At 60.6% G+C, this 55,540-nt stretch carries 59 protein-coding genes, 1 tRNA gene and 2 pseudogenes (2 of these 62 running past the window's edge); 32 read left to right on the forward strand and 30 right to left on the reverse strand.

Annotation, left to right across the window (positions count from 1 at the left end; genetic code table 11):
* The 5 genes from ACEN2R_RS01465 to ACEN2R_RS01485 all read right to left on the reverse strand — a co-directional run.
* On the reverse strand, nt 1–48 hold the beginning of the coding sequence (locus ACEN2R_RS01465; RefSeq protein ID WP_442038483.1) for an Hsp20 family protein. 426 nt of this gene lie to the left of the window's left edge; only the first 48 of its 474 coding nucleotides appear in the window; its start codon is at nt 46–48; its stop codon lies off the left edge, out of view.
* Nucleotides 49–182: 134 nt separating this feature from the next.
* A complete protein-coding gene (locus tag ACEN2R_RS01470; protein ID WP_442038485.1) occupies nt 183–995 on the reverse strand; it encodes a trypsin-like serine peptidase in 813 nt (270 codons plus the stop codon).
* 57 nt (nt 996–1,052) lie between these two features.
* Nucleotides 1,053–2,378 carry a glycolate oxidase subunit GlcF gene (gene glcF / locus ACEN2R_RS01475; RefSeq protein WP_442038487.1) on the reverse strand — a complete coding sequence of 442 codons (1,326 nt, stop codon included), beginning with the start codon at nt 2,376–2,378 and terminating at the stop codon, nt 1,053–1,055.
* Between the two features lie 13 nt (nt 2,379–2,391).
* Nucleotides 2,392–3,519, reverse strand: a complete 1,128-nt coding sequence (locus ACEN2R_RS01480; RefSeq protein ID WP_442038489.1) for an FAD-binding protein — start codon at nt 3,517–3,519, stop codon at nt 2,392–2,394.
* 82 nt (nt 3,520–3,601) lie between these two features.
* Nucleotides 3,602–5,035 (reverse strand): FAD-linked oxidase C-terminal domain-containing protein, encoded by a 1,434-nt coding sequence (locus tag ACEN2R_RS01485; protein WP_442038491.1) that lies wholly within the window; start codon nt 5,033–5,035, stop codon nt 3,602–3,604.
* 89 nt (nt 5,036–5,124) lie between these two features.
* Here ACEN2R_RS01485 and ACEN2R_RS01490 point away from each other — a divergent pair, with 89 nt between their 5' ends.
* Nucleotides 5,125–5,823, forward strand: coding sequence for a DUF599 domain-containing protein (locus ACEN2R_RS01490; protein ID WP_442038493.1), 699 nt, complete (start codon nt 5,125–5,127; stop codon nt 5,821–5,823).
* 9 nt (nt 5,824–5,832) lie between these two features.
* On the opposite strand, the gene ACEN2R_RS01495 is transcribed toward ACEN2R_RS01490, so the two are convergent.
* The 4 genes from ACEN2R_RS01495 to ACEN2R_RS01510 are packed head-to-tail and all read right to left on the reverse strand — an operon-like array spanning nt 5,833 to nt 12,540.
* A complete protein-coding gene (locus tag ACEN2R_RS01495) occupies nt 5,833–7,905 on the reverse strand; it encodes a hypothetical protein (RefSeq protein WP_442038495.1) in 2,073 nt (690 codons plus the stop codon).
* Nucleotides 7,902–10,664: a DUF4159 domain-containing protein gene (locus ACEN2R_RS01500; RefSeq protein WP_442038497.1), complete on the reverse strand. Its 2,763-nt coding sequence runs from the start codon at nt 10,662–10,664 to the stop codon at nt 7,902–7,904. Before ACEN2R_RS01500 ends, ACEN2R_RS01495 begins: the two co-directional genes overlap by 4 nt.
* Nucleotides 10,664–11,536, reverse strand: coding sequence for a DUF58 domain-containing protein (locus tag ACEN2R_RS01505; RefSeq protein ID WP_442038499.1), 873 nt, complete (start codon nt 11,534–11,536; stop codon nt 10,664–10,666). Before ACEN2R_RS01505 ends, ACEN2R_RS01500 begins: the two co-directional genes overlap by 1 nt.
* The gene (locus ACEN2R_RS01510) at nt 11,533–12,540 is read right to left on the reverse strand and encodes an AAA family ATPase (RefSeq protein WP_442038501.1); all 1,008 of its coding nucleotides are present in this window, start codon (nt 12,538–12,540) and stop codon (nt 11,533–11,535) included. The genes ACEN2R_RS01505 and ACEN2R_RS01510 overlap by 4 nt, the downstream gene beginning before the upstream one ends.
* Nucleotides 12,541–12,611: 71 nt before the next feature.
* Between ACEN2R_RS01510 and ACEN2R_RS01515 the strand changes: the two genes are divergently transcribed.
* From ACEN2R_RS01515 to ACEN2R_RS01530, 4 genes are all read left to right on the forward strand, one after another.
* Complete coding sequence (locus ACEN2R_RS01515; protein WP_442038503.1) at nt 12,612–13,199, forward strand: DUF1285 domain-containing protein; 588 nt, start codon at nt 12,612–12,614, stop codon at nt 13,197–13,199.
* 69 nt (nt 13,200–13,268) lie between these two features.
* A complete protein-coding gene (locus ACEN2R_RS01520; RefSeq protein ID WP_442038504.1) occupies nt 13,269–13,496 on the forward strand; it encodes a DUF2798 domain-containing protein in 228 nt (75 codons plus the stop codon).
* A gap of 74 nt (nt 13,497–13,570) precedes the next feature.
* Entirely contained in the window at nt 13,571–14,551 is a 981-nt protein-coding gene (locus ACEN2R_RS01525) for an agmatinase (protein ID WP_442038506.1), read from the forward strand.
* Nucleotides 14,509–15,720 carry a winged helix-turn-helix domain-containing protein gene (locus tag ACEN2R_RS01530; RefSeq protein ID WP_442038508.1) on the forward strand — a complete coding sequence of 404 codons (1,212 nt, stop codon included), beginning with the start codon at nt 14,509–14,511 and terminating at the stop codon, nt 15,718–15,720. Before ACEN2R_RS01525 ends, ACEN2R_RS01530 begins: the two co-directional genes overlap by 43 nt.
* 1 nt (nt 15,721) lies before the next feature.
* Here the strand turns inward: ACEN2R_RS01530 and polA are convergent, their stop codons facing one another.
* Together polA and ACEN2R_RS01540 are read right to left on the reverse strand one after the other, a co-directional pair.
* Nucleotides 15,722–18,532, reverse strand: coding sequence for a DNA polymerase I (gene polA / locus ACEN2R_RS01535; protein ID WP_442038510.1), 2,811 nt, complete (start codon nt 18,530–18,532; stop codon nt 15,722–15,724).
* Nucleotides 18,533–18,598: 66 nt separating this feature from the next.
* Complete coding sequence (locus tag ACEN2R_RS01540) at nt 18,599–18,781, reverse strand: zinc-finger domain-containing protein (RefSeq protein ID WP_442038512.1); 183 nt, start codon at nt 18,779–18,781, stop codon at nt 18,599–18,601.
* Between the two features lie 108 nt (nt 18,782–18,889).
* Between ACEN2R_RS01540 and ACEN2R_RS01545 the strand changes: the two genes are divergently transcribed.
* The gene (locus tag ACEN2R_RS01545) at nt 18,890–19,834 is read left to right on the forward strand and encodes an ABC transporter ATP-binding protein (RefSeq protein WP_442038514.1); all 945 of its coding nucleotides are present in this window, start codon (nt 18,890–18,892) and stop codon (nt 19,832–19,834) included.
* A gap of 100 nt (nt 19,835–19,934) precedes the next feature.
* Here ACEN2R_RS01545 and ACEN2R_RS01550 read toward each other — a convergent pair whose 3' ends face one another.
* Both ACEN2R_RS01550 and ACEN2R_RS01555 read right to left on the reverse strand, forming a co-directional pair.
* Complete coding sequence (locus ACEN2R_RS01550) at nt 19,935–20,309, reverse strand: HIT domain-containing protein (RefSeq protein WP_442038515.1); 375 nt, start codon at nt 20,307–20,309, stop codon at nt 19,935–19,937.
* 9 nt (nt 20,310–20,318) lie between these two features.
* Nucleotides 20,319–21,896 (reverse strand): DUF5928 domain-containing protein, encoded by a 1,578-nt coding sequence (locus ACEN2R_RS01555; protein WP_442038517.1) that lies wholly within the window; start codon nt 21,894–21,896, stop codon nt 20,319–20,321.
* Nucleotides 21,897–22,047: 151 nt separating this feature from the next.
* Between ACEN2R_RS01555 and ACEN2R_RS01560 the strand changes: the two genes are divergently transcribed.
* Nucleotides 22,048–22,866 (forward strand): sulfotransferase family protein, encoded by an 819-nt coding sequence (locus tag ACEN2R_RS01560; protein WP_442038519.1) that lies wholly within the window; start codon nt 22,048–22,050, stop codon nt 22,864–22,866.
* Between the two features lie 42 nt (nt 22,867–22,908).
* Here ACEN2R_RS01560 and ACEN2R_RS01565 read toward each other — a convergent pair whose 3' ends face one another.
* Nucleotides 22,909–23,535: a cation transporter gene (locus tag ACEN2R_RS01565; protein WP_442038521.1), complete on the reverse strand. Its 627-nt coding sequence runs from the start codon at nt 23,533–23,535 to the stop codon at nt 22,909–22,911.
* Nucleotides 23,536–23,607: 72 nt separating this feature from the next.
* Between ACEN2R_RS01565 and ACEN2R_RS01570 the strand changes: the two genes are divergently transcribed.
* Complete coding sequence (locus ACEN2R_RS01570; protein ID WP_442038523.1) at nt 23,608–24,027, forward strand: MerR family transcriptional regulator; 420 nt, start codon at nt 23,608–23,610, stop codon at nt 24,025–24,027.
* Here the strand turns inward: ACEN2R_RS01570 and ACEN2R_RS01575 are convergent.
* The 3 genes from ACEN2R_RS01575 to nth form a co-directional block, all read right to left on the reverse strand.
* Complete coding sequence (locus ACEN2R_RS01575) at nt 24,018–25,073, reverse strand: fatty acid desaturase (RefSeq protein ID WP_442038525.1); 1,056 nt, start codon at nt 25,071–25,073, stop codon at nt 24,018–24,020. The two genes, ACEN2R_RS01570 and ACEN2R_RS01575, sit on opposite strands and share 10 nt — an antisense overlap.
* A gap of 269 nt (nt 25,074–25,342) precedes the next feature.
* Nucleotides 25,343–26,338 carry an adenosine kinase gene (locus tag ACEN2R_RS01580; protein ID WP_442038527.1) on the reverse strand — a complete coding sequence of 332 codons (996 nt, stop codon included), beginning with the start codon at nt 26,336–26,338 and terminating at the stop codon, nt 25,343–25,345.
* Nucleotides 26,335–26,979 (reverse strand): endonuclease III, encoded by a 645-nt coding sequence (gene nth, locus ACEN2R_RS01585; protein ID WP_442038529.1) that lies wholly within the window; start codon nt 26,977–26,979, stop codon nt 26,335–26,337. The genes ACEN2R_RS01580 and nth overlap by 4 nt, the downstream gene beginning before the upstream one ends.
* A 343-nt stretch (nt 26,980–27,322) precedes the next feature.
* Between nth and ACEN2R_RS01590 the strand changes: the two genes are divergently transcribed.
* From ACEN2R_RS01590 to ACEN2R_RS01605, 4 genes are all read left to right on the forward strand, one after another.
* Nucleotides 27,323–27,484, forward strand: coding sequence for a Hint domain-containing protein (locus tag ACEN2R_RS01590; protein WP_442038531.1), 162 nt, complete (start codon nt 27,323–27,325; stop codon nt 27,482–27,484).
* 200 nt (nt 27,485–27,684) lie between these two features.
* Nucleotides 27,685–28,533: a methylated-DNA--[protein]-cysteine S-methyltransferase gene (locus ACEN2R_RS01595; protein WP_442038533.1), complete on the forward strand. Its 849-nt coding sequence runs from the start codon at nt 27,685–27,687 to the stop codon at nt 28,531–28,533.
* A 111-nt stretch (nt 28,534–28,644) separates the two neighbouring features.
* Nucleotides 28,645–29,313, forward strand: a complete 669-nt coding sequence (locus ACEN2R_RS01600; protein WP_442038535.1) for an OmpA family protein — start codon at nt 28,645–28,647, stop codon at nt 29,311–29,313.
* Between the two features lie 107 nt (nt 29,314–29,420).
* Nucleotides 29,421–30,188, forward strand: coding sequence for a FadR/GntR family transcriptional regulator (locus ACEN2R_RS01605; protein ID WP_442038537.1), 768 nt, complete (start codon nt 29,421–29,423; stop codon nt 30,186–30,188).
* Nucleotides 30,189–30,298: 110 nt separating this feature from the next.
* Here the strand turns inward: ACEN2R_RS01605 and ACEN2R_RS01610 are convergent, their stop codons facing one another.
* The 5 genes from ACEN2R_RS01610 to ACEN2R_RS01630 form a co-directional block, all read right to left on the reverse strand.
* A complete protein-coding gene (locus ACEN2R_RS01610) occupies nt 30,299–30,859 on the reverse strand; it encodes a F0F1 ATP synthase subunit B (protein WP_442038539.1) in 561 nt (186 codons plus the stop codon).
* 5 nt (nt 30,860–30,864) lie between these two features.
* Entirely contained in the window at nt 30,865–31,419 is a 555-nt protein-coding gene (locus ACEN2R_RS01615; RefSeq protein ID WP_442038541.1) for a F0F1 ATP synthase subunit B', read from the reverse strand.
* A gap of 81 nt (nt 31,420–31,500) precedes the next feature.
* The gene (locus ACEN2R_RS01620; RefSeq protein ID WP_093967926.1) at nt 31,501–31,737 is read right to left on the reverse strand and encodes a F0F1 ATP synthase subunit C; all 237 of its coding nucleotides are present in this window, start codon (nt 31,735–31,737) and stop codon (nt 31,501–31,503) included.
* Nucleotides 31,738–31,782: 45 nt separating this feature from the next.
* Nucleotides 31,783–32,532 carry a F0F1 ATP synthase subunit A gene (locus ACEN2R_RS01625; RefSeq protein ID WP_442038543.1) on the reverse strand — a complete coding sequence of 250 codons (750 nt, stop codon included), beginning with the start codon at nt 32,530–32,532 and terminating at the stop codon, nt 31,783–31,785.
* 5 nt (nt 32,533–32,537) lie between these two features.
* The gene (locus tag ACEN2R_RS01630) at nt 32,538–32,864 is read right to left on the reverse strand and encodes an AtpZ/AtpI family protein (RefSeq protein ID WP_442038545.1); all 327 of its coding nucleotides are present in this window, start codon (nt 32,862–32,864) and stop codon (nt 32,538–32,540) included.
* 229 nt (nt 32,865–33,093) lie between these two features.
* Between ACEN2R_RS01630 and ACEN2R_RS01635 the strand changes: the two genes are divergently transcribed.
* On the forward strand, nt 33,094–33,417 hold the full coding sequence (locus ACEN2R_RS01635; RefSeq protein ID WP_442038547.1) for an ArsR/SmtB family transcription factor: 324 nt from the start codon (nt 33,094–33,096) through the stop codon (nt 33,415–33,417).
* Here ACEN2R_RS01635 and ACEN2R_RS01640 read toward each other — a convergent pair.
* A complete protein-coding gene (locus tag ACEN2R_RS01640) occupies nt 33,414–34,295 on the reverse strand; it encodes a DMT family transporter (protein ID WP_442039461.1) in 882 nt (293 codons plus the stop codon). The genes ACEN2R_RS01635 and ACEN2R_RS01640 overlap by 4 nt on opposite strands.
* A gap of 17 nt (nt 34,296–34,312) precedes the next feature.
* Nucleotides 34,313–35,200, reverse strand: coding sequence for a LysR family transcriptional regulator (locus ACEN2R_RS01645; protein ID WP_442038549.1), 888 nt, complete (start codon nt 35,198–35,200; stop codon nt 34,313–34,315).
* Between the two features lie 101 nt (nt 35,201–35,301).
* On the opposite strand from ACEN2R_RS01645, the gene ACEN2R_RS01650 reads away from it, so the two are divergent.
* From ACEN2R_RS01650 to rpmE, 10 genes are all read left to right on the forward strand, one after another.
* On the forward strand, nt 35,302–35,886 hold the full coding sequence (locus ACEN2R_RS01650) for an FMN-dependent NADH-azoreductase (protein ID WP_442038551.1): 585 nt from the start codon (nt 35,302–35,304) through the stop codon (nt 35,884–35,886).
* A gap of 274 nt (nt 35,887–36,160) precedes the next feature.
* A complete protein-coding gene (ffh, locus tag ACEN2R_RS01655) occupies nt 36,161–37,639 on the forward strand; it encodes a signal recognition particle protein (protein ID WP_442038553.1) in 1,479 nt (492 codons plus the stop codon).
* A 73-nt stretch (nt 37,640–37,712) separates the two neighbouring features.
* The gene (locus ACEN2R_RS01660; protein ID WP_442038555.1) at nt 37,713–38,009 is read left to right on the forward strand and encodes a chorismate mutase; all 297 of its coding nucleotides are present in this window, start codon (nt 37,713–37,715) and stop codon (nt 38,007–38,009) included.
* 41 nt (nt 38,010–38,050) lie between these two features.
* A complete protein-coding gene (rpsP, locus tag ACEN2R_RS01665; protein WP_442038557.1) occupies nt 38,051–38,464 on the forward strand; it encodes a 30S ribosomal protein S16 in 414 nt (137 codons plus the stop codon).
* A gap of 20 nt (nt 38,465–38,484) precedes the next feature.
* Complete coding sequence (bluB, locus tag ACEN2R_RS01670) at nt 38,485–39,114, forward strand: 5,6-dimethylbenzimidazole synthase (RefSeq protein WP_442038559.1); 630 nt, start codon at nt 38,485–38,487, stop codon at nt 39,112–39,114.
* Nucleotides 39,115–39,276: 162 nt separating this feature from the next.
* Nucleotides 39,277–39,783: a ribosome maturation factor RimM gene (gene rimM / locus ACEN2R_RS01675; RefSeq protein WP_442038561.1), complete on the forward strand. Its 507-nt coding sequence runs from the start codon at nt 39,277–39,279 to the stop codon at nt 39,781–39,783.
* Nucleotides 39,784–39,815: 32 nt separating this feature from the next.
* A complete protein-coding gene (locus ACEN2R_RS01680; RefSeq protein WP_442038563.1) occupies nt 39,816–40,625 on the forward strand; it encodes a hypothetical protein in 810 nt (269 codons plus the stop codon).
* Nucleotides 40,626–40,730: 105 nt separating this feature from the next.
* Nucleotides 40,731–41,564, forward strand: a complete 834-nt coding sequence (trmD, locus tag ACEN2R_RS01685; RefSeq protein ID WP_442038565.1) for a tRNA (guanosine(37)-N1)-methyltransferase TrmD — start codon at nt 40,731–40,733, stop codon at nt 41,562–41,564.
* Nucleotides 41,565–41,612: 48 nt separating this feature from the next.
* Complete coding sequence (gene rplS / locus ACEN2R_RS01690) at nt 41,613–41,996, forward strand: 50S ribosomal protein L19 (RefSeq protein WP_442038567.1); 384 nt, start codon at nt 41,613–41,615, stop codon at nt 41,994–41,996.
* 11 nt (nt 41,997–42,007) lie between these two features.
* Nucleotides 42,008–42,229 (forward strand): 50S ribosomal protein L31, encoded by a 222-nt coding sequence (gene rpmE / locus ACEN2R_RS01695; protein WP_442038569.1) that lies wholly within the window; start codon nt 42,008–42,010, stop codon nt 42,227–42,229.
* A 62-nt stretch (nt 42,230–42,291) separates the two neighbouring features.
* Here the strand turns inward: rpmE and ACEN2R_RS01700 are convergent, their stop codons facing one another.
* Nucleotides 42,292–44,172: a heavy metal translocating P-type ATPase gene (locus tag ACEN2R_RS01700; protein WP_442038571.1), complete on the reverse strand. Its 1,881-nt coding sequence runs from the start codon at nt 44,170–44,172 to the stop codon at nt 42,292–42,294.
* 212 nt (nt 44,173–44,384) lie between these two features.
* Here ACEN2R_RS01700 and ACEN2R_RS01705 point away from each other — a divergent pair, with 212 nt between their 5' ends.
* The 3 genes and pseudogenes from ACEN2R_RS01705 to ACEN2R_RS01715 all read left to right on the forward strand — a co-directional run.
* Nucleotides 44,385–45,194, forward strand: a complete 810-nt coding sequence (locus ACEN2R_RS01705) for a division plane positioning ATPase MipZ (RefSeq protein ID WP_442038573.1) — start codon at nt 44,385–44,387, stop codon at nt 45,192–45,194.
* Between the two features lie 37 nt (nt 45,195–45,231).
* Nucleotides 45,232–45,552 carry a hypothetical protein gene (locus ACEN2R_RS01710; protein WP_442038575.1) on the forward strand — a complete coding sequence of 107 codons (321 nt, stop codon included), beginning with the start codon at nt 45,232–45,234 and terminating at the stop codon, nt 45,550–45,552.
* A 171-nt stretch (nt 45,553–45,723) separates the two neighbouring features.
* Nucleotides 45,724–46,320: pseudogene (locus tag ACEN2R_RS01715) on the forward strand (tyrosine-type recombinase/integrase); the annotation flags it as partial.
* Here ACEN2R_RS01715 and ACEN2R_RS01720 read toward each other — a convergent pair.
* From ACEN2R_RS01720 to ACEN2R_RS01740, 5 genes and pseudogenes are all read right to left on the reverse strand, one after another.
* Nucleotides 46,311–46,811, reverse strand: a pseudogene (locus tag ACEN2R_RS01720) (IS21 family transposase); the annotation flags it as partial. The pseudogenes ACEN2R_RS01715 and ACEN2R_RS01720 overlap by 10 nt on opposite strands.
* Nucleotides 46,812–47,571: 760 nt before the next feature.
* Nucleotides 47,572–47,648 (reverse strand) — tRNA-Arg (locus tag ACEN2R_RS01725).
* A gap of 50 nt (nt 47,649–47,698) precedes the next feature.
* Nucleotides 47,699–49,102, reverse strand: coding sequence for a sensor histidine kinase (locus tag ACEN2R_RS01730; RefSeq protein WP_442038577.1), 1,404 nt, complete (start codon nt 49,100–49,102; stop codon nt 47,699–47,701).
* Nucleotides 49,103–49,124: 22 nt separating this feature from the next.
* Nucleotides 49,125–50,543 (reverse strand): dihydrolipoyl dehydrogenase family protein, encoded by a 1,419-nt coding sequence (locus ACEN2R_RS01735; RefSeq protein ID WP_442038579.1) that lies wholly within the window; start codon nt 50,541–50,543, stop codon nt 49,125–49,127.
* Between the two features lie 2 nt (nt 50,544–50,545).
* Nucleotides 50,546–51,277 carry a TVP38/TMEM64 family protein gene (locus ACEN2R_RS01740; protein WP_442038581.1) on the reverse strand — a complete coding sequence of 244 codons (732 nt, stop codon included), beginning with the start codon at nt 51,275–51,277 and terminating at the stop codon, nt 50,546–50,548.
* Between the two features lie 282 nt (nt 51,278–51,559).
* Here ACEN2R_RS01740 and rpmH point away from each other — a divergent pair, with 282 nt between their 5' ends.
* The 6 genes from rpmH to yidC all read left to right on the forward strand — a co-directional run.
* On the forward strand, nt 51,560–51,694 hold the full coding sequence (gene rpmH, locus ACEN2R_RS01745) for a 50S ribosomal protein L34 (protein WP_442038583.1): 135 nt from the start codon (nt 51,560–51,562) through the stop codon (nt 51,692–51,694).
* A 109-nt stretch (nt 51,695–51,803) separates the two neighbouring features.
* Complete coding sequence (rnpA, locus tag ACEN2R_RS01750; RefSeq protein ID WP_442038585.1) at nt 51,804–52,142, forward strand: ribonuclease P protein component; 339 nt, start codon at nt 51,804–51,806, stop codon at nt 52,140–52,142.
* Nucleotides 52,139–52,360 carry a membrane protein insertion efficiency factor YidD gene (gene yidD, locus ACEN2R_RS01755; RefSeq protein WP_442038587.1) on the forward strand — a complete coding sequence of 74 codons (222 nt, stop codon included), beginning with the start codon at nt 52,139–52,141 and terminating at the stop codon, nt 52,358–52,360. The genes rnpA and yidD overlap by 4 nt, the downstream gene beginning before the upstream one ends.
* 119 nt (nt 52,361–52,479) lie before the next feature.
* Nucleotides 52,480–53,349, forward strand: coding sequence for a tRNA 2-thiocytidine(32) synthetase TtcA (gene ttcA / locus ACEN2R_RS01760; RefSeq protein WP_442038589.1), 870 nt, complete (start codon nt 52,480–52,482; stop codon nt 53,347–53,349).
* A 76-nt stretch (nt 53,350–53,425) separates the two neighbouring features.
* Entirely contained in the window at nt 53,426–54,970 is a 1,545-nt protein-coding gene (locus ACEN2R_RS01765; protein WP_442038591.1) for a putative bifunctional diguanylate cyclase/phosphodiesterase, read from the forward strand.
* Between the two features lie 103 nt (nt 54,971–55,073).
* Nucleotides 55,074–55,540, forward strand: partial view of a membrane protein insertase YidC gene (yidC, locus tag ACEN2R_RS01770; RefSeq protein WP_442038593.1) — the 5' portion only. The gene runs 1,357 nt beyond the window's last position; the window shows 467 of its 1,824 coding nt (coding positions 1–467); the start codon lies at nt 55,074–55,076; its stop codon lies beyond the right edge, outside the window.

Genomic DNA, 55,540 nt, shown 5'->3' on the forward strand with positions numbered 1-55,540 from the left:
AAATCCGACAGTCGCACGATACAGGGGGGTAAGGTCGAAATTTCGCATGGGAATCCTCCATTGAGCGATACCAGACAAGCGTCACCCTCCGTTGGCGGACGGGCAACAAAGACGTCGCGGCCCGTTTACGGCACCCCGACCCATTAGATGTGGGGAGGGATTTTCAGCGTTTCAAGAGGTATTCAGGGGCGCAGGAATTTTGCGCCGTTCGGGCTGGCGCGGCCCTCTATCGTCAGACGGCGCACAACCGGCTCGATCCGCTTTACCGGGCTTTCGGTCGCTTCCATTTCGGCGATCAACAGCTTTAGCGGCCCCTCGACCGAGGTTCCAATGGCCACATTCGCACTGTCCATCCGTGCCTTGGCCGACACGACAGAGACGATCTGCGCCTCGCCGTTTTCGAACATGAAGACAGGCGCGCCGGAAGACCCGAAATCAACATCGCAGGACAGGATAAGCGTTCCACTTTGCGCGTCCAACACATGGCAGACCTCTTGCAATGACGGCGCCTCGGCGCGATCTTTGGCATAGGATACAACGCCCACCTCGTCGCCCCGGTTGGGCTGCGCGTGGATTTTATAGGGCGTGATGCTTTGGTTGCGGATCGGGTGGGTCAGCTGCAAAAGCGCGACGTCATTGCGAACCCGTTCGACATCAAGGGCGGTGTCATAGACATAGGCCGGATGGATCACCGCGCGCTTCACATCCCGGTAGGACGAGGCGCGACCATTGCGCAGATCTGCCAGAAACTCGACCGTCGTGGGGTCGATCGGGTCGCGCGTTTCCTTGTTGTAAAGGCAATGTGCGGCGGTCAGCACCAGATCGGGCGCAATCAGCGCACCGGTGCAAAACCCGGCACCGCCGATATTCAGGCGGCCCACGGCCTCCCATCCTTTGCTGTCATCGCCCGTCACAAGCGACCTAAGCCTGCTTTCGGCCGGAACCGCGCTGGAAAGTCCGGCCAAAGCCACCGAAAGGATAAGAAGTAAACGCATCTGCCCGCCTGTTTTTCTATGCCTTATATCGCAGGTCCGGCAAAAGTGGGGCAGAAATTATCGCAATATGGGCACAGTATTCCCGCGGGCAGCATACCCTTCGGTCAAGGCCGGTGGTTTCGGCCCGCCCGTCGCCCAGTCGATCAGTTCGACCGTATGCACAATCGGGATTTCGGTGGCCGATCCGATCTGCATCATACACCCGATATTGCCGGCGGAAATGATGTCGGGGTTCTTGGCCTCCAGCGTCTGGACCTTGCGCGCCTTCAACTGCTTTGAGATTTCGGGCTGCATCAGGTTATAGGTGCCCGCCGAACCACAGCACAGATGACTGTCGGCAGGTTCCACCACCTCGAAACCGACCTTTTTCAGCAGGGTTTTGGGGTATGTCTTGATCTGCTGGCCATGCTGCAGCGAACAGGCGGCGTGATAGGCCACGCGCAGCCCTTTTGGCGCGCCATCCGGGACGTCCAGCTTCATCAGAACCTCGGAGATATCCATCGCGATGGCGGCAACCGCAGCGGCCTCTTTCGCCAGGGGTTCATTGCGGAACATATGCCCGTAGTCCTTGACCGTGGTGCCGCAGCCGCTGGTGTTGATGACAATCGCGTCCAGCCCGCCATGCGCCATCTCGCGGGTCCAGGCGGTGATATTCCGCGCCGCAGTCGCGTGGCTCTCGCTGGTTTTGCCCATGTGATGGGTCAGCGCCCCGCAACAGCCCTGACCTTCTGCAATCACCACGTCGCAGCCCAGCCGCTGCAAGACGCGGATCGTGGCGTCGTTGATATCGGTGTTCAACGCACGCTGGGCACAGCCCGTCATCAGTGCAACCCGCATCTTGCGCGGCGAGGCCGCCACAAAGGTCTGCGGATCGTCATTGCGCGAGACCGGCGGGATTTGTTTCGGCGCCATTTCCAGCATCGCCCGCAACCGTGCGTCAGGCATAAGGAACGCAAAGGGCCGCCCGATCTTGGCCCCCAAAAGCGCCAGCCGGAACCGCGACGGATAGGGCAGGATACGCGCCAGAACCCAGCGCAACAGGCGGTCACCCAACGGCCGCTTGTAGGTCTGCTCGATATATTCGCGCGCGTGATCCACCAGATGCATATAGTGCACCCCCGACGGGCAGGTCGTCATGCAGGCCAGACAGGACAGGCAGCGGTCGATGTGTTTGACGGTTTTCTCGTCTGCGGGGCGGCCATTTTCCAGCATATCCTTGATCAGGTAAATGCGCCCGCGCGGGCTGTCCAATTCGTCGCCCAGCACCTGATAGGTGGGGCAGGTCGCGGTGCAGAATCCACAGTGAACGCAGCTGCGCAGGATCTCGTTCGACCGCTGGATCGCGGGATCTTTCAGTTGGTCCGGGCTGAATGTCGTTTGCATGATGTCCTCGGGGTCAGGCCATCAGGCCGGGGTTCAGAATGCCACGCGGATCGAATTGCGCCCGCAGCCCTGCTGTAATCGCGGCCAGGGCCGCCGGTTCGGGCTGGAATGTGCCCAGCCTGGTTTTGGTTTCGGCACTGGCGCGGATGATCGTCGCATGGCCGTTGAAACCGGCCAGTCTGGCCCGCACATCCGTGCCCTGTGGCACCTCTGCCCAGATCAAACCACCGGCCCAGTCGTAAACCACCTTTGCCCCGTCCAGCCGCGCGGCAATCTGCGGCCCGTCGCCCGGCTTGACCGACAGCCGCCAGACGTCACCATCCGTGCCGTGGAATGCCGCGACATCGCGCACCTGCGCCCAGTCTTTCGCGCCCGTCACGGGGTCGGTACCGCATTCGACATCGCCAAAGCCCTGCAACAGCGCCCGCAGCTTTTCGCTACGATACGCCACAGACGCCTCGAACCCTTCGATGCGGATCATCGTCACCGGATGCCCGTCCGGCCCCACGGGCAAATGCGCGGCCCCCGTCACCTCGAAGGGCGACCCGATGGCCATCGACAGCGCGCGCACCGCCTCGGCATCCGACAACCCGTTGATCCGCAACACGCCCGTGCAATCGACATTCGGCAGCACCTTGAACGCCACCTCGGTCAGCACCCCCAGCGTGCCATAGCTTCCGGCCATCAGCTTCACCAGATCATAGCCCGTGACGTTTTTCATCACGCGGCCACCGTTCTTGACGATGGTGCCGCGCCCGTCGACATAGCGCACACCGATCAGATAATCGCGGCACGCGCCCGCCTGAACCCGGCGCGGCCCCGATACATTGGCAGCCACAACGCCACCAATCGTAGGATGGCCGCCCGTGCCCAGCAATCCGCGATGATCCATCGGCTCGAATGGCAGGCGCTGGTTGTCGGCGGCCAATGCGGCCTCGATCTCGGCCAAAGGCGTGCCGGCCCCCGCGACAATCGTCAGCGACCCCGGCTCGTACAGGCTGATCCCGCTCAAACCGCCGGTTTCCAGAACGGCACCCGTCACAGGGTTGCCAACGGGGCGCGTGCCTCCCCCGGTGATCCGCACCGCACCTGTCGCAGTCGCGACCGCCTCGGCCATCTGGGCCTCGTCATTGGGTCTCATTGGCCCTGCCTTTTCTTTGTTCCCCGAAAATCCTCGGGGGTGAATGCGCCACGGGCGCAGAGGGGGCAGACAGCCCCCTGCCTTACGCCGCCCGCCGCGTCGCCGTCGATTTCAGTGGAAATACCTTTGCAGGGTTCAGCAACCATGACGGATCAAAGACGTCCTTGACCCGCAGTTGCGCCTCCAGATCATCCGCTGTGAACTGGTCATACATCAGATCCCGCTTCTCGATCCCCACGCCATGCTCGCCGGTCAGGCATCCGCCCACCTCGACGCATAGCCGCAAAATATCCGCGCCCATCGCCTCGCACAGCTCCAGATCGCCGGGCTTGTTGGCATCGAACAGGATCAGCGGGTGCATGTTGCCATCGCCCGCGTGAAACACATTGCCGACACCCAGACCGTATTCCTTGCTCAACTCACCGATCCGCTTCAAGACATAGGGCAACGAGGACACCGGGATCGTTCCGTCAAGACACATGTAATCGTTGATCTGCCCCATGGCGCCGAATGCAGATTTGCGCCCCAGCCAGATGGCCTTGCTTTCCTCTTCGGATTTGCTCTCGCGCAGCTCGACAGGGTTATGGCCCCGCGCGATCTGCATGATGACGCCCAATTGCTCGTCGATCTCGGCGGGCGATCCTTCGACCTCGATAATCAGCAGCGCCTCGCAGATCGGATAGCCCGCGTGGGCAAAGGCCTCGGTGGCCTCGATGACGGGGCGGTCCATGAACTCGATCGCCACGGGCAGAACGCCCGCCTTGATGATGTCGGACACGCAGGCCCCCGCAACCTCGTTGCTGTCAAAGGCCACCAGCACCGGCCGCGCCCCTTCGGGCTTGCGCAAAATCCGCAGGGTGGCCTCGGTCACGACGCCCAGCTGCCCTTCGGACCCGCAAATCACCCCCAACAGGTCAAGCCCGCCCGAATCAAGATGCGCACCGCCGATTTCGACGATCGTGCCATCCATCATCACCATGGTGACGCCCATCAGGTTGTTCGTGGTCACGCCATATTTCAGGCAATGCGCCCCGCCCGAATTCATCGCGATGTTGCCCGCGATCGCACAGGCAAGCTGCGACGACGGATCGGGGGCATAAAAGAAATCGTTTTCCTCTACGGCGCCGGTCACGCTCAGGTTTGTGCGCCCGGTCTGGACCCGGATAAAGCGGTTGTCGTAGTCGGTTTCCAGAACGTCGTTCAGCCGTGCAACGCCAAGAATGACACAGTCCGCCGTGGGCAATGCCCCGCCAGCAAGCGATGTGCCCGACCCGCGCGGCACGACTGGAACGCCCTCTTCGAAACAGATTTTCAGCACCGCAGCGACCTGTTCCGTCGTCGACGGCAGAACCGCGCAAAGCGGCGGGCATTTATAGGCGGTCAGGGCGTCGCATTCATAGGCGCGGGTTTCCGTTTCGTCATGGATCACCGCATCGCGCGGCAACACGGATTGCAAACGCGCGACCAGCATGGCTTTTTTCTGGATAACCATCTGGTTTGGGACTGGCATTTCCATCGCGACACCCTTTTAATGACTAATTGGTAATTTAATATAACCAATTTAACCGTCTGGCAAGTTATTTGAAACATGTCTAGTCTTCTGCCATGGAACTCATGGATCGTCTTCAGTTTTTTGGCCCGCTTGACCTTGCCGCATTGGCAGTTCTTGCGATTGCGTATCTGGGAACAGGATGGCTGATCGAAAACGCATCCGCCGCACGCCCTTCGGTTTCGGTGCTGATGGCCGATTATCGCCGCGAATGGATGCGCCAGTTCGTGACCCGCCAACCCCGCATTTTCGACGCGACGATCCTTGGAAATCTGCGGCAGGGAACCACGTTCTTTGCCTCGGGGTGCATGATCGCCATCGGCGCGGGGCTTGCGCTTGTCGGAAATACAGAGCGTTTGCTGGGCCTTGCACAGGACCTGTCGCTTGAAAACGCACCCTCTGTCGTCTGGGAGGTAAAGCTGCTGGTGATCTTGCTGTTCGTGGCCAATGCGTTTTTGAAATTCGTCTGGTCGCATCGGCTGTTCGGCTATTGCTCTGTCATCATGGCTGCTGTCCCGAACGAGCCAGACGATCCAGTCGCCCTGCCCCGCGCCGCCCAAGCCGGAGAGATCAACATCACCGCCGCGCGCAGCTTCAATCGCGGCCTCCGGTCGCTCTATTTCGCGCTTGGGACGCTGGCCTGGCTTCTTGGGCCGGTGCCGCTGGTGTTTTCGACCCTCGGCACGGTTCTGGTGCTGTGGCGGCGCGAGTTTTCATCCGATTCCCGTGCCGTCCTTATGGGTCAGCCTGACTGACTGCCCCGACTACCGGCGCCCCTCTCGCAGCCAAGCACCAACAGTCAGCAGCGCCGCCAGCAGCAGGAACAACCATGCGGGCACCAAAGATGTCAGGGTGACATCGGCGGTCACATAGGCGTCGCGCGGGGTGATCCCGATCCAGCCGCGCCCGGCTGCGGGACGGCCCGCGCGCACCTCCCGCAGGTCAGGCACGCCATCCTCCAGCGCCATGATGCCGCCGCGTGTCGCACCGACAGTTTGCGCCAGCTTGTCGCCCGTGGCGATGGTTTCCTCGAACTCGCGCGGGGCTGCGGGGCCAAGCGCCACCACCGCCTCAAGGTCGTCCTGCTTTAGCCGGTACAGCCCGATGTCCGGCCCCTGGAATACGGTCTGATAACGCCCTGGCGACACTTCCTCCAGTGGGACTGTCACGGTGGAGCCGTCGGGCAGGGTCACGTCGACACTGCGCGGCCCCTCGGCAAGCGAACGGCGGATGATCGTCATGCTCTGCCCCGTCGCCTCAGCCCAAAGCGCCTCTTCCTCCAGCTCCGGTTCTTTCATCATCCAGTGCGCCAGACGCCGCAACAGCTCCAGCTGCGGGCCACCGCCCTCGAACCCGCGGTTCCATAGCCATGCATGATCCGAGGCCAGCAGCGCGATGCGCCCTTCGCCGACGCGGTCCAGCACCAGCAGCGGCTTGTCGTCGATCCCACTCATGACCGTCGCACCGGCGGTTGCCTGCATGTCGATCTGGCGGAACCACCGCCCCCATCCGGGGCCTGTCCCGCCTTCGACCTCGGGCGCGAAATCTTCCAATCCGGCGGTCACCGGATGCCGCTGCCCCAGATCGGTCACCAGTGGGGTAAAGCCCTGGTCTATCACGCGGCTGGTCGGCGAAGCGGGCAGAACATCCCCCAAAGGCGAGCGATACAGGCTGTCGGCCGAGGCAAAATCCGGCCCCGCAGCCACCAGAACGGCCCCGCCCCGTGTCACATAGTCCCGCACGTTTTCCAGATAGAGCGTGGGCAGAATGCCGCGCCGTTTGTAGCGGTCGAAAATGATCAGGTCGAATTCGTCGATCTTGTCGATGAACAGTTCGCGGGTGGGAAAGGCGATCAGCGACAGTTCCGAAACCGGCACACCGTCCTGCTTTTCGGGCGGGCGCAGGATGGTGAAATGCACAAGATCGACGCTGCTGTCGGACTTCAGCAGGTTGCGCCATGTCCGCTCTCCAGGGTGCGGTTCGCCCGACACCAGAAGCACGCGAAGACGGTCGCGCACGCCATTGATCTGCACGACGGCGGCATTGTTCCGGTCGGTCAGCTCTCCCTCGGCGGCGGGCACGCTGAACTGGATCACGTTCATGCCGCCATGGGGCAAGGTCACAGGCAGTTCCAGATCCTGCCCGATCGGCACGCGGTAGGATTGCGCCGCCTCTCCGTCGATCGAAATTTCCAGATCGGCCAGGGCATCCTGACGCACAGGCGCCGCCCCCTGATCGTCGATCCGCAGGGTCAAGGTCACCGCCTCGCCCAGAATCGCAAAGGCGGGCGCGTTGGTGATGCTTAGCCTGCGGTCCCAATCGGTCGCATGGCCCGTCAACAAAAGGTGCAGCGGCGCGGGCAGATCAGGGGCGCGGTCCAGATCGTGCAACTGCCCGTCGCTGAGCAGGATGATCCCGGCGATGCGCGCGCGCGGCTCTTCGGCCAGCGCACCCGACACCGCGGTCATCAACAAAGTGCCCTGATCGCCGTCGCCGTCGCCCAAGCTGACGATGCGCAATTCGGTATCGCGCCGCGCCGCGATCTGGCGGGTCAGGTTCTCTATGGCGGCGGTGTTCTGGGCCGTGCGGTCGGACAGGCCCTGACTGGCGCTTTCATCGACGACCAACAGCACAATATCGCTAAGCGGCGCGCGGTCCTCTGTCTGCAAGGACGGGTTCGCCAACGCGCCAAGCAGAACCGCCGCCGCCAACCCGCGCAGCCACCAGCCATTCAGCCCGCGCCACAGGGCAACCCCCAGAAACACAACCACCAACAGCGCCGCCAGAGCCAACAGCGCCGCCGGCACAAGAGGGTCAAAGATCACATGTTCTGTCATTGGCCCAACCTGTCCAGCAGGGCAGGCACATGCACCTGATCCGATTTATAGTTGCCGGTCAGCACATGCATGATCAGGTTCACGCCGAACCGGAACGCGATCTCCCTTTGCCGCTCGCCGGCATAGCCGCGCCCGACAGGGAACATCCTGTTGCCCGCCGTATCGACCGCCCAGGCCGCCGCCCAGTCGTTGCCGCCGATCACCACCGGCGTCACCCCGTCATTGAGGTTGCGAAACGGCATCCCTTCAACCTGTTGCGCGTCCGCAGGGGCAGCCTCGACCCAGACATCATCGCTGTCATAGCGCCCCGGAAAATCCTGAAGCAGGTAGAACGCACGGGTCAGAACATGGTCTGCGGGAAGCGGTTCAAGCGGCGGAATATCCAAAGGTCGCGCCAGTTCCTGCAACTTTCGCCCGTTCGGCCCGCTGCCGCCGAACTGCGCGACATCGGCATCGCGGGTGTCGAACAGGATCATCCCCCCGGTGCGCAGATACCGGTTCAGCCTGGCATAGGCCGCCGCCGATGGCGTCGTTTGATCCAGCGTGACCGGCCAATACAGGAACGGAAAGAACGACAGTTCGTCGTCTTCCAGATTGACCGCAATCGGGTGCGCCGGCTCGATCGAGGTGCGCGAAAAGATCACGTCGGACAAGCCGCGCAGGCCGGCCTGCGCAATGCGGTCCACCTCGGCGTTGCCGGTGACGACATGCGCCAGAACCACCTCGGATGTCGCCGCGATCGCGAATTCATCGGGCGTCTGGGCCTTGGCATCCACTGGCATCAACAGCCCCAGCGCCAACAGCGCCGCAATGCCGCCCCGCGCCCCGCGCAACCGTCCCGACAGCCACAAAGACGCCAGAATATCTACCATCAGCATCATCAAGGCGATCCCCAGAAATGTACCCTTCAGCGCGGTCTCTGTGGCCACGCCCAGCCCTTCAACCACGATCCGCGCGGGCCAGACTGCGGGGCCAAGCACCGTTGTGCGCCCCACCACGTTCACCGCAATGCGGCGATCGTCGCCCGCATAAAGACCGGGGGGCATGTCGGCGGCGGGGCGGCTGTCCGCCAGCCGCTCTCCGGCGATGCCCGCCTGTGCGCCCGCATCCCCGACCTGCCCGAAGGCATCCAGCACTTTGTCCGCCTGCCAGACGGTGCCTGCCAGATCCTTTGCCAAGGGTTCCGCCGGACGGGTCGAAATCGCCAACCGCTCCAGCATCTGCACAAAAAGGCCGGACAGCGGCAGCGTCGACCATTCGGCATTTGCCGTGACATGGAACAACACGACCTGCCCCTGCCCGATCCGTTCCCGCGTGACCAAGGGCGTGCCGTCGGTCAGCGCCGCAATCACGCGCGAGGCCAGCGTCGGGTCGGGCTGCGCCATGACCTGCGCCGTCACCCGCACGTCATCTGGCACTGCCAGCCCGAAGAACGGCGAATCCACATCGAAGGGCCGCAGCGACTTCGGCTCTCCCCAGCTCATCGCGCCGCCCACCGTGCGGCCACCGGACCGCAGACGCACCGGCAGCAACGGATCATCAAGGCTTTGCCCCGGATCCCGCGAGGCCATGCGCGTGCCCGCAAACCGCAGCAGCAAACCGCCTTGATCCACCCAATCCGCCAGACCATCGGTTTCCGCCTGTGTCAGCGTCGCGACATCGGCCAGCACAATCGCATCGGGATTGGCCAGCAGAATGTCCCCGATCGTGCCGTCGATCAGATCGGCGGTCGGTTCCAGCGCCTGCCGCAGATAGTGCAGCGGCGATAACAGTTCCAGCCCTTCGCGGTCATCGCGCCCTGCAATCAACGCCACCTCGCGCCGCTTCAGCGCGTCATCCGTCAGGCTGACCGCCCCGGCAGAGCGGACACCGGCGATCTGGAACCGCGAAATCCGGTTACGCAATTCGGCAGGCAAGGACATCTCGACCAATGTATCCACCGCGCCCGCCGCAAAAACGGCCTCTGCCCGCGCCAGTTCACGCTCTATCCCCACCGGATCCAATCCCATGGCGGCGACCGTCACATCGGATGCGGCACCCGCCACCGCGCGGATCACCGGTATCCGCACTAGGCCCGCATCGAATGTGGCGGGGCGCAGGGCAAGAACGGGACGCGGGCTTTCAAAAACCGTCACGGTGCCCTTTGCCTCCAGCCCTTGCAGCAGGGCGGCGCGGCTGTCGCGGTCAACCCCGTCCGACATCCAGAACGTCTCGAACCGCGCGCCACTTTGCGCCGCGATCCAGCGTTGCACAGCCTGCGCGTCAGGCTCCCACGGGCGGGGGGTCAACCCCGTAAGACGGCTTTCCCAGACATTCGCCGCCTGAAACGCCAAAGCCCCCGCAGGCAGGTCGGTCAACAGGGCAATCGCCACAGGCCGCCCGCCGCGCGCGGCATCCTCCAGCAAGGCCGCGATCCGGCCCTGCCGCCGTTGCCAATCGCGGGCATCGGCCCATGTTCCATCCACCAGAACCAGCAAAGGCCCGCTGCCTGTCCGGTCGACCTGCGGGTTCAGGACCGGCCCCGCGAACCCGATGATAAAGGCGGCAACGGCCAGTATCCGCAGCATCAACAGCCACCACGGCGTTTTGTCGGTCTGCGTCTCGTCGTCCTTCAGCCCCAACAAAAGCGCCACACCGGGAAACCGCCGCCGGATCGGCGCAGGCGGCACGGCGCGCAGCAAGATCCACAGGATCGGCAGGGCGATCAGCCCCGCCAAAAGCCAGGGCAACAGAAATCCGACAGGGCCAAGAATGAACATCAGCGCACCCGTCCCAACGCGCCATACAGCCACAAAAGCGCCGATTGTGCGGGGTCATTCGTGTGGTGGCACCTGTATTGCCAGCCGGTCGCCCGCGCCAGATCGGCCAGCTCCGCCTTGCGCTCTGCCAGTCGTTGCAAATAGCGATCGCGCAGGTGTCCGGCCTTCAGCGTCTCGAACCGTACGGTGTTGCCCATGCTCTCGAACACAGTGCGCCCGTCAAAGGGAAACGCCTCTTCCTGCGGGTCAAGAACCTGCAATATCGCCCCCTTGATCCCGCGGTCGGCCGCCTTGCCCATCGCCGTATACATCGGCCCCATATCGCCCAGAAAATCCGATATGAACAGCGCCCTCGACTGCGGCAGCATTCCGCGCGGCTCGGGTGTGGCGAAATCCGCGTCGTCGTCTTCGGACAGGGCCGCCGCAAGACGCAACAACTGGACCTTGCCTGACCGCGCGGGCATGGCAATCGACGCAAGCCCGACCCGTTCGCCCCCGCGCACCAGCAGCACGGCAATCGCCATCGCCAGCACCCGCGCCCGCGCCGCCTTGGTCGGCAGGGAGGTATCGCTGGAAAACCGCATGGATTGCGCGCCATTGACCCACAGCAGAACCGTCTGCGACGCCTGCCATTCCTTTTCGCGCACGAAATGCACGTCCGACCGGCCCGACCGGCGCCAGTCGATCATCCGCGCCTCGTCGCCCTGCATCGCGGGGCGGTATTGCCAGAACTCGTCGCCCATACCGGCCCTGCGGCGCCCGTGTTCGCCCAGAACAACCGTCGTGGCCATATGCTGCGCCTCTGCCAGCAGCGGCGGCAGGGCACTGGCCAGCCCTTCAGCATCGTGACGAAGACCGGCGGGATAGGTCACGCAGCAGCCTCGATCCGGGTGACGTGCGCTGCGACCTGCCCGATTACGGACCGCAGGCTTTCGCCCCGCGCCCGGGCCGCAAAGGACAGCGCCATGCGGTGCGACAACACAGGGCGCGCCATCGCCAGAACGTCCTCGACCGAGGGCACAAGCCGCCCGTCCAGCAGCGCACGCGCGCGCACCGTCATCATCAGCGCCTGTGCCGCACGCGGCCCCGGCCCCCAACTGACGCTGTCATTCACCACCTGCGGCGCGCCGTCTTCATGCGGGCGACAGGCGCGGACCAGATCAAGGATCAACTCGACCACGGCCTCGCCCACCGGCATCCGCCGCAACAGGGCCTGCGCCGCCAGCAGATCGTCCGCGGTAAAGACGGACGTCGCCTGTTCCTCTGTCAGACCGGTGGTCGCCATCAGGATATCGCGCTCTGTCGCGCGGTCGGGGTACTCGACGTCGATCTGCACGATAAAGCGGTCCAGCTGCGCCTCTGGCAGCGGATAGGTGCCTTCCTGTTCCAGCGGGTTCTGCGTAGCAAGCACATGGAACGGCACGCCCAGCGGACGGTGCTGCCCGGCAATTGTCACCGATTTTTCCTGCATCGCCTGCAAAAGCGCCGATTGCGTGCGCGGGCTGGCGCGGTTGATCTCGTCGGCCATCAACAGCTGGCAGAACACCGGCCCCTCGATAAAGCGGAACTTGCGGCTGCCATCGGCGGCCGTGTCCAGCACCTCTGACCCCAGAATATCGGCGGGCATCAGATCGGGCGTGAACTGGATGCGGTTGCCATGCAGCCCCATCACCGTCGACAGCGTTTCGACCAGTCGCGTCTTGCCCAACCCCGGCAGACCGATCAGCAATCCGTGGCCACCACACAAGAGCGCGGACAGGGTCAGGTCAACAACCTTTTCCTGCCCGATAAAGCGTTTGGTGATGCTAGCCTTGGCCTGCGCCAGCTTTTCGCCCAGCGCCTCTATTTCGGCGACAAGGTTTTCAGGGTGGGCCATGACAAATCTCCCTTTGGCGTTATACTGTCTATTAAAGGGACTTATTGCGTCCGGCACAAATGGCAAAACAGATGACAGGACAAAACATCGTGAAACCCTCGGCAGAAAGCCTTGCCGCCAGCGCAAAGGCGGCCACCAAAAAGGGCCCTGCGCCCGTGCACCTGTGGAATCCGCCGTTCTGCGGTGACATCGACATGCGGATCGCGCGGGATGGCACATGGTTCTACCTTGGCACGCCTATGGGCCGCATGCCGCTGGTCAAACTGTTCTCTTCTATCCTGCGAAAGGACGGCGACGCCTATTTTCTGGTCACTCCGGTGGAAAAAGTGGGAATCACCGTCGATGATGCCCCCTTCGTCGCTGTCGATTTCGACGTGACGGACAAAGGCCGGGAACAGGTTCTGACCTTCACCACCAATGTGGATGACACCGCAGCCGCCGGCCCCGACCACCCGATCCGCATCGTGCGCGACCCCGCAACCCAGGAGCCGTCGCCCTATATCCTGATCCGCACCAATCTGGAGGCGTTGATCGACCGCAAAAGCTTTTACCGGCTGGTGGATATCGGCGTGCATGAACCCCACGACAGCACAAGCTGGTTCGGGGTCTGGTCCAGCGGGCAGTTCTTTCCCATCATCCCCTCGGCGGATCTGATATAGCCCCGGCAGGGGATGACATTCCAAAATCCAGATGTCATATCACCCGAAACTGCCAATCAGAGGTTTCAAATGATCCCCCAGCGCTTCGCTCCCGTTGTTTTCGGTCTTATCCTGTCGGGCATGATGTCTTTCATCGTTTCGGGCATCGCCACGATCCGCGCCACGGGCCTGATCGACGGCCTTCCCGCGCTTTGGGTCGGCGCATGGATCGTCAGCTGGGCGGTCGCCTTTCCCACCGTTCTTGTCGTGGCCCCGGTCACGCGCCGTGTGGTCGCGCGGCTGGTGCGCGCAAACTAGGCGGATCAAATCGGTGGCGCTTTGGCGTTGCGGATGCCATCCTGCCCCTGCATGCACATCGGGGGCCGCCTAAGATGATCAACGCCGACAGTTTTTTTCAACCGGTATCCGCGCTGGATGTTCCGCGCTTTGCCGGTGTTCCGACCTTCATGCGCCTGCCGCATCTGGCGATGGATCACCCGCGCATCGCCGATGTGGAACTGGGCCTTGTCGGGGTGCCGTGGGACGCGGGAACCACCAACCGCCCCGGCCCACGCCACGGTCCGCGGCAGTTGCGCGACCTGTCCACCATGATCCGCGCGATGAACCCCGTGACCGGTGTGGCGCCCTTTGCCATGGTGAATTGCGCCGATCTGGGCGATGTCGGCCCCAATCCGATCGACCTTCAGGACAGCATGAGCCGCATCGCGACCTTCTACGCCGATCTGAAATCGCGCGGCATTGCCCCGATGACGGCAGGCGGCGACCATCTGGTGTCGTTGCCGGTCTTGCGCGGTCTGGCCAGCGACGCGCCCGTCGGGATGATCCATTTCGACAGCCACACCGACCTGTTCGACAGCTACTTTGGCGGGTTCAAATATACCCATGGCACCCCCTTCCGCCGCGCCATCGAGGAGGGCCTTCTGGACCCTAAGCGCATGATCCAGATCGGCATTCGCGGCACCGCCTATAATTCCGAGGACATCGAGTGGGGCGAGGCACAGGGCGTCCGCATCATCCGTATCGAGGAATTCTTTGACCGCGGCGTCAAGGATGTCATGGCAGAGGCGCGGCAGATCGTCGGCATCCACCCCACCTATTGCACCTTCGACATCGACTTTATCGACCCCAGCTATGCCCCCGGCACCGGCACGCCCGAAATCGGCGGCCCGAACAGCTTTCAGTCGCAGCAGGTCGTGCGCGAACTGTCGGGCGTCAACCTGATCGGCTGCGATCTGGTAGAGGTCTCTCCACCGTTCGACCCCTCGGGGGGCACCGCGTGGCTGGGCGTGTCGATCATGTTCGAACTGATGTGCGTTCTGGCAGAGGCAATCGTCGCAAGGAGACCCCGCTGACCCCACTTGCGATCACCAACCGCGACGCCCGCCGCCTGTGGCTTTCTGCGCAAGGGCTGGCAGAGACCCCGACCGGCCCGCTGGACACGATGGCGATCATCCGGCGGCTGGGCTTTGTGCAACTTGATACGATCCGCGCCGTCGAACGCGCCCATCACCACATTATATGGAGCAGGAACAACAGCTACCGCGAACATATGCTGAACCCGCTTCTGGCCGATGACCGCAGCCTGTTCGAACACTACACCCACGACGCCTCGGTCATTCCGACAGAGTATTACCCCATGTGGCAGCGCCAGTTCCGCCGCAAAAAGGAACGCATCGGCGCGTCGGACTGGTTCGGGTCCATGTGCGGTCCGGCAGAGCGCGAGGCGATCCGTGCCCGCATTGCCCACGAAGGGCCGCTCTCGACCCACGCTTTTGAGACCAGGATCGAGGGCGCGAAAGAGATGTGGCAAAGACCGCCGCACAAACTTGCGCTGGATTACATGTGGTATGCGGGGGAATTGGCCACGTCCCACCGGCGGAACTTTACCAAATTTTACGATCTGGCGGAAAATGTGATCCCCGACCATATCCGCACGCAATCCCATGATGACGCGGCGCAGATCGACTGGCTGTGCCACGCCGCGCTGAACCGGCTTTCCTTTGGCACCCTGACAGAGATCCGCCGCTTTTGGGAAGCGACAGAGGTCGCAGAGGTCAAAGGCTGGGCCGCAAATGCCGCCCTGATCCCGGTCACCGTGCAAGCGGCGGACGGATCATGGAGCGATGCGCTGGCGCCTGCCGACATCGAGGACCGCCTTGTCCACGCCGCCCCGCCCACGTCGCGGCTACGCATCCTGAATCCCTTCGACCCCGTGGTGCGCGACCGCGACAGGCTGAAACGCCTGTTCGGTTTCGACTACCGGATCGAAATCTTCGTTCCCGCCGCAAAGCGCCAGTGGGGCTACTACGTCTTTCCGCTGCTGGAAGGCGACCGCCTGATCGGCCGGATCGAGGCGAAAGCGGACCGCACAAAAGCTGCGCTGGACATTATCGCGAACTGGCGTGAACCCGCCATAAAATGGACAGCCCCCCGTGCGCAAAAGCTGGAGGCAGAGCTGGCGCGTTTTGCCCGATTTGCCGGATTGGACAGCGTCACCTGGTCCTGCCCCGCAACGCCCTGATCTAATGCGCTTCGGCCCAGTTGCCCCCGCGACCCGCCTCGACCGTCAGCGCCACGTCCAGCTTGACCGCCGGCATCGACGCATTTTCCATCACATCCTTGGCGACCCGGATCAGATCGTCAACGGCGGCATCCTCGACCTCGAACAGCAATTCGTCGTGGACCTGCAACAACATCTTCGCAGGGATATCCGCAATCGCCTTTGGCATGCGGATCATCGCGCGGCGGATCACATCGGCGGCGGTGCCCTGTATCGGCGCATTGATCGCGGCGCGTTTGGCAAAACCGGCGGTCGGGCCTTTGGCGTTGATCTCGGGCGTGTGGATCTTGCGCCCGAACAGCGTCAGCACATACCCGTTCGCCTTTGCGAATTCGGTCGTCGCGTCCATATAGGCGCGAATGCCGGGAAACCGTTCGAAATAGCGGTCGATGAACCCCTGCGCCTCGGCCCGCGGAATCCGCAGGTTGCGCGCCAGACCAAAGCCCGATATCCCGTAAATGACCCCAAAGTTGATCGCCTTGGCCTTGCGGCGAATATCCGGCGTCATCTGGTCCAAAGGCACATCGAACATCTCGGACGCCGTCATCGCGTGAATGTCGTGGCCATCCTTGAACGCCTGCTTCAACGCCGGAATATCGGCAACATGCGCCAGAATGCGCAGCTCGATCTGGGAATAGTCCAATGACACCAGCGTCTTGCCCGTAGGCGCGACAAAAGCCTCGCGGATGCGGCGGCCTTCCTCGGACCGGATCGGAATGTTCTGCAAGTTCGGATCGCTGGACGCCAGACGCCCCGTGTTGGCCCCCGCAATCATATAGGACGTATGAACGCGGCCGGTTTCGGTGTTGATATGATCCTGAAGAGCATCGGTATAGGTCGATTTCAGCTTGGACAACTGCCGCCAGTCCAGCACCCGCGCGGGCAACTCGTGTTCTGTCGCCAGATCCTCCAGCACATCGGCGCCCGTGGCATAGGCCCCCGTCTTGCCGGTCTTTCCGCCCTCGATCCCCATCTTGTCGAACAGAATTTCGCCCAACTGCTTGGGTGATCCGACATTGAACGGCTGCCCCGCCAGTTCATGAATTTCGGCCTCCAGCCCTGCCATTTTCTGGGCAAAGGCATTGGACATCCGGCTTAGCGTGTCGCGGTCAACCTGAATGCCCGCCATCTCCATCTCGGCCAGAACCGGCACCAATGGCCGCTCCATCGTCTCGTAAACGGTTGTTACACGGGCCTGATGCAGACGCGGCTTGAACAGTTCCCACAGGCGCAGAGTGATATCCGCATCCTCTGCCGCATATCTTACCGCATCGCCAACGGGCACGCGGTCGAACGTAATCGCGGATTTCCCGCCGCCCAACAGCGACTTGATCGGGATCGGCGTGTGATCCAGATAACGCTCTGACAGCGCGTCCATACCGTGATTGTGCAATCCCGCATGCAGGGCATAAGACAACAGCATCGTGTCGTCGATCGGTGCCACATCCACCCCGACGCGGGCAAAAATCTTGGCGTCGTATTTCATGTTCTGACCGATCTTCAGGATCGAAGGATCCTCCAGCACCGGTTTCAGCATCGCCAATGCATCCGCGGTCTTCATCTGTCCCGCCGCCAGATCGCTGCCGCCGAACAGGTCATCCGCCGCACTGTCCTTATGGATCAACGGGATGTAGCATGCCTGTCCCGCCGTCACGCACAGCGAAATGCCGACCAGCTCGGCCTGCATCTCGTCCAGCGATGTGGTTTCGGTATCCACTGCCACATACCCGACTTCGTAAATCCGGTCGATCCAGACCGCCAGCGCCTTGGCATCACCGACACATTCATACTCTTCGGGCCTGAATGGCGCGGCAACGGGCGCGGCAGTGGCGATGGCGGTGGCCGATTTGGCAACCGGCGCCCCCTCCGGCGCGGGCGGCGGTGCAACGCCCGTCATCTCGGACACGCGCTTGGTCAGGGTGCGGAATTCCATCTCGTTCAGGAATTTCAACAGGGCCTCTGGCTCTGGTTCCTTGACCTCAAGATCATCCAGCGAGAAATCCAGCGCCATGTCACCGTCAAGCTGCACCAGCCGTTTGGAAATGCGGATCAGCTCGGCGTTATCCACCAGCGCCTCGCGCCGCTTGGGCTGTTTGATCTCGCCCGCACGCGCCAGCAATGTCTCCAGATCGCCATATTCGTTGATCAACAAGGCGGCTGTCTTGATCCCGATACCGGGGGCGCCCGGCACGTTGTCGACACTGTCACCGGCCAAGGCCTGCACATCGACCACACGGTCCGGCCTCACCCCGAACTTCTCGATCACCTCGTCAACGCCGATACGCTTGTTCTTCATCGCGTCCAGCATTTCCACACCGTGGCCAACCAGTTGCATCAGGTCCTTGTCGGAACTGATGATGGTGCAGCGCCCGCCCGCATCGCGGGCCTGACACGCCAAAGTGGCAATGATGTCATCTGCCTCGAAATCCTCGATCTCGATGGACTTCAGATTGAACGCCCGCGTCGCATCGCGGGTCAGCGGAAACTGCGGGCGCAGATCCTCGGGCAGCTCTGGCCGATGCGCCTTGTACAAAGGGTAGATGTCATTGCGGAACGTCTTTGACGAATAGTCAAAGATCACCGCCGCATGGGTCGGCGCATCGGGGCCCTTGTTGTCCTCGATGTATTTGAAGATCATGTTGCAGAACCCCGCGACCGCGCCGATCGGCAGGCCGTCGGACTTGCGCGTCAGGGGCGGCAAGGCGTGATAGGCGCGGAAAATGAAGGCAGAGCCATCAATCAGATGCAGGTGGCATCCCTTGCCAAACGTCATGTCACGTCTCCCGTGTGTCGTATCGCCACCGCCGGTCAAGGCGATCAGGGCAAGGCTGGCGGCTGCTTATTCCGCAGCCCCGGCATGGTCCTTATGGACGAAACGCTTATCGCAATATCCGCATTCGACAAACCCCTTGTCCTCGGGGATTTGCAACCAGACGCGCGGATGACCAAGCGCACCTTCGCCGCCATCACAAGCCACACGGTGGGTATCCACGACCACAGTTTCAGGCGCTTCAATGGACATCGGTGTATTCCTTCGTGGTTGTGGTGGACGGTCAGGCGTCTTAAGTCGTTATCAATCGGTGGGCATGATAGCAATCCACCACGCACGGGCAAGGGCAGAGGGTGACCAATGACACAGAATGCAATCCGGATCGAAGGCCTGCGCAAGACATATGCGGGCGGCGGCAACCAACCCGCAAAAGAGGCGCTGAAGGGGATCGACCTTGATATTCCTGCGGGCAGCATTTTCGGCCTTCTTGGCCCGAATGGCGCGGGAAAATCGACCCTGATCAACATCCTGGCGGGTCTGGTGACGAAAACCGCAGGCAAGGTGGAAATCTGGGGCTTTGATCAGGACATCAACCCACGCCAGTCCCGCGCGTCGATCGGGGTAATGCCGCAGGAACTGAACATGGATCCGTTCTTTACCGCCCGCGCCGCGCTCGAGGTGCAGGCGGGGCTGTACGGCGTGCCGAAAAAACAACGTCGCACGGACGAGATCCTCGACCTGATCGGCCTGACCGACAAGGCCGACGCCTGGGCGCGGTCGCTGTCGGGCGGGATGCGGCGGCGGCTGTTGCTGGGCAAGGCGCTGGTGCATTCGCCCAACGTGCTTGTGCTTGACGAGCCCACAGCCGGCGTCGACATCGAATTGCGCCAGATGCTTTGGACCAATGTCCGCAAAATGAACGACGAAGGCATGACGATCATCCTGACGACACATTATCTGGAAGAAGCCGAACAGATGTGCGACGAGATCGCGATTATCAACCAGGGAGAGGTCATCGTCCGCGACAAGACGGCCAACCTGATCGGCCGTATGGACAGCAAGACCCTGATCATCGTCCCCGATGCCCCCGTGACCCGCGCCGTCACCCTGCCCGATGGCGTCGCCATGACCACCCGCCGCGACGGCGCATTGGTCTTCACCTATCGCCGCAACACAACCAACGCCGACGTCGTGCTGAACGCAGTGCAGGCCGCTGGCATCACAATCCGCGATGTCGCCACGCAGGAGCCGGATCTGGAGGACGTCTTTGTTGCGCTGACCAGCACCAAAGGGGACGCCGCCTAGGTCGGGGCCACGCGCTCCGCGCGGGAGTATTTATAGAACAAAGTATCAATGTCTTCTCGGCAAAAATACTCTCGCGCGAAGCGCATTCCGACCCCCTCGGTCAGCCCAGCATCTTGCCCAGATGACGCCCGCCGACGATATGCACATGCAGATGCGGCACCTCCTGCACACCGTTCTCGCCTGAGTTGGCGATCATCCGGTATCCTGCCCCACCCTCGCCGGGTTGCACGCCCAGCATCTTGCAGACCTCGCCCACCGCCCGCGTGAAATCGACAACTTCGGCATCCGAGGCGTTCAGGGCGAACTCGTCATAGGTCACATATGCGCCCTTCGGGATCACCAGAACATGGTCCGGCGCCTGCGGTGCGATATCGCGAAACGCCAGCGTGTGTTCGGTTTCCAGCACAGTATTGTTCGGGATTTCCCCGCGCAGGATTCTGGCAAAGATGTTCTGTGGATCATAGGTATTCGGCATAGGATGTCCTTAGTCGACAAAAAGATGGTCGGTTGATGCGATCTCGCGCGCCGCAGTTTCGGTCAGGCTCAGGAACCCTGCAAGTGGCGCGATGTTTTCCTCGACGCTGCTGCTTTCGCGCAAGCGGTAGAAATTCGGAAAATTGGCATCCCTGATCCGGTCGCTTTCGAACACGACATCATATCTGATCGTTGGCAACAACCTGTTGATCGTCTCCTGCGGTGTGCGCTCACCGGCCAAACCCACCCTTTTGGCGTGGCCAATCAGGTAATCATCGCTGAAGTCGCAGTCGATTTCCAACAGCCGCGTCACGCAGCGATCCGAATAGAAATCCTGAAACAGCTCCATGCTGCCTGGATCAAGGCACACGACCATCCGGTCGGTGTCATAGTAATCGAACAGCATCCGCATCAGGGCGCGCCGGTGCCGGGCGCGTTTTACCAGCGTTGTCTGGATACCGCCAAGATCCGGCAGCGCGGTGCTTTCCTCATCGAACAGATACTCGATCGCAGGCAAATTCGTGACCTGCTTTATCCGCGCCAGAAGTCGCTTTGCCACATGCCATTTCTTGCAGGTGATAATCAGCAATTCCCGTTCCCGGCCCAGCGTGCTTTCGGTTTCCCAGAACCGCGGTGCAAAGCGGCGCCCGATCCGCCCGCGCCCGGTCATGAACTTGTACAGGCTCCGCCCCTCGTTCGAGATCTGGAACCGGTGATCCTCGCTCGCATAAAGCACGCCCAGACGCCGCTTCAGCTCTGTCGCATCAGGGCTGATTTTTCGCGCAAACAGGAAATCCTGCGACAACAGCAAATCATAGTGGTCGTTATAGAACGTCACCGGCATACCGTAATCGGAAAACATCAGACAGGTCAGGGTGCGCGTGTCGATTTCCGTTTCGGGCACAAGGTGGCGCACGATGGTCTGGAAAAATGTCTCGTCCGGAATCCATGTGGTGCGGAAAAACCGCATCACATCGCGCCGCTTGCGGCAGAACTGCAATACCCACTCCACGGTGCGACGGCGCAGACACCACCACTGGCTGCCGATCATGATCTGGAGATCCGGCGGAATAGCCCGCGTCAGCCCCAGTTTGCGTTGCAACTTGAACGACCCGTAAAACAGCGCCTTTTGCGTCCGCTCGTTGAACACATGGCGATAGATCAAGCGCTCGGCTTTCCAGCCGGTCTTGATCCAGTCGCTTTCGAAATAATCATAGCTTTCGATGTAATCCACATCGGCGCTGTCCAGAAAATCATGGGCATAGCGCGCCGATTTGATCGCCATGCAATCGCCCGACAGCATGTAGAAATGCGTCGCGCGCGGAAACGCCTCCACGGCGGCCTCGACCGCATTCAACGTGGCCTGAACCAAGCTCCACGCGCCCCATCCGCATTTGATCCGCTTCTTCGCGAAGGTGACATTGGGATTCCCCTTCAGCGCGGCCCGGATGCGGCGGTAATGATTCGCCTTGGCCCGTCCGTCAAAATGGATCGCCATAAAGTCACCGGCAGCCGTCAGTCGCTCTGCCTGCTGAATAATCGCATCGGGATCTTTATGGCACAACAAGATAAAGGCGATTTTGGCCATACGGGGAAACCTACGGGATGGGAATTTCAATACTATTCACCTAGATAACGTGAACTTGGACTGAAAAAACAGACATTCATTGCTTTTTTGTGCGGAAGTGTCTCTTGGACACAGTTATAAAAAACGAAATTGTTGGAGGCGAGTTAACATTATGGGATTTCCCGGAACCTGGATGACGGAAAGTGAAAGCGTGGTGTACCGCGTTGTTCCGAAATGCGCCTGCTCGACCATTGGCCAGATCATGTATTATTCGGATCACGGCGAGTTCTTCGACGGTGACATCCATGACGCCACCTCGGGCATGCACAAATGGGCGATAGAGCCGAGCCAGAAGCTGATCGAGAAAAACGTCAAATCCCATGGCTCTTACGCGTTCACCTGTGTGCGAAATCCCTATGGCCGAATTCTGTCATCCTTCTTCGACAAGATTTGCGGCATCCAGCGCAACGGCAAGCGCTATCGCGGTAATCTTGTGCCGCTTTTGATCCAGAAATACGGGATTGAGGTCGGCGACCCGGAAACCGGCTTTGAATTCGACCAGATCGCCAGCTTTCGCCGCTTTCTACTGTTCGCCCGCGACACCATCCGCTGGCGACGCCCGATGGAACCCGACATCCACTGGTCTGCCATGTCCGGCCATATCTCGACGTTCATCGTGAACGGCGGGCGCTATGACCACATCTTTCCGACCGAGAATTTCAACCCCGGCATGCAGGTCGTGCTGGATGCGGTAAAGACGCCGCACAAGATTGATCTGGCCCAAATTCCGCGCTTCAACGAATCCGAAGGGCACGGTCCAAAGATGGCGCATCCGATCCAGGACTATTTCGACGACCTGTCGATGCATCTGGTCTATGAAATCTACAAGAAGGATTTCCATCTGTTCAAATACGACTTTGAAAATCCGGCGATCAAAAAGCCGATAGCAGAGGTCGATCTAGACGAGGTTCACGCAAAGCTGGGTGCCTGAGACGAACCCGGCGCAGACCTCTGCCGCGCCGGATCTTTGCCCTCAGGTCAGCCCGCGACGCTCTGCCAACGACTGACCGATAATCTGCCAGGATGATGTCAGGAAAAGCCCGGCCATAATGCCCGCCACGATCAGATCCGGCCACCCTGTCGCCGTGCCCCAGACCCCCAGCGCCGCGATCATCACGGCGATGTTGCCAATCGCATCGTTGCGCGAACACAGCCAGACCGACCGCACATTCGCATCCCCGTCCTTGTAGCGCACCAGTAAAAGAACGCTGGCCAGATTGGTCAGTAACGCCAGAAACCCGACGATGCCCATCACTTCGGCCTCGGGGGTTGTGACGTAAAACACCGTATAGACTGTAGAGCCGAACACCCAAAGCCCCATGCCAAGCAGGCTGATCCCCTTGGCCAGCGCCGCCGTGGACCGCGTTCTCAGGCCCGCACCGATCACCGCCATGGAAATTCCATAGGTCAGGGCATCGCCAAAGAAATCGAGTGCGTCCGCCTGCAGTGCCAGCGATCCGGCCAAACGACCTGCGCCCATTTCAACCCCGAACATTACGGCGTTCAGCGCGATAACCGCCCAAAGGCGCCGCTTGTAGTCGACCGACATTCCGTCGAAACTCTCTGCCCCGTGGTGGTGATGGCTGTGCCCGGCGCCCATGGTCTGCTCCTTGATTCCTGATGCAGGTTCAACCTAATGTCTCTAGTAGCTATAGGTTCAAGGGGTAAAATCATGTTTTCCATCGGAGATCTTTCCCGGCGCACCGGCGTCAAAATCCCAACCATCCGGTATTACGAACAAAAGAACATGATCGACGCAGAGGGCAGAACCGACGGCAACCAGCGGCGCTATGGGGCGGACGGGCTGGCGCGGCTGACGTTCATCCGGCACGCCCGTGATCTTGGGCTCAGTCTGGAGGATATCCGCGACCTTCTTGCCCTGTCGCAGCAACCCGACATGCCATGCGCCGAAGCACATGTCATCGCATCAAAGCACCTTCAGGCGATCCGCAACCGGATCGCCCATCTCGCCAGATTACAAGCGGAACTTGACCGCATCCTGTCCGTGCACGACACAGGCTCTATCGGAACCTGCCATGTCATACAGGCACTGGCCGACCATGGCCAATGCGCGGATGACCATCAGGACTGAACTGTCACTGGAATGGCCCGCGCCTGGGCATAGGTTACCAGCTTGCGCGATTGCGCATCCCAAAGCTGCAGCTTGACGCAGGCAAAGCTTTCCAGAAGCGTCAGACGCTTCACATCGGCCAAAGACGGATGGTCGCGCAGAACGTCCAACAGCCGATAAAATGGAATGCGGCTGTAAAGGTGGTGCACATGATGAACGCCAATGTTGGCCGTCAACCAGCGCAGAACAACCGGAAGATCGTAATGAGAACTGCCGTAAAGCGCGGCCTCATGCATATCCCATTCGCTCGCATCGTCCCAATGGGTCTCTTCGAACTGGTGCTGCACATAGAACAGCCATACCCCGATCGTCGCAGCGGCAACAACGGTTGGCAAATAGACCAACAGAACAGGCATGAACCCGCCAAAGTAGATCAGCCCCGTCACGATCAGCGCGATGCCGACGTTTGTGCCCATCGAACTGGCCCAATAGCGCCATCCGGCCTTCATAAAGCCAAGCGGCAGGCGCTGCTCCAGCAAAAATACGTAGAACGGGCCAATCAGGAACAATGTCACAGGGTGACGGTAGGCGCGGTAAACCAACTTACCCCAACGCGTGCGGGCTTTGTATTCCTCCACGGTCAGGGTCAGAATGTCGCCGACCCCGCGTTTGTCCAGATTTCCAGACGCGGAATGATGAATCGAATGTGCGCGGCGCCAGACATCATAGGGGGTCACGGTAAACACGCCGATGGCGCGCCCGACCCAGTCGTTGACCTGCTTGTTCCGGAAAAACGCGCCGTGCCCGCAGTCGTGCTGGATCGCAAACAGACGCACAAGGAAAAATCCATTGGCCACGGCCAGCGCCAGCGCAAGAACATAACTTACCGACAATGCCCACCAAGCCAAAGCAAAGATCGCCAGAAACGGCCCGAAGGTCACGACAAGCTCGAACACACTGCGTGCGTGAACCGGATCGCGATACGCGGCCAACACCCGGATCCATTCGCGTGCGGCGATGTGGACAGAGGTCGCAGCACCTGGCCGCGTGGAATTTTTATCGAGCACCTGTATTCCTAGCGTTCTTGTTTCTTTGGGGTCGTGGATACGCAAGTTTGGCATTTTGGCAAGCTTTTTCGACCAATAGAGACCTATTCTCCGATCACAATACGATCAAAACACATCTGTTTATGTCAAGGTCAGGGGCCGCACGCGCCCCCTCTTGGCCATGCGGCCAATTCACCCCATGTGGATATTTTGACCAAGAAGAGTTGGAAAGCATTAATATAGAATGACTTTTGCACCTCTTCTCGGTCCAAATACTCTGCAACGACGGGTTACAGCACGCCTTCTTGGGTGAACAAAGCCTTCAGATCCGCCTCGGCCCGCGCACCGATGTGGCTGATCACCTCGGAAGCCGCAATACAGCCCATACGCCCGCAGGTTTCCAGATCATGCCCGTGGGTCAGCCCCCACAGGAAGGCACCCGCGAACAGATCCCCTGCCCCTGTGGCATCCACGATCTGTGTCGGCAGGGCCGGCGCATGCCAGCATACGCCCCCCGACAGGATATAGGCGCCATTATCGCTGTCGGTGCAGGCGACGATGCCGACCTCGGCGGCGGCTAGCGCCAACGCTGCATCGAAATCTTCGGTCTGGTACATCGACAGCATTTCGGCGCGGTTGCAGAACAGCAGATCAACGTGGTCCTGTATCAGGGTGCGGAAGGCATCGCGGTGACGCCCGACACAGAACGGATCGGACAGCGTCAGCGACACACGGCCACCCGCACCCTTGCAGGCTGCGATTGCCCTGGCAAAGGCCTCGTGGCTTTCGGGACCGTCAAAGCGGTAGCCCTCGAGATAGATCCAGTCCGCATCGGCGATTTGCGCCTCGTCGATATCCGATGGCTGCAAAAACTCTGTTACCCCAAGATAGGTGTTCATCGAACGCTCGCCATCCGGCGTCACAACAATGATACAGCGCCCGGTTTCCTGTGCGGCGTCTCTTTTGGCCATCGGCGTTTCGTAGACCGCCCCCTGCGCCCGCAGGTCATGGGCAAAAATCGCACCCAGTTGGTCATCCTTGACCTTCCCGACATAGGCCGTGCGACCGCCCAGATGCGCGATACCCGCGATTGTATTTGCGGCAGATCCGCCGCTGATCTCTTTTGCCGGCCCGATCCGCGCATAAAGATCAACGGCGCGGTCCATGTCGATCAGCTGCATGATGCCTTTCTCGACACCTGCCTCTGCAAGAAATGCATCGGACGCGTGCGCCAGCACGTCGACCATCGCATTGCCGATACCGACAACCTGAAACTTTTTCGTCATAAGTTCTTTTCCTCGTATTGGCAGAGATCGCGGATCAAACAGGTTCCGCATAGCGGCTTTCGCGCCTTGCAAACATAGCGTCCGTGCAAGATCAGCCAGTGGTGCGCATGTTGCTGGAAATCGGCGGGAACATTGTCCTCGATGGCACGTTCGACCACATCGACATCCTTGCCGGGGCAAATGCCGGTACGATTCCCGATGCGAAAGATATGGGTGTCAACTGCCTGCGCCGGCACGCCCCACCACATGTTCAGAACGACATTCGCGGTCTTGCGGCCGACCCCTGGAAGGCTTTGCAATGCGGCGCGTGAATTGGGCACCTCGCCGTCATATTCCTCGACCAGAATTCGGCTCAGCTTGATGATATTCTTGGCTTTGTTGCGGAACAGCCCGATCGTCTTGATATGCTCGATCAGCCCAGCCTCGCCCAGATCAAGCATCTTTTGCGGCGTATCGGCGATCTGGAACAGCGTGTGCGTCGCGCGGTTGACGCCGACATCGGTTGCTTGTGCGGACAGGGCAACCGCCACCAGCAAGGTGAAGGCGTTTGTATGCGCCAGCTCGCCCTTGGGTTCGGGTTCCTGCGCCTGAAACCGGGAAAAGATCTCGCGCATCATATGATAATCAAGCTGCTTTACCATGCGCGCCCGTATGCAGCGTAAGGCGCTCTGCGGCAAGCCCATTAGCACATCGGTTTCGGCGCAAGTTTGACTAAGATTGGCGGCGGACCATGGGGCGGCATTAATGTTTCATTTTCTCTGCTCTGTAATCCTTCACGCAAATCGAAGAAGGAGCAGCGATGTCACAGACGCTTGTCCACGGGTATACCGCCAAATCCATGACCCATGACAGCCATCAGACTGCCGGATGGGGCGAACGATTATCGTGAACGGGTGGACATGAACGGCGAACTTCTGGGCTATATCTATCTCGTCCACCGTTCTGCCCGCTGCCGCAGTGTTCCCGACAATAACACCAGATGACATGACAGAGGCGAATGATCTTGGGCCGACAAATATCGAGGCAATGACCGGTTTCACCGCCGGCACCATGATTACCACACTGGACGGCCTTATACCGGTCGAATGGTTGCGCGCAGGCGACCGGATCCTGACGCGGGACAGAGGGTTCCAGCCTGTGGCGTAGACGGGCCAGTCGGGAATTCCAGCCTCCGCATGCACCGCACGACCGGCATTGAACCCGCAGAAGCCGCGCTACTGCCCGCTACACTTCTCCGGATCACGGCGCGCGATGCGGCATGACAGACGCGCAGAAAGGCGCAACAATCGGGTCGATCAAGCCTGCGGTATCGCCTATCGTGGCGGGACAAGCAACAGGACAGCGCCATGACCGACACATCCGACCAGGCCTATCATTTCGCCGTCGTCAAACGCGCGATACAGGTGATCGACGAGACTGAGGGGCAACAACTCTCGCTCGAGGCGCTTGCCGCGAAAATGCAGATGAGCCCGGCGCACTTCCAGCGCATCTTCAGCCGCTGGGCCGGGGTCTCGCCAAAGCGTTACCAGCAGTATCTGGCGTTGGGCCATGCCAAAACCTTGCTGCGCGACCGCTTCACCACCCTCGACACCGCCAACAGTCTCGGGTTGTCGGGCAGCGGCAGGTTACACGATCTGTTTCTGAAGTGGGAGGCAATGAGCCCCGGCGCATTCGCGCGCGGCGGCGACGGTCTGGGGGTTTCATACGGCTGGTTCGCATCGCCCTTCGGTCCTGCGCTGGCCATGGGCACCGATCACGGCCTTTGCGGGCTGGCGTTCGAAGGGGACATGGGCAAACCGGAAACATTCGCCGATATGGCCCGCCGCTGGCCCATGGCCACCTTCACCGAAAACCCCGCCGCACTGGCGCCTTGGGTCGATGCCGCCTTTGGCCGCACCGGCGAGGTGCGGCTGCACATGATCGGTGCGCCCTTCCAGATCAAGGTCTGGGAGGCGCTTTTGTCCGTCCCCTCGGGCCATGTGACCACCTATGGCGCGATTGCCGGCGCGATAGGATCGCCCAAGGCGGTGCGCGCGGTGGGCACGGCGGTCGGGCGCAATCCGGTAGGCTGGCTGATCCCGTGCCACCGCGCCCTGCGCAAATCAGGCGCACTTGGCGGCTATCACTGGGGCCTGCCCGTCAAACGGGCAATGCTCGCGTGGGAAGCCGTGCGCGCCGATGCCGTGACAGCCTAAGGTTGGGCGGAAAGCCGCCGGATAACACATTCGTTGCTTTTGGAACCTTTCGCGCCTCTATACGTTTATCACCGCACCCGCATCGCGCGGGAGATAATGAAAGAGGCAGACATGACACGCATCAAGACAACATTTGTTTTGGCCACCGCAGGCATCTTGGCGCTCAGCGCTTGTACCCCCCCTGAAAACTACAACCCGAATGACCCGAACCAGCGCACCCGCGAAGGTGCGATTGTTGGCGGCCTGTTCGGTGCGGCCTCTGGTCTGATCGTCGGCGATACCCCCAAGGAACGCCGCAATGGCGCGCTGATCGGTGCTGCAATCGGTGCAGGAGTCGGCGCCGCAGTGGGCAACAACCTGGACAAGCAAGCAGCAGAACTGCGTCGCGACATCGGCAATGGCAATGTCAGCATCGTCAACACCGGCAACGAACTGGTCGTGACAATGCCGCAAGACATCCTGTTTGCCACCGACAGCGCGAACCTGCGCGGCGATCTGCAAGGCGACCTTCGCGCATTGGCGAACAACCTCGACAAGTATCGCGATACCACCATCGACATCGTCGGCCACACCGACAACACAGGTGCGGCCAGCTACAATCAGGATCTTTCCCAGCGTCGCGCCCAATCTGTCGCTGCGATCCTGATCAGTTCCGGCGTCAACTCGTCGCGCATCCGCGCCTATGGCCGCGGCGAGGATTCCCCCGTTGCGTCGAACCTGACACCGGATGGCCGCGCGCAAAACCGCCGCGTGGAAATCATCATCCGTCCGATCAGCTAAGTGGCCGGTTAAGATCGCCAAAAAAGACCGGGCCAGTGGTCCGGTCTTTTTAGTTGTTCCTTCGGCCGCGCGGTCATATATTTTGACCAATCGCAAAGGTCGAACACATGCCGTTTCAACGTATTCAATCCGAAAAACTCTCCTCCTCTGTCGTGCGGCAAATCGAATTGCTGATCCTGCGCGGTATTCTTCGCCCGGGGGAACGCCTGCCGTCGGAACGCGAGCTTTCCGAAAAACTGGGCGTGTCGCGCCCGTCCCTGCGCGAGGCAGTCGCCGATCTTCAGGAACGGGGGCTTCTGGCGACCCGGGCAGGTGCCGGAATCTACGTCGGTGACGTGCTTGGCTCGGCGTTTTCGGCGGCCCTGATCAAGCTGTTCGCCGCCCATGACGAGGCGGTATTCGACTACATTGCCTTTCGCCGCGATCTGGAGGCCCTCGCCGCCGAGCGCGCCGCGCGGCTGGCATCGGACACAGACCTGAAGGTCGTCGACACATTGTTCCGCAAGATGGAAGCCGCCCACACAAAGCGAAACCCGGCAGACGAGGCAAAGCTTGACGCCGAATTCCACCTGTCGATCATCGAGGCCAGCCACAACGTTATCATGCTGCATATGATGCGGTCGATGTTCGAACTTCTGCGCGAAGGCGTATTTTACAACCGTCAGGTCATGTTCAAGCAACGCACCACCCGCGATATGCTTCTGGACCAGCACCGCGCAATCAATTCCGCCCTTCAGGCCCGCGATGCTGCCGCCGCACGCGCCGCCGTCGAGGCACATCTGAATTATGTCGAGGCCTCTTTGTCCGATCAGCAAAAATCAGAGCGTAACGAGGAAATCGCGCGGCAGCGGTTCGAGCACGAACAGTCCCGCTGATCCAGAGAACCCGCCGCAGGTCACGTATTTATCCCCTGGATATGAAAAAACCCGGCCACATCGGGCCGGGTTCAATTCGTAAAAGAAATCACGGGGTGGCCCGTCATCACTTAATGCAGCTTGGCTTCCACATCGGCAATCGCGGATTCAATCAGGCTGTTGCCATCGGCGGCCGTCATTTGCTTGGCGATCACGTCGCTTGCAGCGGCAATGGCCACGCTGATCGCGGTATCGCGAACGTCCTTGATTGCCGCCGCCTTTGCCGAAGCGATCTGCTCCTCGGCTGCGGCCAGACGGCGCACAATCGAGGCTTTCAGATCGGCTTTCGCAAGCTCGGCAGCGGTCGCCGCCTCCTCTTTCGCAGCTTCGACGATACGCGCGGATTGCTCCTGCACTTCTTTCTGCTTACGTTCGTAAGAGGCCAGAAGCGTTTGCGCTTCTTCACGCAGGGCCTTTGCTTCGTTCAGATCGTTGCGGATCCCGTCTGCGCGCTTGTCAAGAAGACCGCCAATCAACGACGGAACCTTGAAATAGAACAGAACACCGATGAACAAAAGGAACGCAAGCGTGACAACGAAGTTGGTGTTATGCAGCGAGACAAACGGACCGGACGCAGCAGCGGCAGGACCAGCGATAAGGGCGGGGATAAGGGAAAGCTTGAGGTATTTCATCAGACTTACCCTTTCATCCGTGCAGTCACCGCAGCAGCAATCGTCTTTGCGTCGGCTTTTCCGCCCAGCGCTGCAACGATGTCTCCAGTCGTGTCGTTTGCCACATCCTTTACCGCAGAAACGGCGCCAGCGCGGATCTCGTTGATCGCTTTTTCCGCTTCTGCCGCTTTCGCGGCAATCTCGGCGTCGGCATGGGCTGTTGCCTTGTCCAGATCCTTCTGGATCTCGGCTTTGGCCTCTGCCACGATCTTGTGGGCTTCGGTGCGGGCATCGGCCAGCGCCTGATTATAGGCGGCCTCCGCGTCGACCGCTTTCTGCTTCAGCTCTTCAGCCGCAGAAATATCATTCGTGATTGTCCCCTGACGCTCTGCCAGAACCGCACCGATGCGCGGAAGCGCAATGCGGGACAAGACAAAGTAGATCACGACAAGCGTGACCAGAAGCCAGAAAATCTGGTTCCCAAAGGTGCTAACGTCCAGCTGCGGCATCCCTGCGGATTCGGCAGCGTGACCACCAGCTTCTGCAACCTGCGCCGCGCCTTCAACTGTTTCCGTCGCCATGTCGTTCTCCTACAGGAACTTCCGGATACTTCGGGCGGGCCGTCCGGCCCACCCGAGCGTAAGGATTGTGTTCCGTAAGGCTTAGACTGCGAACATCAGCAGCAGAGCGACGAGGAACGAGAAGATCCCCAGAGCTTCTGCAAACGCGATGCCGATGAACAGCGTCGCTGTCTGACCAGCAGCGGCAGATGGGTTGCGCAGTGCGCCGGACAGGTAGTTGCCAGCAACATTGCCCACACCAACAGCAGCGCCACCCATGCCCATGCATGCCAGACCTGCGCCGATGTATGCGCCCATTTGTACGATATCGCCTTCCATAGGTATTCTCCTTACGATGGAATGAGGTAGTTGATTGAACCGACCTTAGTGGCCCGGATGCAGCGCATCCTTGAGGTAGACACAGGTCAGAATGGTGAACACATAGGCCTGGATGAACGACACCAGAACCTCTAGCCCGTACATCGCGGTGATCGCGACGATGGACAGCGGAGCGATTGCGGTGATGGCCGCAAAACCCGCGAAAACCTTGATCACGGCGTGACCGGCCATCATGTTACCCGCAAGTCGGATAGAATGGCTGACGGGACGCACGAAATACGAGATGATCTCGATCAGCGCCAGCACCGGGCGCAAGGGCAGAGGTGCCGATTTGACCCAGAACAGACCCAGGAACTTGGTGCCATTCAGGACAAACCCCAGAATGGTGACCGTCAGGAACACCGCCATCGCCAGAACGCCGGTCACGGCGATGTGCGATGTGGTTGTGAACGACATCGGCAGCAGGCCGACAAAGTTCGCGAAAACGATGAACATGAACAACGTCATGATATAAGGGAAGAACCGCACGCCGTCTTTTCCGGCCACATCCTCGACCATCTTGTAGATGAACCCGTAGGCCATCTCTCCGATCGACTGGATCCGCGTCGGAACAATCGCCCGACCGCGGGTGCCCGTAACCAGAAGCAAAACAATCGCCAGAACGGTGATTGCCATCCAAAGGGTCGCGTTTGTCGGAGTGTACCAGTGAACTTCGTGACCGCCGAACAGGGGGGTCACTACGAACTGGTGCATCGGATCGAAAACCAGACCGCCGCTTGCTTCTTCAGTTGCCACGTCGCTTACCTCTTGTCATCAGCGGAGGTCTCCGCTTCTTTTTCCGACTGTAGTTCCTTGGCCGTGCGAAGCATAACCTTCACCCCTGCCGCCAAACCCAGCATTACAAACAGCACCAGAAACAGCGGTATCGTTCCGAACAGAACATCCAACCCGTATCCAATGCCAAACCCGATCCCAAGACCGGATACCAGCTCTATCACCATCCGCCATGCCATATTGGCCTGCGAATAATGCTCTTCCGTATGGGGCTTCGGCGCGTTGGCCTTTTTCACCGCCGCGATCTTCTCTTCAAGCGCCTTCAGACGCTCTTGGTCGAGTGGATCAGCCACAGCAAAACTTCCCTTCGGACAGTTGGGCGGAACCTAGAAACAGCAGCCCCCCGAGTCAAGCAGGAACAGCAGGGGACGAAATAACGTCAACTTATTGATATTTAATCATTAAATACGAGGTGCGACAAGGCGCACAGGCACGGATCAGGCGCCATCGCGCCATTCGCTCTCGATTCCGTTATTCAACCAAATGGTTGACGAACGCCGCACCGCAGGATTTACCCCGCCTATGGCCAATACGCTCGATACCATATTGTCGGCCCTTGCCGACCCCACACGCCGCGCGATCCTGTCGATGCTGCTGGAAGACGACATGGCCGTCACCGATGTGGCCGAGCCGTTCCAGATGTCGCTTGCGGCGATATCCAAGCATCTTGCCATTCTGACATCCGCTGGCCTGATCTCGCGCGAAAAGCGCGGGCGGGTGACATGGTGCAAGCTGGAGCCGGAGGCGATGCGCGACGCCTCGGTCTGGATGCAGGGCTTCGGGCAATTCGACCGGATGGATCTTGACGCCTTCGAGCGGTTTCTGGACGCCGAACTGGGCGACTAGACCGCCGGAACGGTCTCGTCCTTCAACAGCAGCCAAAGCGCCACAAAGGTCAATGCGATCCCGCCCAGAACCAGCCCCGTGGGCGCACCGTTCCCCAAGGCGATTTCCCATAGGATCACCCAGCTTGGCGTTAGATATGTATAGGCCATGACCTTGGCCGAGGGCAGGCGCAGCGCCGCGAATTGCAACAGGAACGACGTGCCCGCGCTGGCAAAGACCGCCGTATAGACCAGCGTGATCCAGACGATCGGCGGCAAGACCGCCCAATCGGTCACAATAATCCGGGGCGCGCCGTATAGCGCCAGCAAAATGAAACCGGACGACAACATGCCAAAGGTAAACACCAGCGCGGATTCGCCTCTGTTCACCTTGCGCACCACCGGCGCGTAAATGGCATGCGCCACGCAGCCGACGAAAAAGATCATCTCGCCCCGCCCGACCTGAAACGCCATCAGCGCCGAAACATCCGCGCGAAAGATCACCCAAAGCGCACCGATGCCCCCGATGCCCAGCGCGACCCCCATGCGCAGGGTCATCCGCTGCCACAGCAAGACATAGCCGAAGCCGGCCGCCATCAAGGGCGTCAACGTGAACACCGCCGATGTCGAGACAGGCTCTGCCGTCTTCAGCCCTTCGAACATCAGCACAATATAGAAGGCGAACAATCCGCCCATCAGCAGGTATCGCCAGGGTGCATCCAGCGCGGGGCGCGGTATGCCCGTTGTCGCCCACAGCACCCCGCCAACAACAACCGCAGCCAACAGGAACCGCGCCGCCGCCAACACGATGGGGTCGATTTCGTTTGCCGCCATGGACCCAAGGCTGAACGACCCCGCAACAAGCGCGGAAAACAACAGCATCGCCAGATGCCCGCGCATCCCGCCTGCCCGCTGCGTCACAGTTGGTCCCAGCTTTTTGCCGCATCTTTCAGGAAGGCCAGAAACGCCTGCACCTTTGCCGTGCGGTGCAAATCCACATGCGTCACAATCCACGTCGGCGCGGTCCATTCCTCGCGCGGGGGGAAAACCTGCACCAGATCGGGATGCCGTCGGGCCTCGAACACCGACAGGAAACCGATCCCGGCCCCCGCTAGAACCGCCTCTATCAACGTATGGTCCTCACTTGCGCGATACACGATGTTGCCGCTTGGCACCGTCGCCCGCATCCAGCGATAGAAGGGCGCGCGCGATGCCTCGTCGTCCTGTGCGACAAACCGGTGATCCGCCAGCGCGCCCTCGCCTTCAGGCATGCCGAACCGCTCGATATAGCCTTTCGACGCATACAGCGTGATCGGCAGCTTTATCAGAGGCTGCACCACATTGTCGGGTTGGCCCGGCGCGCTGCCCGCGCGGATCGCCACATGCGCCTCGCCGTATTCCAGCCGGAACAGCCGTTCTCCGGTCAGAAACCGGACCGTCAGATCGGGGTGCAGATCGCGGAACGCCACCAGAACTGGTGTCAGTTGCCCCGCCATACCGGATAAAGACGTCACGACCAGTTCGCCCGTCACCTCGGCCCCGCGCCCCTTGATCCGTCCGGCAAGCTGGGTCAGCTGGTCGTCGGTGGCCTGCGCCACCTGCATCAGATCAACCCCCGCCTCGGTGGCTGTATATCCCCGCGCATGGCGTTGGAACAACTTGGCCCCCAATCGCGCCTCAAGGGCGTCGATGTGGCGGATCACCGTCGCGTGGTGCACCCCCAGAACCTCCGCCGCCCCGGACACCGTGCCAAGCCGTGCAACATGATAGGCGGTGCGAATTTCGTCCCAATTGTCAGCTGTCATCTCATGTGCATCCGTGAACAGGTTCTGTGTGATTTGGCCATACTGTGCCTCAGTGCGCAATGTCTAATTAGAAAACAGAACAGACCCTGAAAGGTATTCCCATGACAACCGTTCTCCGCATCGACTCCTCCGCCAGCACGAAAACCTCCATCTCCCGCGCGTTGACCGACCGCATCGTCGCCCGCTTTGACGGGGCCGATGTTATCACCCGCGACCTGTCGCAGCCCCTGCCGCAGATCGACGAGACATGGGTGAACGCCCGCGCCAAGGCCCCCGCCGACCGCACCGATGACGAAGCCAGCGCGCTGGCGCTGTCTGACACGCTGATCGCGGAACTGAAAGCCGCCGACACCATCGTGATCGGCCTGCCCGTCTACAACTTCGGCGTTCCCGCCGCGCTGAAGGCCTGGATCGACCTTATCGCCCGCGCCGGTGTCACCTTTGCCTATACCGCCGATGGTCCCAAGGGCCTGCTGGACGGCAAGCGCGTGATCCTCGCCGTGGCCTCGGGCGGCACCGAAGTCGGCTCCGGCTGGGACTTTGCCACAGGCTACATGCGCCATGTTCTGGGCTTTATCGGCATCACCGAAGTAGAGATCGTCGCAGCCGACCGTCTGGCCCTGGGTGCCGAAGCGTCGATCAAGGCGGCCAATGACGCCATCGACGCGCTGAAAATCGCAGCCTGATTAACAGCCTGATTGGCAACCTGACCAACAGATCGCGCCCCGCACCCAGCCCGCAGGGCGCGATCCTCTTGACTCACTCCCTCATTTCGCCCTAAACCCCGCGCAACATCCGGAAGTAAAACTGCTTCCGGTCCCTGATTCAAGATCGGGGATCGCCACCAGTCAGCGCGTTGCGCCCACTGGTGCGTTTGTCGTTTGGCACATAGGGTGCTTGGGTTTGTCGGCCATCGTCCTTATCTGGACAGGCAGATGTGGTTGGAAAAGGAACGGGCATATGTTCGAGAACCTATCAGAACGCCTTGGCAGCGTCTTTGACCGCCTGACCAAGCAAGGTGCGCTGTCCGACGCCGACGTTGAAACCGCCCTGCGCGAGGTGCGCGTTGCCCTGCTCGAGGCCGATGTGTCGCTGCCCGTGGCCCGCGATTTCGTCAAAGCCGTTCAGGACAAGGCCACAGGTCAGGCCGTCACGAAATCCATTACCCCCGGTCAGCAGGTCGTCAAGATCGTCCATGACGCGCTGATCGACGTGCTGCGTGGCGAAGGCGAGCCGGGCGCGCTGAAAATCGACAACCCGCCGACACCCATCCTTATGGTCGGTCTGCAAGGCTCGGGTAAAACCACGACAACCGCCAAGCTCGCGAAACGCCTGACCGAAAAGAACGGCAAGCGCGTGCTGATGGCGTCGCTTGACATCAACCGCCCCGCCGCGATGGAACAGCTTGCCATCCTCGGCAAACAGATCGGCGTCGATACCCTGCCGATCGTCAAAGGCGAAACCCCGGTCCAGATCGCCAAACGCGCCAAAACGCAGGCCAGCCTTGGCGGCTACGACGTCTACATGCTGGACACCGCCGGTCGTCTGCACATCGACGACATCCTGATGGCCGAGGTTCAATCGGTCCGCGACATCGTCAACCCGCGCGAGACCCTTCTGGTCGTCGATGGCCTGACCGGTCAGGATGCGGTCAACGTCGCGCAGGAATTCGACGGCAAGATCGGCGTCACCGGCGTTGTCCTGACCCGCATGGATGGCGACGGTCGCGGTGGTGCCGCGCTGTCGATGCGTGCGGTCACAGGCAAACCAATCAAATTCGTCGGCCTTGGCGAAAAGATGGACGCGCTCGAAACATTCGAGCCAGAGCGTATCGCAGGCCGCATTCTGGGCATGGGCGACATTGTCGCGCTGGTCGAGAAGGCACAGGAAACCATCGAGGCCCAGCAGGCCGAACGCATGATGAAACGGTTCCAGAAGGGACTGTTCAACATGAACGACATGCGGTCCCAACTGGAACAGATGATGAAAATGGGCGGCATGGAAGGCATCATGGGCATGATGCCCGGCATGGCCAAAATGTCCAAGCAGGTGCAAGAGGCCGGGTTCGACGACTCTGTCCTCAAGCGCCAGATCGCCCTGATCAACTCGATGACCAAAAAAGAGCGCGCCAACCCCGCGCTGCTTCAGGCCAGCCGGAAAAAGCGGATCGCCGCCGGGGCCGGTCTGGACGTCTCCGATTTGAACAAGCTTCTGAAAATGCACCGGCAGATGGCCGACATGATGAAGAAGATGGGCAAGATGGGCAAAGGCGGCATGATGAAAAACGCGCTTGGGTCGATGTTTGGCAAGGGCGGGCCCTCCGCCGCCGATCTGGAGGCGGCAAAAGCCCAGATGGGCAAAATGCCGGGCGGTCTGCCCGGACTTGGTGGCGGCATGGGCCTGCCTCAGGGTCTGTCCGGCTTTGGTAAAAAGAAATGAGAATGTCCCGCACCTCATATGCATCCTTTGTGCATCGGTTGTGCATGGCCCGTGTATCCGTTGAGAGAACCCGATGACCGACACCGTAACCCTTGCCGCGCAGCTGCTCAAAGACCACCGCAGCAGCATCGACCGCCTCGACGCTATCCTTGTCTATACCCTCGCAGAGCGGTTCAAACAGACACAGGCCGTCGGCAAACTGAAGGCAGAACACACCCTGCCCCCCGCGGACCCCGACCGCGAGGCGCAACAGATCGAACGTTTGGAATGGCTTGCACAAGAGGCCGATCTGGACCCCGAATTCGCCAAGAAGTTCCTGAATTTCGTCATTCAGGAAGTTATCCAACACCACAAACAACACCAGAAATAACCGGCCCCGCCGGATCTGAACAAACCCAGGAGAACCTTGATATGTCTATGAAAATTCGTCTCGCCCGTGGCGGTTCCAAAAAGCGCCCTCACTACTCGATCGTTGCCGCCGACAGCCGTATGGCGCGTGATGGCCGTTTCATCGAAAAGCTGGGCACCTACAACCCGCTGCTGGCAAAAGACAACGAAGAGCGCGTGAAGATGGATCTGGACCGCGCCAAATATTGGCTATCCCACGGCGCACAGCCAACCGACCGCGTTGCACGTATGCTGGAAAATGCAGGCGTTCTGGTCAAGAAAGACCGCGCGAACCTGAAAAAGGGCGTTCCCGGCAAGAAAGCAACCGCACGCGCAACAGAGAAGTCCGCGAAGGAAGCCGCATTGGCTGAAGCCGCCGCTGCTCCTGCTCCGGCGCCTGTAGAAGAGCCCGCAGCCGACGAGGCAGCCGCCGAGTAATCGGCGCGTTGGTGAGAGGGATGCATGCGTTTTCGCAAAGCTTCCGCACCGACCTGACGGACCTGATGCGGTGGCGGCGCGACGTGCGCCGCTTTCGGACAGACCCTGTGGACGAGGCACTGCTGACGCGGTGCCTCGACGCATTTCTGCTGGCCCCTTCGGTGGGGTTGTCAGAGCCATGGCGGATCGTTCGCGTCGAAAGCGATGCGGCCCGCAAGGCGGCACTGGACAATTTCCGCAAGGCAAATGATGAGGCTTTACAAGGCTATAGCGGCGACAAGGCCAGACTGTATGCGGGGCTAAAGCTGTCCGGAATGGTAGAATCCCCCATTCAACTGGCGATTTTCTGCGATGACGGCACCGACAAAGGCGCGGGTCTTGGCGCCGGCACCATGCCGGAAATGCGCCGCTATTCGGTGGTCTCTGCCATCTCGCTGTTCTGGCTTGCGGCCCGCGCCGAGGGGCTGGGCGTCGGGTGGGTTTCCATCCTTGACCCCGACCTGCTTTGCCGTGACCTTGATGTGCCGGCGGACTGGGCGCTGGTGGGTTATCTTTGCGTTGGCTGGCCCGAGGACGATACCGAAACGCCGGAACTTGAAACACTGGGCTGGGAAGCGCGCCGCGCCTCTTTGCCAATGACAAAACGGTAAACGACGATAGACAATGGGACTGATCCGCCGGACGTTCACACTGGGCCTTTGCATTGCCGCCTTCTGGGCGGGGTCAAAGGTCGAACGTTTCATTCAAACCGACCGCTGCATCGACGCGGGCGGGTTTTTTGATGCACGGGGATTTTGCAATGGAGCAAGGCCATGAGTGAAGACAAAATCTGTGTCGGGGCCTTGTCGGGCTCTTACGGCGTCCACGGCGAAGTGCGCCTGAAAAGCTTTTGCGCCGATCCGCAGGCCATCGCGGATTACGGCCCGCTGTCATCGGAGGACGGGAAAAGCCAATATGTTCTGACCCTTACGGGGTCCATCCCGAACGGCTTTACCGCCGAGGTCGAGGGCATCAAGACAAAGGAACAAGCCGACGCCCTGAAAGGCATCCGCCTTTATGCCCCGCGCAGCGTTCTGCCCGCGTTGCCCGATGACGAATACTACCATGCCGATCTGATCGGCCTGACGGTGCTGGACACCGGCGGCGCGGTTCTCGGGACGGTAAAGTTCGTGCAGAACCACGGCGCGGGCGACCTGCTGGAAGTGATGCGCACCGGTGGCGGCGAAACCGTTCTGGTGCCCTTCACGATGGAGGTGGTGCCGACAGTCGATCTGGCCTCGGGCCGCGTGATCATCGACCCGCCCGAAGGCCTGTTCTAGCCCTGACACCAAAGGCAAGGGGCCAGTCCGACATGCCGAAACCACCTGTCCGCGTCATTGTCCACGCCGGTTTCTACAAGACCGGCACGACCAGTTTGCAGGCGTTTCTGGCTAAGAACGCACACCGGATCGCGCCCTATGCGGCGGTTTACATGGAGCCGGACCTGAAGACGGCCAAGTCGCTGGGCAATGCCTACGGGCGACTTCCGGTCTTTTGGCGCAGGCGCGCCTTTGGTCGGGCGATGGACGATTTTCTGGCGGGCGTAAAAGATGCCCCCTGCATTGTCATCAGCCGCGAATCCTTTTCCGGCATGATGATCGGCTATTCCCGGCTCTGGCGTCCCTCGACCCGCTATGCCGATACCGCAATCCCGCTGGCCCGCGAAATCCGGCGGGCCATGATCTCCCGCTTCGGGCCGGATGTGGACCTTACGTTCGTCTATACCACCCGCGCCCGCGATGCGGTTATCCACAGCAGCTATGGCCATGTTCTGCGCTCGGCGCGGCTTAGGGACAGCCCCGCCGCATTCACCGCGCGCTTTTCGCCGGCCTTCAGCCTTATGGGCGAAGCCGCCAAAATCCGCCGCGCTCTGGCACCCACGCCGGTTCTGACCCTATCACTGGAGGACCATGCACAAGACAGGTTCGGGACCGCACAGCCATTGATGGACCTGATCGGCATCCCGCCAGACGCGCAAGGCCGGATGGTCACCGTGCCGCGGAAGAACGTGGGTAACCCTTTGGCCCTGCAAAACCAGTTTCTGGATCTCAACCGCTCTGTTCGCGACAAGGCAGACCTGAGGCGCCAAAAAAAGCGACTGCTTGACGCATGGAAGGGGTGACCGCGGTCGCCTTGCGAAATGCGCATTGGACAAGTCCGGCAAAGGGGTGCCACCGGCCAGCGTGGCGTGCTATGGACCGCGCACCTCTTAGACCGGACCCGCCACATGATCGAAAAACCAAGCAAATCCCACGGACGCCTGTCCATTTCCGCCTCTGCCAAACCGCAGGAGCTGATGATGGACACGCCGCGCCTGAAAGGGGCATGGACCACCAAGGTCATCACCCTGTTCCCCGAGGTTTTCCCCGGCACCCTTGGCGCGTCGCTGACCGGCAAGGCCCTGCAAGAGGGGCTTTGGGCGCTGGAGACGATTGATCTGCGGATCTTTGGCGAGGGCAGGCATCGCAACGTCGATGACACGCCTGCGGGCGGTGGCGCGGGGATGGTGCTGCGCGCCGATATTCTGGCGCGCGCATTGGGCATGGCGCAAACCGGAACACCCGAGGACCGCGAAAAATGGCCGGTGATCTATCTGTCGCCACGCGGCAAGCCCCTGACCCAAGCCATGGCACAGCGGTTTTCCAGGGCCGAGGGCATCACCCTTTTGTGTGGCCGGTTCGAGGGCGTGGACGAGCGTGTGATCGAGCATTTCGATATAGAAGAGGTCAGTCTGGGCGACTTTGTCCTGACCGGCGGAGAGATTGCAGCACAGGCCTTGATCGACGCGACAGTCAGGCTTATACCGCGCGTACTTGGGAATCAGGCATCCACCGAGGACGAGTCGTTTTCGGACGGTTTGCTTGAGCATCCGCAGTATACCAAACCCGCCCTCTGGGAAGGCCGCGAGATACCGGACGTTCTTCTATCCGGTCACCACGCGAAGATAGCCGACTGGAGACGGGCGATGGCCGAAAGGCTGACGAAAGAACGCAGACCTGACCTCTGGCGGGCTTATTGTGCAAGACACGGTAGGGACCCGGATGAAGACCGAGAGCTCTGAGGTGGCACAAACGTCGTGGAACAACCACGCCTATAAAGGAACATAGCGATGAACTTGATCGCACAACTGGAAGCCGAGCAGATCGCTGCGCTTGGCAAAGATATTCCGGATTTCAAAGCGGGCGACACCATCCGTGTCGGCTTTAAAGTGACTGAGGGCACACGCACCCGCGTCCAGAACTATGAGGGCGTCTGCATCAGCCGCAAGCATGGTTCGGGCATTGCCGGTGCCTTTACGGTCCGCAAGATTTCGTTTGGCGAAGGCGTAGAGCGGGTATTCCCTCTGCACTCGACCAACATCGACAGCATCACAGTGGTCCGTCGTGGCCGTGTGCGTCGTGCAAAGCTGTATTACCTGCGCGAACGTCGCGGTAAATCGGCGCGTATTGTCGAACAAACCAACTACAAAGCCCCCTCGGGCGCAAACGCGTAAGGATCCGGGACATGAAAAAAGATATTCACCCCGATTACCACGACATCAAGGTCAAGATGACCGATGGTACTGTTGTCAACATGCGCTCTATCTGGGGCAAAGAGGGCGACCAGTTGTCGCTCGACATCGACCCCTCCGTGCACCCTGCATGGACTGGCGGCGGCACGCGTCTTATGGATGCTGGCGGCCGTGTGTCGAAGTTCAAGAACAAATACGCAGGTCTGGGCTTCTAATAGCTCGCCCTTCGGGATTGATGAAACGCCGCTCCCTAGGGGGCGGCGTTTTTCGTTGCGGGTCAGGGATGGGCGGCCTTGCTCACTTGGTCTGCACCTGTCCCCGCCGGGACAATCCGCAATGCCCTTAGCGCATTCAGAATAACCGCCACATCAATCACCTCCTGAAACAGGGCGCCCTGAACCGGAGAGAGATACCCGAAGGCGGCAGCAAGCATTCCGGCGCAAGACAGCCCGATGCCCACATACACGCTTTGCAGGGCGATCCTGCGGGCATGCTGGGCAATCTCCATCCCGGGCAACAGCCGGTCCAGCTGATCCACCAGCAGCACAACATCAGCGGCCTCTGCCGATGCCGCAGCCCCCCGCGCGCCCATCGCGACACCGATATCCGCCGCCGCCAGCGCGGGCGCGTCGTTGATCCCGTCACCGACCATCATTACCCGCCCGTCCTTGCCTTCGCTTAGAACCAGCAGCACCTTTTGGTCGGGCGTCATATCAGACCGCACACCGTCCAGCCCCAGCCCCTTGGTCACGGCCTCGGCCACTGCCTTGCGGTCGCCCGTCGCCAAAAGAATGCGCGACACCCCAAGCCGCCTTACCCCCGCCAAAAAGCCCGCCGTGCCTTCGCGCAGGGGGTCCGCCATAATGATGCGTCCCGCCAGCCGCCCGTCGATGGCCACCGCCACCACGACAGAGCCAACCGCACGGCTCGCACCATTGCCCCTGTCCTCTGGCACGCGCGACGCGACAAAATCGGCACCGCCGACAATCACGCGGCGCCCCGCAACGACGCCCGCAACCCCCTCGCCCGCAGTTTCTGCGGCATGGTCCGGCACCGCAAGGGACGCGCCCTTTGCCTTGGCGGCCGCCACAATCGCCTGTGCGATCGGATGCTTCGAGGATTGGTCGAGCGAGGCCGCAAGATACAGAACTTCGTCGGGATCGAACCCGTCCGTCGTGTCGATCGACACAAGTTGCGGGCGGCCATCGGTCAGCGTCCCGGTTTTATCAAGGATCAGGGTTTGAATGCGGGCCAGCACCTCTAGCGCCTTGGCCCCTTTGATCAGTACACCGTAATGCGCCGCCCGCGACAGCCCCGCGACCAGCGCGACAGGCACCGCCAGAATTAGCGGGCACGGCGTTGCGACGACCAGAACGGCAACCGCGCGGATCGGATCGCCCGTCAGCCACCATGCGGTGGCTGCGATGCACACCGTTATCAGCAGGAACACCAGCGAAAACCGGTCCGCCAGCCGTGACATCGGCGCCTTGGATCGCTGCGCCGCCTCGACCAGCCGCACGATGCCCGCATAGGTGCTTTCCTCGGCGCGATGCGTTGCGGTCAGGTCGAACGTATCGCCGGCATTGGTCGCGCCACTCATCACCGGATCGCCCTGCGACAATTGCACCGGCATCGCCTCGCCGGTCAGCGCCGACTGATCCAACACGGCGCGGTCGCTTGCAACATTTCCGTCCACCGGCGCCACGTCTCCCTGACGGATCAGCAGACGATCGCCCGGCTCGATCTGGTCCAGCGGAACCTCGTCCAGCGCACCGTTCCGGTGCCGCAGGGCGCTGCGCGGCACCCGCGACAGCAGGGCGCGCATTTCATGACGGGCCCGCGCCTCGGCATAGCTTTCCAGAACGGTCCCGCCCGAATACATCAACGCCACGACCACGGCGGCCAAAGTCTCGCCAAAGGCCAGCGCCGCAGTCATCGACAGGGCCGCCACGATATCCAACCCGACCTCTCCCTGTCGAAGGCTGTGGGCGATCTCGACAAGCAGGGCAAAAAGCACGGGAAGAGTTGCCGCCGTCCAGATCACCCCGGATGCGGCCGGGTCGCCATAGAACCAAATGCCGCCACCAGCCACCAACCCGATGGCCGCAATGCCAAGCAACAGCGTCTTTATATCGGGGCGGGGCAAATCTGCGATCATAATGGGGCTCTTTCGGGGTATGGCGCGGCCACGCTGGGCCTTTTACACCAACGCGGCAACAAGAATTCTACACCCTGTTCGGCACCTCTACCACACCCCGCCAAATTCACGCCCCATCTACCGGCTTCCGCTTTTCATCACTCCGCCCACAACATATAGTAAGCCAAGCCCGAAAACGGGCACTTTTCTATAATTCATCAAGGGGATGCGGCGTGGCACATATCATCGTCGTCGGGAACGAAAAGGGCGGGTCGGGCAAATCGACCACGTCGATGCATGTGGCAACCGCGCTTGTGCGGATGGGCCACCGTGTGGGCGCGCTGGACCTTGACCTGCGGCAGCGCACGTTCGGGCGCTACATCGAGAACCGCCTTGCCTTTTGCGCGTCACAGGGGCTGACCCTGCCCTGCCCGGATTACCGGGAACTGCCCGAGGCTGACACCGAAACGTTGAAGCCCGGCGAGAACGTTTACGACCACCGCCTGTCTACGGTCGTCGCCGCGCTGGAGCCGGTCAGCGACTTCATCCTGATCGACTGTCCCGGATCGCACACGCGACTGTCGCAGGTGGCGCATTCTTTGGCCGATACCCTTATCACGCCCCTGAACGACAGTTTTATCGACTTCGACCTTCTTGCGCGGATCGAACCTGAAAGCGGCAAGATCCTTGGACCGTCGGTTTACTCTGAAATGGTTTGGAGCGCGCGCCAGCTGCGGGCGCAGGCCGGCCTGAAGCCGATCGACTGGATCGTTTTGCGCAACCGCCTTGGGGCGCAGCAAATGCACAACAAGGCGAAGATGGGCGAAGCCCTTGCCAGTCTGGCACGCCGGATCGGATTTCGCGTCGCGCCCGGCTTTAGCGAACGGGTTATTTTCCGCGAGCTGTTCCCGCGCGGTCTGACCCTGCTGGATCTGAAAGATGTGGGCGTGGGCAACCTGAACCTGTCAAACGTGGCAGCGCGGCAGGAACTTCGGGATCTGGTCAAAGAGCTCAGGCTACCTGGGGTGACCGCCGACTTTTGACCAAGGGCGCTTTCGTCCTGCTGACGGAATGCGCCTTGTGGACCTTGACCAAACGCTCCAGCCGCTGCTCGAACACCGTGTCATGGGTCAATCTGTTGCGGCCAAGTTGGCAAAGCTTGTCAAGGTAGCGTTTCATGGTCGTCCTTCCTTCATCCCCGATGAATACAAACCTGACCGGACACCGTGGCAGGACTGTGGCACGCCTATGCGCCTGATGCGTCGTTTCCCGGAAGGTTGGAAACAGTCTGTTGCAGATGGCGAACGGGCGGGCGCTCGGGTGTGGGATCAGACAGGCATGCGATGCATCGAAATTCACAAGACCCAAAGAAAAGATAAAGGCCTAGCGATTTCTCGCTAAGCCTTTGAATTCTATGGTGCGCTGGGAGGGCATCCAATTACTATATCTTGACGCCCCACGGCATATCGATTTGGAACAAATCCTTTATTTACATATCACTTACTGTTTCAGGGTGTTCCCTGACGCCCCGTGATACCCTACATAATGAGGGGGACTAGAAGGGGGACCGAAATGACACGTGCCTTAAACAAATTGGTCGCAGCAAAGCTGAAGACGATAGTCGCAGGCAAGCATTCGGACGGCGGTGGCCTTTGGCTTTACAAGGGTAATGACGGCGGTAGCGGGAAATGGGTTCTGCGAGTAACTGTTCGTGGGCGGCGGAGAGAAATGGGCCTAGGGGCCTATCCAGATGTATCACTCGCCAAAGCGCGAGAAGTAGCTGAACACTGGCGTAAGGTCACAGCCCTTGGCAAGGACCCGATCAAAGAACGCGAAAAGCAAAAGCGCGAGTCGGCGCGACAAATGCACCTGCTCAGCGATATTGCACTTGATGCGTTCGAAAGCCGCAAGGCTGAACTCAAGGGTGATGGCAAGGCGGGGCGATGGTTTAGTCCCTTGGAACTGCATATTCTACCCAAGCTGGGCGGCGTTCCCGTAGCCGAGCTTGATCAACGGGATATTCGCGACACTTTGGCGCCAATCTGGCACACCAAGGCGGACACGGCCCGCAAAGCGATCAACCGCCTGTCAATCTGCATGCGACATGCTGCGGCGCTAGGCTTAGACGTGGACCTACAGGCAACGGACAAGGCTCGGGCACTCTTGGGTACTGCCGCAGGATAAGCCCGGACAAAGCACGCATCGCTGTAAGGCAGATCCAGCGCAAAGAAGTGCGCCTTTTGTTCTACACCACCAATAACCACCATGGCCTCGCCAAAATCTGCCTGCGCATGGCCGGGGGCATGGGCAAGCGGGATAAACATCTCTCGGCTGCGCCGACCATGTTCACGGACATAATTCTTGACCGTCGTGTAGCCGCCCTTGAAGCCGTGCTCGTCCCGCAGCCGTTCAAAAATGCGCTTGGCGGTGTGGCGCTGTTTGCGGGGACGGTTGAGGTCGTCTTGCAACCATTGATCAATGAAGCCGGTGAACCCGTCCAGCTTGGGCCGCTTGATATCTGCCGTTCGTTGATATCCGGGCGGGACCGAAAACATCATCATCTTCTTCACGCTTGCACGCGATATCCCGAAATAGCCCGCGGCCGCCCGTTCGCTCATGCCGCCCCGACGCGCAAGGCGGACCTTCAAATATAAATCCACGACTAAAATCTCCCGCCCTCCCTGCAAACAGAAAGGGCCAAAGTGGCAACATTTTACGCTGCCCGCAGCGAGATTATCACGCCACTTCCGTGGACCACTTTTGCACTGCCGTTCTCACTTCACTTGGCCAGCCTTTTTTATCACTTTGTTGGGGGCCATGCTGGGCATCGCCTCAATCGGGGCGGCATTTTCGGGCTATATCTTTACGACTATGACGAAAATGGAGCGTTGGTATGTTGGGCTTGTGGGTTTGCTGTTCGTCGCGCCCGGCGTTTTGACGATGGCCATTGCTGCGGCGGCCATCAGCCCCGTGCTTGTCCTTCACTGGCAAAGATCAAAGCGCGTCGCAGCTGCTCACTAGGCCCCGTAGGGGGCAGATGGGATGGATCGGGCTTCAACGAATACTTTAGCTCACGCGCCTTTTCGGTTTCTGCCGTTAGGCGCGGCAACATCTTATACTTAAGCCAAACTTTCGACAATTTCCAGCAAGTGCAGCAGATATAGCAACGGCAACGTTGACTCTGTGCCCTTAGATGTCCGGATTTCGATCGGGGGTATGATTGGGGAGGTTGTATAGGTCGTTTCAAGCCAGCGCGATGATTTTCGCGTGCGCGCTCCAAGTCAGGACGACGAACTTCGTCCCGGGCCATTATTGAAACCTTTTTTGAGGTCATCAGAAGCGCTTAGGGGGGCGCATAGGGGGACTGATCGAAACTATACGCACCTAAGTGCTTGGTATAATTTCATTTTTTTGTATTTTTGGTGCGCTGGGAGGGATTCGAACCCCCGACATCTTGATTCGTAGTCAAGCACTCTATCCAACTGAGCTACCAGCGCACGTGCAAGGCGGGATTTAGCGATCCCTCCAACCCATTGCAAGAGCGAAATTACTCTGCGGCCTCATCTAATGCCGCATAGGCCTTTGGAAGGCGCAAAGCGAAGACAGTTCCTTCGGGGCCGGTGCGGACCAGTTCCAGCCGACCGCCGTGCCCGCGCACCAATTCGGCAGCGATCACAAGGCCCAAACCGGTGCCGCCCTTGCGTGTGCCGCCCTGAAACGCCGTGAACAGGTGTTCCTGCGCCTTCTTGGGCAGTCCTGGCCCTGTGTCGGTCACACGAATGAACCATTCCGTGTCGGTCTCGCCCGCCTGCACGGAAATCTCGCCCGGTTCACCTGTTGCGATTATGGCCTGACGCGCATTGCGGATCAGGTTGGTCAGAACGCGGTACAATTGTTCAGCGTCGGCGCGTATAACCAGACCGGTCGGCACATCTTCGCTGAACGACAGGTCGTAGTCGCCGGTTGCCAGGCGCTCGCTGTCGACCGCATCATTGATCAGGCGCGCGACGGAAATCCGGTCAAGTGCGGGCGGCGGCTCTTCGGCCTTGCCGAAGGTCAGCGTACTTTCGCACAGGTTCACCGCGCGGCTGATAGAGTTCACCAGCTTAGGCGCGGCACGCTTCACCGCGGGATCGGCGCTATCCTCCATCCGGTCAGCGAACAGCTGGGCGGTGGTCAGGATATTCCGCAGGTCGTGGCTGATTTTGGCAACCGCGCCGCCAAGCTGGGCAAGCCGCTCTTTCTGGCGCAGGGCGTTGGTCAGCTGGGTCTGCATGGATTGCAGCGCGGTCTCTGCCTCGCGCAGTTCGGTCACCCCCGCCGTGGGCTGGATGATACGGCGCGCATCCTCTGGCGCGGCCGCGTAGGACTGCATATGGGACACAACGCGCTTGATCGGGACAACCAGAAACCGCCGCACCGCAAGAAACAGCAAAAAGGCGGTGAACACGGAAATCACCGCAGACAAAAGCAGGATGTTCAGGCCGTAATCAATCATCGCAGCGCGCAGCTTGCCGGTGTCCATTGTGACCTCGATCAGAAGGCCCGCGTTGCGAACAGGGTCGCCGATCACGCGGATCACCCGGTTTTCGGTATCCCAAAGTTCGATCAGCGCATCGCGAATCAGTTCGAACGCCATGGGGTTTCGCAGATCGTAGGTGGCATAGATCGGCGAGGGAATCGGCGAGGACAGAACAAGTTGCCTGACCTCGTCGCGGCGCAGAACCACGTTGAACACCTCGGCGTTGCGCAACAATTCCGATTCCAGATCCGCATCGATCATGTCATTGGCCAGCAACGCCAGCGAGGCGATTTGCGCCCGTTCCAGCCGCGACAAAAGATAATCCTCGCGGAACCGCGCGACCGATGGAACAAAGATCAGGACTTCGGCCAGCATCACGAAGACCGTTGTCAGCATCAAGAACCGACCGGAGAGAGAATTCAGGAACATACGCGACCCTTATTCGCAGGTGTTACGGCAGCATCCGTTGCACAGACCTGACCACCCATTTTACCACAGAACTATCAAATAGCTTGGGTGAGAAATAGGCACCCGCAGCCCGCTTGTTAACCTCGGACAACGTCGGATAGGGCAAAACAGTTCCGGCAATCGCGCTCATTTTCAGTTTGTTGGCAATTGCCATCGCCCACATGGCAATCAACTCTCCGGCTTGCGCCCCGGCGATAGAGGCCCCGACAGGGCGCCCCTTTATCACCATGACCTTGATCAGGCCGCGGGTCTTGCCCTCGGCGATGGCACGGTCGTTGTCGTGGAAGGGAAACCGCACAACAGTCAGGGCGCGCCCGTGCTTTTCCCGCGCCTGCGCCTCTGTCAGACCGACCTGCGCCAGTTCGGGGTCCGTATAGGTCGCCCACGGGATGTGGTCCTGACGCGCCCTCGATGGCAGGCCCAGCAGCATCGAACGGATGACCACACCCGCATGATAGCCCGCGACATGGGTGAACTGCAAACGCCCCGCCACGTCGCCCACGGCATAGACACGGCGGTTCGTGGATCGCAGGTCATCACCGACCGTTACGCCGCCCCGGTCGAACGCCACGCCGGCCTTTTCAAGATCCAGCTTGTCGATGTTCACCTTACGCCCGACGGCGATCAACAGATGGCTGCCCTTGAACACCCGGCCATCCTTGACCTCGACCTCTATCGCGCCAGCAGTTCCGCGAATTTCAGCGGCCAGCGCATCTTCGGCAATCTCGATGCCCTCGGCGCGAAGAGTGTCCAGCACGACGGCGGCCATTTCCGGGTCATCCTTACCCAGCGCCTTCATCCCTTCGATCACGGTCACCTCGCAGCCCAGACGCCTGTGCGCCTGCGCCATTTCCATGCCAATTGGGCCGCCACCGATCACGATCAGATGCCCGGGTTTTTCGCGCAGGTCAAAGATCGTCTCGTTGGTGTCATAGGGCACCTTGTCCAATCCGGGAATTGGCGGAACCAAGGGCGATGATCCTGTGGCGATCACAAACCGGCGCGCCGTGATCACCGTATCGCCCGCCTGCACCTCGGTTGGGGATATGAACCGCCCGAACGCGCGGATCACGTGAACGCCCAGGCCCTCGAACCGCTCCTGGCTGTCCACCGGCGCGATTGTGTCGATCACCTTGTGAACATGGTCTTTTGCCGCGGCATAATCGACGTCGGGCATCACCGGCGTCACACCGAACGGCTGGCCCGTCCGCATCGCATGGGCCTGCTTGCCCGCCGCGATCAACGCCTTGGATGGCACGCACCCGTAGTTCAGGCAATCACCGCCCATTTTGTGGCCTTCCAGCAGCACAACTTTTGCCCCCATCTGCACCGCGCCCGCCGCAATCGACAGCCCGCCAGAGCCGGCGCCGATGATGCAGATATCCGTTTTAATGCGTTTCATGTTCAGATGTCCTTTTTGCCGCGAACGGCTTTTAACACGACGGGAAGCGCCGCAAGCAGGCACAGCCCCAGAATGGGCACCAGAATCTGTGGCTCGAAGATAATGCCAAGGTCGGGCGTCTCGCCCCGGGCAAACACTTCGCCCAATCCCGCCCCGACAGAGGTGTAGACCACCGAACCGGGAATGATCCCGAAGAAGGTAGAGACGACAAAGCGCCGCAAGGGCACGCCGACCAGTGCGGGAACCAGATTGGCCACAAAGAAGGGAACCGCCGGGACCAGGCGAATCAGAAACAACATCGACCATTGATTCTCGTCGATCCCGTCCTTGATCTTTTTCACGGTGCCATCAGAGGCATCCATCCGCGCCGCCAGCCTTTCGCCGAACCCGTAACGCGCCGCCAGAAAGATCAGCGTCGCGCCGATCGTGGCCCCCGTCATGTTGAACAACGCGCCCGGAAACGTCGAGAACAAGAAACCGCCGGTCAGGGTGGCGATCGTCGCACCAGGCAGGCTGAAGGCCACGATGCCGATGTAGACGCCGATAAACACAAGCACCGTCAGGCCGTAGTGGCTGTCGCGAAAGGCCAGCAGCGCCTCTCGATTTGCGGCAAGGGTCTCGAAGGACAGATAATCCCGCAGGGTGAATGCACCGATCACCGCCACCACCAGAATGGCGATCAATGGCAAGCGCTGTAAAACCGCATTTTTCCGAGGCGTAGGCATATCGGTCATCATTTCATCCCGCTGGCTTCTGGTTCTGTGCAACATGGCCGCTGGCAGCTTTTGGCGATAGACCGCTCACGCGCCATTGATCCAGACAGCCAACATGTTTCAATACAGGGGCAATATCCGGTAGGGGCTGAAACATACGACAGACGTAATTCCCGCAAACTGTTGCAGAAAACTTCAACGTTGCGAATTGACTTGGGCCCGCCGACCCCCTAAAGGACGGGCTTCGAACATTCAAAGCCTTCGAATCCACGGTGGATTTGGGCCATATACGGAGACGGAGCGATGAAACGCACCTTTCAACCGAGTAACCTCGTCCGCAAGCACCGCCACGGTTTCCGTGCGCGTATGGCGACCAAAGCTGGCCGCAACATCCTGAACGCACGTCGCGCCAAGGGCCGTTCCAAGCTCTGCGCATAAGCGTTCGCCGAAAGGCAACACTGACATGATACCGCCGGAGGCACCCGTGGCAGGCATAGACGCCAACGCTAACGAGGAGTCACCGGCGGTTTCTGCTTGTCTGAAGGTCATGTCGAAAAGACCCGACTTTCTGAAAGCCGCGCGTGCGAGGCGCCAGGCGACAGCTGGTTTTGTTCTACAGGCGCGGAAACGTCATGCGGCGGAACAGGATCCAGATCTGATCCGCATCGGATACACCTGCTCTAAAAAAGTCGGAAATGCGGTCGCTCGCAACCGCGCCAAACGACGCCTACGTGAAATCGCCCGCCTTGTTCTGCCAACACAGGGACAACCGGGATGGGATTATGTCCTGATCGGCCGCGCCGCAATCACGGCGACCCGCGATTTCAAAGTGCTGCAATCCGACCTGAAAGAGGCCCTGCGCCGTGTGCACGGAGCCGTAAAATGAGCCCCCTCGCCCATATCGTTGCCCTGCCGGTCCGCGCCTACCGCCTGATCTTTTCCCCTTGGGTCGGCCACAATTGCCGCTACCATCCCACCTGTTCTGCCTACGCGCTTCAAGCGCTCGAGAAACACGGCGCACTCAAAGGCGGCTGGCTGACCATCCGCCGGATCGGGCGCTGCCACCCTTGGGGCGGCAGCGGTGTGGACAATGTCCCTGACTGACGCTGCAATGTCTTCTCGGCCCAAATACTCTCGCCGCAGGCGGCGCCGGTCCGCAATGCCCTTTGCATGCACGCCGCAGTTTCGGCATACCTTGGGCCAGACCCTTCAGGATTATTCCCATGCTTGACGATCTCGACGACATCCACCCGCTGTTTCATGGCGCCCCCTCGACCACAGAGTTCAAGAAACTTCGCAAGCGAATCGTGCGTTATGTCCGCGAAGCGATCGAACAATACGGCATGATCGAACGTGATGCCCGCTGGCTGGTCTGCCTTTCGGGTGGAAAAGACAGTTACACCCTGCTTGCCGTTCTTTATGAACTGAAGTGGCGCGGATTGCTGCCTGTAGATCTTCTGGCCTGCAATCTGGATCAGGGGCAACCCGGTTTTCCCGCGACGGTCCTTCCCGCCTTCCTGCAGAAAATGGGGGTTCCGCACCGGATCGAGTATCAGGACACCTATTCCATCGTGATGGATAAGACGCCAGCGGGCCGAACGTTTTGCGCGCTTTGCTCGCGTCTGCGGCGGGGCAACCTGTACCGTGTCGCCCGCGAAGAGGGATGTTCCGCCGTGGTTCTGGGCCACCACCGCGATGACATCCTCGAGACCTTTTTCATGAACCTCTTTCATGGCGGCAGGCTGGCGACGATGCCGCCGAAGCTGTTGAATGAAGAGGGCGATCTTTTCGTCTATCGCCCCCTCGCCCATGTGGCCGAAGAGGACTGTGAAAAATTCGCCACTGCGATGGATTACCCCATCATTCCATGCGACCTGTGCGGATCGCAGGACGGGTTGCAACGCCAGCAGGTCAAACACATTCTGGACGGCTGGGAAAAGAACAGCCCCGGTCGGCGACAGGTGATGTTCCGGTCGTTGATGAATGCGCGCCCCTCGCATCTGCTGGACCCCAAGCTGTTCGATTTTGTCGGACTGGAGCGGAACTGCACGCCATTTGATGAAAATGCGGCGCAACTTCCCGACCTGCATTAACCGCTCGATCACTCTGTCAAAATAACGTCCTTCGTATCCGGATGCTCAGCCATCCGCAGTATAAGGACGTCATCTCATGCCGCTTGCGACCGGCCCTGCATCAACCTGGATCCGTCGCGTTGCGCGGCATCTCTACGGCCCCCATTTGCTCGCCTTTGTGCCCGCATTGACCCTTTGCGCCTATTGGCTGGGCGGCGAGGCGTTTCTGGTTGTGTCCGCTCTTATCGTGCCTGCGGTTCTGGCGATTACCTCCACAACGTGGCGACAACGCGCGCAATCCGGCGCGATCCGGCCCGATCACAGCGGCCTTGTATCCAAGAATGATCTGATCAGTGCGCTGGACCGGATATTCCATCCGTTGCTGGCCAATGGTCATGGCAGCATCTGTCTGGTTGTGGACCTGGATGATCTCTCCGTCATCGCCAACCGTTTCGGCCATCGCGCTGCCGAAGATCTGGTGCGCCAAAGCATCGACCGGCTTCGCGGACAATTGCGCGCATTGGATATCGTCACGCAGCTTGACGGCGGGCGGTTCGCGATTGCACTTGCTCCGATCCTGCGCGCCGATCTTGAAACCGCCATTCAACTGGCCAGCCGCATACAGTCCGCGCTGTCAGAGGCTATCAGTGTTGATGCAATCTCGGTCTATACCAGCTGTTCGGTGGGTTTTTGCCTGTCCGGCAGATCGCCGCAACCAAGCGGTGACATCCTGCTGGATGCAGCAGTGCGCGCGCTGACAGAGGCGCGCAACGCGGGACAGGGATCGATCCGCGCCTATTCCAAGGACATGGACAAGACATTGCGCACCCGCAACATTCTGACAGAGGATATCGGGATCGCGCTTGAGGCCGGGCAATTCGCCGCATGGTTCCAGCCACAAATTTCGACCGACACGGGACAAGTCACCGGATTCGAGGCTTTGGCCCGCTGGATTCACCCTGAAAGGGGCATTGTGGCACCTGCCGATTTCCTTCCCGCCATCGAACACGCCGGCCTGCTGGAACGCCTGGGAGAGGTCATGCTTTACCAGTCTCTCACTGCGATAAAGGCTTGGGACAAGGCTGGCGTCGAGGTTCCTGTGGTTGGCGTCAACTTCTCGGGCGACGAGCTGCGCAATCCGAATCTGGTCAGCAAACTTCGATGGGAACTTGACAAATTTGATCTGCTGCCAGCGCGTCTTTGCGTCGAAATCCTTGAAACCGTCATCTCAACCTCCGACGATGACACCGTCGCGCGCAATATCGCCGAGCTGTCGCGCATGGGATGCCGGATCGACCTTGATGATTTCGGAACCGGACATGCCTCGATTGCCAATATCCGTCGGTTCGCCGTGCACCGGATAAAAATCGACAGATCCTTTGTGACAAAGGTTGATGAAGACCCGGAGCAGCAGCGCATGCTGTCGGCCATCCTGACCATGGCTGAACGTCTGGATCTTGATACGCTGGCCGAAGGCGTGGAAACGCTTGGCGAGCACGCGATGCTGTCACAATTGGGGTGCGGCCATGTTCAGGGATACGCCCTTGCCCGGCCCATGCCGTTCGAAGAGACGATTCCATGGATTGCCGCCCATTCGGCCAAGCTATCGCGACCGCCTACCATCGGCAGGCGCATAGGATGAGGCAAAGCAGCCCGAATCGGTATCAAAATCCTAAAACCGCTTGACCTTTTCGGCCCATGTCTGTTGAACCACCCTGAATTGAATGGAGAGGTGGCGGTCCCTCATGGACGATCAGAATAAGAACCTTATCCTCGCAACTGTGCTCAGTTTCCTCGTAATCCTCGGTTGGTTTGTGCTTTTTCCACCACCCGAAGCTGTCGTTGAATCAAATGCGCCCGTTGCGATGCAAACCACAAATGACGGCACAACTGCGGCCCCCCCCCCGGTTGCTGGCGGCGCGGTCACACCGATTGCCCCGACAACACCCGCACAGGCCCGCACAACGGCCTTGGCGAACACGGCGCGCATCACGGTCGACACGCCCAGTCTGACGGGAACGATTGCGTTGGTTGGCGGGCGTATCGATGACCTTTCGCTTAAAAATTACCGCGAGACGCTTGATCCCAGCTCTCCGAATGTGACGCTTTTGTCGCCTGTGGGCAGCAACAGCGCATATTACGCACTGTATGGCTGGGCACCTGGCGGTGACTTGACGTTCGAAGACGTGCCGGGCGCGAATACACCATGGCA

Source organism: Pseudogemmobacter sp. W21_MBD1_M6, assembly GCF_052119585.1.
Lineage (GTDB): Bacteria > Pseudomonadota > Alphaproteobacteria > Rhodobacterales > Rhodobacteraceae > JBGQOJ01.

Excerpts from the sequence above, each read along its gene's own strand:
- ACEN2R_RS01470 (WP_442038485.1), bottom strand. The coding sequence starts at position 995 with ATGCGTTTACTTCTTATCCTTTCGGTGGCTTTGGCCGGACTTTCCAGC.
- glcF (WP_442038487.1), bottom strand. The coding sequence starts at position 2,378 with ATGCAAACGACATTCAGCCCGGACCAACTGAAAGATCCCGCGATCCAG.
- ACEN2R_RS01480 (WP_442038489.1), bottom strand. The coding sequence starts at position 3,519 with ATGAGACCCAATGACGAGGCCCAGATGGCCGAGGCGGTCGCGACTGCG.
- ACEN2R_RS01485 (WP_442038491.1), bottom strand. The coding sequence starts at position 5,035 with ATGGAAATGCCAGTCCCAAACCAGATGGTTATCCAGAAAAAAGCCATG.
- ACEN2R_RS01490 (WP_442038493.1), top strand. The coding sequence starts at position 5,125 with ATGGAACTCATGGATCGTCTTCAGTTTTTTGGCCCGCTTGACCTTGCC.
- ACEN2R_RS01495 (WP_442038495.1), bottom strand. The coding sequence starts at position 7,905 with ATGACAGAACATGTGATCTTTGACCCTCTTGTGCCGGCGGCGCTGTTG.
- ACEN2R_RS01500 (WP_442038497.1), bottom strand. The coding sequence starts at position 10,664 with ATGTTCATTCTTGGCCCTGTCGGATTTCTGTTGCCCTGGCTTTTGGCG.
- ACEN2R_RS01510 (WP_442038501.1), bottom strand. The coding sequence starts at position 12,540 with ATGGCCCACCCTGAAAACCTTGTCGCCGAAATAGAGGCGCTGGGCGAA.
- ACEN2R_RS01515 (WP_442038503.1), top strand. The coding sequence starts at position 12,612 with ATGACAGGACAAAACATCGTGAAACCCTCGGCAGAAAGCCTTGCCGCC.
- ACEN2R_RS01520 (WP_442038504.1), top strand. The coding sequence starts at position 13,269 with ATGATCCCCCAGCGCTTCGCTCCCGTTGTTTTCGGTCTTATCCTGTCG.
- ACEN2R_RS01525 (WP_442038506.1), top strand. The coding sequence starts at position 13,571 with ATGATCAACGCCGACAGTTTTTTTCAACCGGTATCCGCGCTGGATGTT.
- polA (WP_442038510.1), bottom strand. The coding sequence starts at position 18,532 with ATGACGTTTGGCAAGGGATGCCACCTGCATCTGATTGATGGCTCTGCC.
- ACEN2R_RS01540 (WP_442038512.1), bottom strand. The coding sequence starts at position 18,781 with ATGTCCATTGAAGCGCCTGAAACTGTGGTCGTGGATACCCACCGTGTG.
- ACEN2R_RS01545 (WP_442038514.1), top strand. The coding sequence starts at position 18,890 with ATGACACAGAATGCAATCCGGATCGAAGGCCTGCGCAAGACATATGCG.
- ACEN2R_RS01550 (WP_442038515.1), bottom strand. The coding sequence starts at position 20,309 with ATGCCGAATACCTATGATCCACAGAACATCTTTGCCAGAATCCTGCGC.
- ACEN2R_RS01555 (WP_442038517.1), bottom strand. The coding sequence starts at position 21,896 with ATGGCCAAAATCGCCTTTATCTTGTTGTGCCATAAAGATCCCGATGCG.
- ACEN2R_RS01560 (WP_442038519.1), top strand. The coding sequence starts at position 22,048 with ATGGGATTTCCCGGAACCTGGATGACGGAAAGTGAAAGCGTGGTGTAC.
- ACEN2R_RS01565 (WP_442038521.1), bottom strand. The coding sequence starts at position 23,535 with ATGGGCGCCGGGCACAGCCATCACCACCACGGGGCAGAGAGTTTCGAC.
- ACEN2R_RS01570 (WP_442038523.1), top strand. The coding sequence starts at position 23,608 with ATGTTTTCCATCGGAGATCTTTCCCGGCGCACCGGCGTCAAAATCCCA.
- ACEN2R_RS01580 (WP_442038527.1), bottom strand. The coding sequence starts at position 26,338 with ATGACGAAAAAGTTTCAGGTTGTCGGTATCGGCAATGCGATGGTCGAC.
- nth (WP_442038529.1), bottom strand. The coding sequence starts at position 26,979 with ATGGTAAAGCAGCTTGATTATCATATGATGCGCGAGATCTTTTCCCGG.
- ACEN2R_RS01590 (WP_442038531.1), top strand. The coding sequence starts at position 27,323 with ATGACAGAGGCGAATGATCTTGGGCCGACAAATATCGAGGCAATGACC.
- ACEN2R_RS01595 (WP_442038533.1), top strand. The coding sequence starts at position 27,685 with ATGACCGACACATCCGACCAGGCCTATCATTTCGCCGTCGTCAAACGC.
- ACEN2R_RS01600 (WP_442038535.1), top strand. The coding sequence starts at position 28,645 with ATGACACGCATCAAGACAACATTTGTTTTGGCCACCGCAGGCATCTTG.
- ACEN2R_RS01605 (WP_442038537.1), top strand. The coding sequence starts at position 29,421 with ATGCCGTTTCAACGTATTCAATCCGAAAAACTCTCCTCCTCTGTCGTG.
- ACEN2R_RS01610 (WP_442038539.1), bottom strand. The coding sequence starts at position 30,859 with ATGAAATACCTCAAGCTTTCCCTTATCCCCGCCCTTATCGCTGGTCCT.
- ACEN2R_RS01615 (WP_442038541.1), bottom strand. The coding sequence starts at position 31,419 with ATGGCGACGGAAACAGTTGAAGGCGCGGCGCAGGTTGCAGAAGCTGGT.
- ACEN2R_RS01620 (WP_093967926.1), bottom strand. The coding sequence starts at position 31,737 with ATGGAAGGCGATATCGTACAAATGGGCGCATACATCGGCGCAGGTCTG.
- ACEN2R_RS01635 (WP_442038547.1), top strand. The coding sequence starts at position 33,094 with ATGGCCAATACGCTCGATACCATATTGTCGGCCCTTGCCGACCCCACA.
- ACEN2R_RS01640 (WP_442039461.1), bottom strand. The coding sequence starts at position 34,295 with ATGCGCGGGCATCTGGCGATGCTGTTGTTTTCCGCGCTTGTTGCGGGG.
- ACEN2R_RS01645 (WP_442038549.1), bottom strand. The coding sequence starts at position 35,200 with ATGACAGCTGACAATTGGGACGAAATTCGCACCGCCTATCATGTTGCA.
- ACEN2R_RS01650 (WP_442038551.1), top strand. The coding sequence starts at position 35,302 with ATGACAACCGTTCTCCGCATCGACTCCTCCGCCAGCACGAAAACCTCC.
- ffh (WP_442038553.1), top strand. The coding sequence starts at position 36,161 with ATGTTCGAGAACCTATCAGAACGCCTTGGCAGCGTCTTTGACCGCCTG.
- ACEN2R_RS01660 (WP_442038555.1), top strand. The coding sequence starts at position 37,713 with ATGACCGACACCGTAACCCTTGCCGCGCAGCTGCTCAAAGACCACCGC.
- rpsP (WP_442038557.1), top strand. The coding sequence starts at position 38,051 with ATGTCTATGAAAATTCGTCTCGCCCGTGGCGGTTCCAAAAAGCGCCCT.
- bluB (WP_442038559.1), top strand. The coding sequence starts at position 38,485 with ATGCATGCGTTTTCGCAAAGCTTCCGCACCGACCTGACGGACCTGATG.
- rimM (WP_442038561.1), top strand. The coding sequence starts at position 39,277 with ATGAGTGAAGACAAAATCTGTGTCGGGGCCTTGTCGGGCTCTTACGGC.
- ACEN2R_RS01680 (WP_442038563.1), top strand. The coding sequence starts at position 39,816 with ATGCCGAAACCACCTGTCCGCGTCATTGTCCACGCCGGTTTCTACAAG.
- trmD (WP_442038565.1), top strand. The coding sequence starts at position 40,731 with ATGATCGAAAAACCAAGCAAATCCCACGGACGCCTGTCCATTTCCGCC.
- rplS (WP_442038567.1), top strand. The coding sequence starts at position 41,613 with ATGAACTTGATCGCACAACTGGAAGCCGAGCAGATCGCTGCGCTTGGC.
- rpmE (WP_442038569.1), top strand. The coding sequence starts at position 42,008 with ATGAAAAAAGATATTCACCCCGATTACCACGACATCAAGGTCAAGATG.
- ACEN2R_RS01700 (WP_442038571.1), bottom strand. The coding sequence starts at position 44,172 with ATGATCGCAGATTTGCCCCGCCCCGATATAAAGACGCTGTTGCTTGGC.
- ACEN2R_RS01730 (WP_442038577.1), bottom strand. The coding sequence starts at position 49,102 with ATGTTCCTGAATTCTCTCTCCGGTCGGTTCTTGATGCTGACAACGGTC.
- ACEN2R_RS01735 (WP_442038579.1), bottom strand. The coding sequence starts at position 50,543 with ATGAAACGCATTAAAACGGATATCTGCATCATCGGCGCCGGCTCTGGC.
- ACEN2R_RS01740 (WP_442038581.1), bottom strand. The coding sequence starts at position 51,277 with ATGACCGATATGCCTACGCCTCGGAAAAATGCGGTTTTACAGCGCTTG.
- rpmH (WP_442038583.1), top strand. The coding sequence starts at position 51,560 with ATGAAACGCACCTTTCAACCGAGTAACCTCGTCCGCAAGCACCGCCAC.
- rnpA (WP_442038585.1), top strand. The coding sequence starts at position 51,804 with ATGTCGAAAAGACCCGACTTTCTGAAAGCCGCGCGTGCGAGGCGCCAG.
- yidD (WP_442038587.1), top strand. The coding sequence starts at position 52,139 with ATGAGCCCCCTCGCCCATATCGTTGCCCTGCCGGTCCGCGCCTACCGC.
- ttcA (WP_442038589.1), top strand. The coding sequence starts at position 52,480 with ATGCTTGACGATCTCGACGACATCCACCCGCTGTTTCATGGCGCCCCC.
- ACEN2R_RS01765 (WP_442038591.1), top strand. The coding sequence starts at position 53,426 with ATGCCGCTTGCGACCGGCCCTGCATCAACCTGGATCCGTCGCGTTGCG.